General features: G+C 54.5%; 49 protein-coding genes and 2 rRNA genes (1 of these 51 running past the window's edge). 34 read left to right on the top strand and 17 right to left on the bottom strand.

Annotation, left to right across the window (positions count from 1 at the left end; all coding sequences use genetic code 11):
* Both GEOB_RS09415 and rrf read left to right on the top strand, forming a co-directional pair.
* A 23S ribosomal RNA gene (locus tag GEOB_RS09415) occupies positions 1–1940 on the top strand (it extends 1018 nt beyond the left edge of the window).
* 188 nt (positions 1941–2128) lie between these two features.
* Positions 2129–2245: ribosomal RNA gene (rrf, locus tag GEOB_RS09420) — 5S ribosomal RNA — on the top strand.
* A gap of 209 nt (positions 2246–2454) precedes the next feature.
* On the opposite strand, the gene GEOB_RS09425 is transcribed toward rrf, so the two are convergent.
* The 5 genes from GEOB_RS09425 to GEOB_RS09445 form a co-directional block, all read right to left on the bottom strand.
* Complete coding sequence (locus tag GEOB_RS09425) at positions 2455–3732, bottom strand: Ni/Fe hydrogenase subunit alpha (protein ID WP_012646977.1); 1278 nt, start codon at positions 3730–3732, stop codon at positions 2455–2457.
* Positions 3725–4468 carry an NADH-quinone oxidoreductase subunit B family protein gene (locus tag GEOB_RS09430; RefSeq protein WP_012646978.1) on the bottom strand — a complete coding sequence of 248 codons (744 nt, stop codon included), beginning with the start codon at positions 4466–4468 and terminating at the stop codon, positions 3725–3727. Before GEOB_RS09430 ends, GEOB_RS09425 begins: the two co-directional genes overlap by 8 nt.
* Complete coding sequence (locus GEOB_RS09435) at positions 4465–5313, bottom strand: FAD/NAD(P)-binding protein (RefSeq protein WP_012646979.1); 849 nt, start codon at positions 5311–5313, stop codon at positions 4465–4467. The genes GEOB_RS09430 and GEOB_RS09435 overlap by 4 nt, the downstream gene beginning before the upstream one ends.
* A gap of 10 nt (positions 5314–5323) precedes the next feature.
* Complete coding sequence (locus GEOB_RS09440; protein WP_012646980.1) at positions 5324–6310, bottom strand: 4Fe-4S dicluster domain-containing protein; 987 nt, start codon at positions 6308–6310, stop codon at positions 5324–5326.
* Positions 6311–6382: 72 nt separating this feature from the next.
* Positions 6383–7906, bottom strand: a complete 1524-nt coding sequence (locus GEOB_RS09445) for a TolC family protein (protein ID WP_012646981.1) — start codon at positions 7904–7906, stop codon at positions 6383–6385.
* A gap of 323 nt (positions 7907–8229) precedes the next feature.
* Between GEOB_RS09445 and GEOB_RS19320 the strand changes: the two genes are divergently transcribed.
* Both GEOB_RS19320 and GEOB_RS09455 read left to right on the top strand, forming a co-directional pair.
* Positions 8230–9189 carry a sensor domain-containing diguanylate cyclase gene (locus tag GEOB_RS19320; protein ID WP_195892569.1) on the top strand — a complete coding sequence of 320 codons (960 nt, stop codon included), beginning with the start codon at positions 8230–8232 and terminating at the stop codon, positions 9187–9189.
* Positions 9190–9385: 196 nt separating this feature from the next.
* Complete coding sequence (locus GEOB_RS09455) at positions 9386–9649, top strand: hypothetical protein (protein WP_012646983.1); 264 nt, start codon at positions 9386–9388, stop codon at positions 9647–9649.
* A gap of 40 nt (positions 9650–9689) precedes the next feature.
* On the opposite strand, the gene GEOB_RS09460 is transcribed toward GEOB_RS09455, so the two are convergent.
* Positions 9690–11636 carry a response regulator gene (locus GEOB_RS09460; RefSeq protein WP_012646984.1) on the bottom strand — a complete coding sequence of 649 codons (1947 nt, stop codon included), beginning with the start codon at positions 11634–11636 and terminating at the stop codon, positions 9690–9692.
* A complete protein-coding gene (gene mltG / locus GEOB_RS09465; RefSeq protein ID WP_041267113.1) occupies positions 11605–12693 on the bottom strand; it encodes an endolytic transglycosylase MltG in 1089 nt (362 codons plus the stop codon). The genes GEOB_RS09460 and mltG overlap by 32 nt, the downstream gene beginning before the upstream one ends.
* A gap of 351 nt (positions 12694–13044) precedes the next feature.
* Here mltG and GEOB_RS09470 point away from each other — a divergent pair, with 351 nt between their 5' ends.
* The 16 genes from GEOB_RS09470 to GEOB_RS09545 all read left to right on the top strand — a co-directional run bounded on the left by GEOB_RS09470 (position 13045) and on the right by GEOB_RS09545 (position 29177).
* Positions 13045–13890 (top strand): polysaccharide deacetylase family protein, encoded by an 846-nt coding sequence (locus GEOB_RS09470; protein WP_012646986.1) that lies wholly within the window; start codon positions 13045–13047, stop codon positions 13888–13890.
* Positions 13875–14543 carry a glycosyltransferase family 2 protein gene (locus tag GEOB_RS09475; RefSeq protein ID WP_012646987.1) on the top strand — a complete coding sequence of 223 codons (669 nt, stop codon included), beginning with the start codon at positions 13875–13877 and terminating at the stop codon, positions 14541–14543. Before GEOB_RS09470 ends, GEOB_RS09475 begins: the two co-directional genes overlap by 16 nt.
* A 62-nt stretch (positions 14544–14605) precedes the next feature.
* Positions 14606–15988 (top strand): radical SAM protein, encoded by a 1383-nt coding sequence (locus tag GEOB_RS09480; RefSeq protein ID WP_041267456.1) that lies wholly within the window; start codon positions 14606–14608, stop codon positions 15986–15988.
* The gene (locus tag GEOB_RS09485) at positions 15985–17340 is read left to right on the top strand and encodes a B12-binding domain-containing radical SAM protein (RefSeq protein ID WP_012646989.1); all 1356 of its coding nucleotides are present in this window, start codon (positions 15985–15987) and stop codon (positions 17338–17340) included. Before GEOB_RS09480 ends, GEOB_RS09485 begins: the two co-directional genes overlap by 4 nt.
* A 37-nt stretch (positions 17341–17377) precedes the next feature.
* Positions 17378–18280: a lysophospholipid acyltransferase family protein gene (locus tag GEOB_RS09490; RefSeq protein WP_012646990.1), complete on the top strand. Its 903-nt coding sequence runs from the start codon at positions 17378–17380 to the stop codon at positions 18278–18280.
* Positions 18281–18538 (top strand): phosphopantetheine-binding protein, encoded by a 258-nt coding sequence (locus GEOB_RS09495; RefSeq protein ID WP_012646991.1) that lies wholly within the window; start codon positions 18281–18283, stop codon positions 18536–18538.
* The gene (locus GEOB_RS09500; RefSeq protein ID WP_012646992.1) at positions 18535–19824 is read left to right on the top strand and encodes a B12-binding domain-containing radical SAM protein; all 1290 of its coding nucleotides are present in this window, start codon (positions 18535–18537) and stop codon (positions 19822–19824) included. Before GEOB_RS09495 ends, GEOB_RS09500 begins: the two co-directional genes overlap by 4 nt.
* Positions 19825–19828: 4 nt before the next feature.
* Positions 19829–20674: an ACP S-malonyltransferase gene (locus GEOB_RS09505; RefSeq protein ID WP_041267114.1), complete on the top strand. Its 846-nt coding sequence runs from the start codon at positions 19829–19831 to the stop codon at positions 20672–20674.
* Complete coding sequence (locus GEOB_RS09510) at positions 20655–21101, top strand: acyl-CoA thioesterase (protein ID WP_012646994.1); 447 nt, start codon at positions 20655–20657, stop codon at positions 21099–21101. The genes GEOB_RS09505 and GEOB_RS09510 overlap by 20 nt, the downstream gene beginning before the upstream one ends.
* Positions 21101–22507: a lipid biosynthesis B12-binding/radical SAM protein gene (locus tag GEOB_RS09515; protein WP_012646995.1), complete on the top strand. Its 1407-nt coding sequence runs from the start codon at positions 21101–21103 to the stop codon at positions 22505–22507. The genes GEOB_RS09510 and GEOB_RS09515 overlap by 1 nt, the downstream gene beginning before the upstream one ends.
* Before the next feature lie 11 nt (positions 22508–22518).
* Complete coding sequence (locus GEOB_RS09520; protein ID WP_012646996.1) at positions 22519–23259, top strand: 3-oxoacyl-ACP reductase family protein; 741 nt, start codon at positions 22519–22521, stop codon at positions 23257–23259.
* Positions 23260–23363: 104 nt separating this feature from the next.
* Positions 23364–24569, top strand: coding sequence for a beta-ketoacyl-[acyl-carrier-protein] synthase family protein (locus GEOB_RS09525; RefSeq protein WP_012646997.1), 1206 nt, complete (start codon positions 23364–23366; stop codon positions 24567–24569).
* Positions 24566–25609: a beta-ketoacyl synthase N-terminal-like domain-containing protein gene (locus GEOB_RS09530; RefSeq protein WP_012646998.1), complete on the top strand. Its 1044-nt coding sequence runs from the start codon at positions 24566–24568 to the stop codon at positions 25607–25609. Before GEOB_RS09525 ends, GEOB_RS09530 begins: the two co-directional genes overlap by 4 nt.
* 46 nt (positions 25610–25655) lie before the next feature.
* Entirely contained in the window at positions 25656–25988 is a 333-nt protein-coding gene (locus GEOB_RS09535; RefSeq protein ID WP_230199039.1) for a hydroxymyristoyl-ACP dehydratase, read from the top strand.
* Between the two features lie 34 nt (positions 25989–26022).
* Positions 26023–26631: a LolA family protein gene (locus GEOB_RS09540; RefSeq protein ID WP_012647000.1), complete on the top strand. Its 609-nt coding sequence runs from the start codon at positions 26023–26025 to the stop codon at positions 26629–26631.
* Between the two features lie 17 nt (positions 26632–26648).
* Positions 26649–29177, top strand: a complete 2529-nt coding sequence (locus GEOB_RS09545; protein ID WP_012647001.1) for an MMPL family transporter — start codon at positions 26649–26651, stop codon at positions 29175–29177.
* A 10-nt stretch (positions 29178–29187) separates the two neighbouring features.
* Here GEOB_RS09545 and GEOB_RS09550 read toward each other — a convergent pair whose 3' ends face one another.
* Positions 29188–29805 carry an acyloxyacyl hydrolase gene (locus GEOB_RS09550; protein ID WP_230199040.1) on the bottom strand — a complete coding sequence of 206 codons (618 nt, stop codon included), beginning with the start codon at positions 29803–29805 and terminating at the stop codon, positions 29188–29190.
* Entirely contained in the window at positions 29799–31217 is a 1419-nt protein-coding gene (locus GEOB_RS09555; protein WP_012647003.1) for a B12-binding domain-containing radical SAM protein, read from the bottom strand. Before GEOB_RS09555 ends, GEOB_RS09550 begins: the two co-directional genes overlap by 7 nt.
* Positions 31218–31438: 221 nt before the next feature.
* On the opposite strand from GEOB_RS09555, the gene GEOB_RS09560 reads away from it, so the two are divergent.
* Genes GEOB_RS09560 through GEOB_RS09570 form a run of 3 tightly spaced genes read left to right on the top strand, consistent with a single transcriptional unit; the run spans position 31439 to position 35940 of the window.
* A complete protein-coding gene (locus GEOB_RS09560) occupies positions 31439–31696 on the top strand; it encodes a hypothetical protein (RefSeq protein ID WP_230199041.1) in 258 nt (85 codons plus the stop codon).
* Positions 31697–31750: 54 nt separating this feature from the next.
* Positions 31751–35233: an alpha-amylase family glycosyl hydrolase gene (locus GEOB_RS09565; protein ID WP_012647005.1), complete on the top strand. Its 3483-nt coding sequence runs from the start codon at positions 31751–31753 to the stop codon at positions 35231–35233.
* A 23-nt stretch (positions 35234–35256) separates the two neighbouring features.
* The gene (locus tag GEOB_RS09570; RefSeq protein WP_041267115.1) at positions 35257–35940 is read left to right on the top strand and encodes an outer membrane lipoprotein LolB; all 684 of its coding nucleotides are present in this window, start codon (positions 35257–35259) and stop codon (positions 35938–35940) included.
* Positions 35941–36221: 281 nt separating this feature from the next.
* Here the strand turns inward: GEOB_RS09570 and GEOB_RS09575 are convergent, their stop codons facing one another.
* Positions 36222–36782, bottom strand: coding sequence for a nitroreductase family protein (locus tag GEOB_RS09575; protein WP_012647008.1), 561 nt, complete (start codon positions 36780–36782; stop codon positions 36222–36224).
* A gap of 227 nt (positions 36783–37009) precedes the next feature.
* On the opposite strand from GEOB_RS09575, the gene GEOB_RS09580 reads away from it, so the two are divergent.
* Complete coding sequence (locus GEOB_RS09580; RefSeq protein ID WP_012647009.1) at positions 37010–38113, top strand: glycosyltransferase family 4 protein; 1104 nt, start codon at positions 37010–37012, stop codon at positions 38111–38113.
* A 16-nt stretch (positions 38114–38129) separates the two neighbouring features.
* A complete protein-coding gene (locus GEOB_RS09585; RefSeq protein WP_012647010.1) occupies positions 38130–40292 on the top strand; it encodes an amylo-alpha-1,6-glucosidase in 2163 nt (720 codons plus the stop codon).
* Positions 40293–40586: 294 nt separating this feature from the next.
* Here GEOB_RS09585 and GEOB_RS09590 read toward each other — a convergent pair whose 3' ends face one another.
* On the bottom strand, positions 40587–41156 hold the full coding sequence (locus GEOB_RS09590; protein ID WP_012647011.1) for a porin family protein: 570 nt from the start codon (positions 41154–41156) through the stop codon (positions 40587–40589).
* 257 nt (positions 41157–41413) lie between these two features.
* Between GEOB_RS09590 and GEOB_RS09595 the strand changes: the two genes are divergently transcribed.
* The 8 genes from GEOB_RS09595 to GEOB_RS09630 all read left to right on the top strand — a co-directional run bounded on the left by GEOB_RS09595 (position 41414) and on the right by GEOB_RS09630 (position 48861).
* Complete coding sequence (locus GEOB_RS09595) at positions 41414–41956, top strand: beta-class carbonic anhydrase (protein ID WP_012647012.1); 543 nt, start codon at positions 41414–41416, stop codon at positions 41954–41956.
* A 28-nt stretch (positions 41957–41984) separates the two neighbouring features.
* A complete protein-coding gene (locus GEOB_RS09600) occupies positions 41985–42380 on the top strand; it encodes an FxsA family protein (protein ID WP_012647013.1) in 396 nt (131 codons plus the stop codon).
* 198 nt (positions 42381–42578) lie between these two features.
* A complete protein-coding gene (locus GEOB_RS09605; protein WP_012647014.1) occupies positions 42579–44219 on the top strand; it encodes a methyl-accepting chemotaxis protein in 1641 nt (546 codons plus the stop codon).
* Positions 44220–44256: 37 nt separating this feature from the next.
* On the top strand, positions 44257–45900 hold the full coding sequence (locus tag GEOB_RS09610) for a methyl-accepting chemotaxis protein (protein WP_012647015.1): 1644 nt from the start codon (positions 44257–44259) through the stop codon (positions 45898–45900).
* 134 nt (positions 45901–46034) lie between these two features.
* On the top strand, positions 46035–46892 hold the full coding sequence (gene nudC / locus GEOB_RS09615; RefSeq protein ID WP_012647016.1) for an NAD(+) diphosphatase: 858 nt from the start codon (positions 46035–46037) through the stop codon (positions 46890–46892).
* A 13-nt stretch (positions 46893–46905) separates the two neighbouring features.
* Positions 46906–47346, top strand: a complete 441-nt coding sequence (locus GEOB_RS09620) for a DUF4149 domain-containing protein (RefSeq protein WP_012647017.1) — start codon at positions 46906–46908, stop codon at positions 47344–47346.
* A gap of 34 nt (positions 47347–47380) precedes the next feature.
* Positions 47381–48271, top strand: coding sequence for a DUF2156 domain-containing protein (locus GEOB_RS09625; protein ID WP_012647018.1), 891 nt, complete (start codon positions 47381–47383; stop codon positions 48269–48271).
* Entirely contained in the window at positions 48268–48861 is a 594-nt protein-coding gene (locus GEOB_RS09630; RefSeq protein ID WP_012647019.1) for an acyl carrier protein phosphodiesterase, read from the top strand. Before GEOB_RS09625 ends, GEOB_RS09630 begins: the two co-directional genes overlap by 4 nt.
* Before the next feature lie 70 nt (positions 48862–48931).
* Here GEOB_RS09630 and GEOB_RS19325 read toward each other — a convergent pair whose 3' ends face one another.
* Positions 48932–49459 carry an RNA recognition motif domain-containing protein gene (locus GEOB_RS19325; RefSeq protein WP_012647020.1) on the bottom strand — a complete coding sequence of 176 codons (528 nt, stop codon included), beginning with the start codon at positions 49457–49459 and terminating at the stop codon, positions 48932–48934.
* A 230-nt stretch (positions 49460–49689) separates the two neighbouring features.
* Positions 49690–49998, bottom strand: a complete 309-nt coding sequence (locus GEOB_RS09640) for a hypothetical protein (protein WP_012647021.1) — start codon at positions 49996–49998, stop codon at positions 49690–49692.
* Positions 49999–50507: 509 nt separating this feature from the next.
* Between GEOB_RS09640 and GEOB_RS09645 the strand changes: the two genes are divergently transcribed.
* On the top strand, positions 50508–52406 hold the full coding sequence (locus GEOB_RS09645) for a methyl-accepting chemotaxis protein (protein WP_012647022.1): 1899 nt from the start codon (positions 50508–50510) through the stop codon (positions 52404–52406).
* Between the two features lie 84 nt (positions 52407–52490).
* Here the strand turns inward: GEOB_RS09645 and GEOB_RS09650 are convergent, their stop codons facing one another.
* The 4 genes from GEOB_RS09650 to lon form a co-directional block, all read right to left on the bottom strand.
* Positions 52491–53573 carry an MlaD family protein gene (locus tag GEOB_RS09650; RefSeq protein WP_012647023.1) on the bottom strand — a complete coding sequence of 361 codons (1083 nt, stop codon included), beginning with the start codon at positions 53571–53573 and terminating at the stop codon, positions 52491–52493.
* A complete protein-coding gene (locus GEOB_RS09655) occupies positions 53557–54357 on the bottom strand; it encodes an ABC transporter ATP-binding protein (protein WP_230198925.1) in 801 nt (266 codons plus the stop codon). Before GEOB_RS09655 ends, GEOB_RS09650 begins: the two co-directional genes overlap by 17 nt.
* 173 nt (positions 54358–54530) lie before the next feature.
* On the bottom strand, positions 54531–55304 hold the full coding sequence (locus GEOB_RS09660; protein ID WP_012647025.1) for an MlaE family ABC transporter permease: 774 nt from the start codon (positions 55302–55304) through the stop codon (positions 54531–54533).
* 7 nt (positions 55305–55311) lie between these two features.
* A complete protein-coding gene (gene lon / locus GEOB_RS09665) occupies positions 55312–57630 on the bottom strand; it encodes an endopeptidase La (RefSeq protein ID WP_012647026.1) in 2319 nt (772 codons plus the stop codon).
* Positions 57631–57671 lie beyond the last annotated feature (41 nt).

A 57671-nucleotide genomic window follows, 5' to 3' on the forward strand; every position in this document is an offset into this window, starting at 1 on the left:
GTCGAAAGGGAAAGAGCCCAGACCGTCAGCTAAGGTCCCAAAATCTATGCTAAGTGGAAAACGATGTGGAAATGCCCAGACAACCAGGAGGTTGGCTTAGAAGCAGCCACCCTTTAAAGAAAGCGTAATAGCTCACTGGTCGAGTGGGTCTGCGCGGAAAATGTAACGGGGCTAAGCATAGTACCGAAGCTACGGATTCGTACCTTAAGGTATGAGTGGTAGGGGAGCATTGTGTAAGCCTGCGAAGGTCGATCGTGAGAACGGCTGGAGGTATCACAAGAGATTATGCTGACATGAGTAGCGAAAAACAAGGTGAGAAACCTTGTCACCGAAAACCCAAGGTTTCCTAAGTAAAGGTAATCTGCTTAGGGTTAGTCGGTCCCTAAGGCGAGGCCGAAAGGCGTAGTTGATGGGAAACAGGTTAATATTCCTGTACCACCTGTGAATGCGATGGGGGGACGGAGAAGGGTAGGCGATCCGGGTGCTGGATGTCCCGGTTTAAGCGTGTAGGCGGGAGAGAGAGGCAAATCCCTTTCTCCATTAACGCCGAGGCGTGATGACGAGAGCGTATGCTCATAAAGTCGTTGATCCCATGCTTCCAAGAAAAGCCTCTAAGCTTCAGTTCACAGGTGACCGTACCGTAAACCGACTCAGGTGGGTGAGGAGAAAATCCTAAGGTGCTTGAGAGAACACTGGTTAAGGAACTCGGCAAAATGATACCGTAACTTCGGGAGAAGGTATGCCCTCATCAGGTGTAGCGATACGCACGTGAAGCCGAAGAGGGTCGCAGAGAAATGGCGGTAGCGACTGTTTACTAAAAACACAGGACTCTGCTAAGACGTAAGTCGATGTATAGGGTCTGACGCCTGCCCGGTGCTGGAAGGTTAAGGGGATTTGTCAGCCGCAAGGCGAAGCTTTGAACCGAAGCCCCAGTAAACGGCGGCCGTAACTATAACGGTCCTAAGGTAGCGAAATTCCTTGTCGGGTAAGTTCCGACCTGCACGAATGGCGTAACGATTTCCGCGCTGTCTCAACCAGTGGCTCAGCGAAATTGAATTCTCGGTGAAGATGCCGAGTACCCGCAGAAAGACGGAAAGACCCCGTGCACCTTTACTACAGTTTGACAGTGACATTCGGAATAGCTTGTGTAGGATAGGTGGGAGACTTTGAAGCTGGCACGCCAGTGTCGGTGGAGTCAACCTTGAAATACCACCCTGGTTGTTTTGGGTGTCTAACCCAGGCCCGTCATCCGGGTCGGGGACACTGTCTGATGGGTAGTTTGACTGGGGCGGTCGCCTCCCAAAGAGTAACGGAGGCGCGCGATGGTTCCCTCAGGCTGATTGGAAACCAGCCGTAGAGTGTAAAGGCATAAGGGAGCTTGACTGCGAGACCAACAAGTCGAGCAGGTACGAAAGTAGGTCTTAGTGATCCGGCGGTTCTGTATGGAAGGGCCGTCGCTCAACGGATAAAAGGTACGCCGGGGATAACAGGCTGATCTCCCCCAAGAGTTCACATCGACGGGGAGGTTTGGCACCTCGATGTCGGCTCATCGCATCCTGGGGCTGAAGTAGGTCCCAAGGGTTTGGCTGTTCGCCAATTAAAGCGGTACGCGAGCTGGGTTTAAAACGTCGTGAGACAGTTTGGTCCCTATCTTCTGTGGGCGCAGGATACTTGAGAAGAGCTGTCCTTAGTACGAGAGGACCGGGATGGACGTACCTCTAGTGTTCCAGTTGTCACGCCAGTGGCATTCGCTGGGTAGCTATGTACGGAAAGGATAACCGCTGAAAGCATCTAAGCGGGAAGCCTCCTTCAAGATTAGGTATCCCTGGGTGTAACAACCCCTAAAGGCCCGTTGTAGACCACAACGTTGATAGGCTGGGTGTGTAAGCAGAGCAATCTGTTTAGCTGACCAGTACTAATCGGCCGTGAGGCTTGACCATAAAAATTAACTTCAAAAGGGGGGTGGCAACCCCACCCCCTAATATTAATCAATCTCTACTACTACAAATCAAATATATGCGATTGCCGAGATAAATAAACGGCAGTGAATAGTGATTAGTGAGCAGTGATGGGCAAACGTTTTTGCCAATCACCAATCACCAACCACCAATCACCGCCACAAGAGTTTCTCGGTGGCTATGCCGAGAGGGTCACACCCGTTCCCATCCCGAACACGGAAGTTAAGCCTCTCAGGGCCGATGGTACTGCACGGGTAGCTGTGTGGGAGAGTAGGTCGCCGCCGGGATTTAATTTGAAAAGCCTCAACTGTTCATTCAGTTGGGGCTTTTTTAGTTCTGGATTTTTTCTACCCATACCTTGCTTTCTTTCCTCGCCCTCACCTGTCTCCACTCCCTCTTATCCCGTTATCGCAATAACTTCCTCATATGTCCACAAGACCCATATTCGTTTGTCTTCTGTGCTGCTGCTAGCACCTGAATTCATATATCGGCTAAATCAAAGGGATATCAGGTGCACAGCACATGAGATACAGGGATCGTAAGCTCGTACCAACATCTCTAGCTTAAATTTCATTTCCTGCTCTCCTGCCCCTTCCGTGGCTCTTGCTAAAAAGAGAAGGTCCTGCTCGATGGCAGCTTGGTTTATGGCTGTGGGGGTTATGATGTCTGCGCCAACGCAATATCCCCTACTATTGAAACTGTAACTGTGGATGAGTACCCCTCTGGGTGCTTCAGTAATGGCTGTTCCTTCGCCCTTGGGTGATAGTATGCCGTCAGTCGCTGAATGCCCGTGCCCAGTTTGCAGAAGAGAATCAATTATTTCCATGGCAGACTCTACGGCAAAAACTAACTCGATTGCTTGGGCAAGGTTATTTTGCCACATGTCTCCATTAACAAGCTTTTTCTTTGCCTGGTCAAAGGCTTTTCCTGCCGCTTCTGTTAACCGTATGTTCATGTTCAGTCGGGAAAGGGCACCTACGGCAATATTTGTATCATCAAAATGGCTGAACTTGCCATTGGAATGATCATTTACGCTCTCTTTCAATGCAGATCTATAATCGGAACCTTTAACCGCTATTCCGGTGCTTGTGGTCAGCATGTCTCCGAAAAGTGGTGGCGCATTTTCATCTTTCACTGCCAGATAGACGGGAGGTGGCAGAGGTGGTCCCGGCGTTGCGAATGATGAAAAGAGTTCGACGGTGCGGATAGTATCGGAAAGTATTGATTTAAGGCTTTGCTGTAGACGGAGGAGGTCATTGCTGGCAATATGCTGCCCCATACCGCCGATCTTCACATTGATCGGATGAATCAGGCGGCCGCCAATAGTCTCCTGAATATCATTACCCACCGCTTTTATCCGCAGACCGAGCTTTAACAGGTCAGGTGCCAGTTTTGCCAGGTCTGCAAAACCCGCAGCATTGAAATGATCCGGCAGAGCAAGGCAGAATAAATGAAGAGCATGACTCTGGATGTGCCCTCCCAGGACAATAAGCTGGCGGTAAAGATAGGTTTCACTCGATACAATGATGCCGAAAGCTTTTTCCACGGCCATCAGAGCTGTGACACGGTGGATCGTTGAACAAAGAGAACAGATGCGACAGATGATATCAGGAATTTCCCGGAAATGCTTTCCCCGCAGGAGCACCTCGAATAGCCGCGGTGGTTCTACCAGGGCCAGTTCAACACGGTCCACATGGCTGCCATCCATAAAGACACGGACTACGCCGTGTCCTTCCACTCTGGTCAGCGGTTTTATTTCAATAATATTACTCATTGTTCCACTCCGGATAAAAGCGGCGCATCCTGCTCATGATCTCCTCTTTGCTGAAATCTTTTTCCAGAAGCAGAGCTAGTTCTGCGGCGACGTTCGCCTCGACGACCGGCCCTCTGCATCCTTCACAGGCAATGGAAACAGCGGGACAGCGGGCATTGCATCCAGACTGAATCAGCGGGCCCAGGCACAGTTCGTCTTTTTCCATGAGGAGACAGAGATTTTCACTGTTGCGGCACTCGGTGCAGACCGGGTAGTCTGGGAAAACCGGCAGGGTGCCGTGAAGGAGCGATGCAAGAGTAGCCAGTACCTCGGTTTTTTCCGGAGGGCAGCCGACAATTGTAAAATCCACTGTGACGAAGCGATGCAGTGGGCCAGGAGCAAAGGTCAAGAGGGAGTGCGCTGAATCTCCATAGACGGCCGCAGCAAGCTCCTTGCGGGACTGATCATTCTTCATGGCCGCGATCCCTCCCCACCTGGCGCAGGTACCAACGCCAATAAGCAAGCGGCTCCGATTTCTCAGGCTCAACAGGATCTCCAGGTCTTCTGGTGTAGAGACTGCCCCTTCGACAAATGCAGCATCAAGGGGTGAGCACTCATCTCCCCCGGACATGCCCAGGGAAAAATGGACGATACTAAATTTCTCGGCAACCTGGGGCAGCTCATCCTCGCAATTAAGCAAGGTAAGCTGGCAGCCTGAACAAGCCGTAAGACCGGCAAAGGCAATAGTCGGCCTCATATGGCCCCCTCGATGTCCTTGATCTCACTGTAGCGAAAGACGGGGCCGTCGATGCAGCAGAGCGATTGTCCGACTGCACAGTGCGCACAACGCCCGAGACCGCACTTCATTCTTCTCTCCAGGCTGAGCAGGATGCACTCGTCTCTAAAGCCCAACGACTCAAGCTCGCCGATAAGGCATCTATAAAGGGCTGGGGGACCACAGACGGCGGCATAACTCTTCTCTGCCATAATAGAGGTACCCCTCAGCAGATCCGGTAGTAGCCCGATGTTGCAGAGCAGCTTGCCGGCCTCATCTTCAGTGGCAAAATCAACTGTTAGCATGAGCTTCACATTTTTCTGGCAGGAAACTTCCTGCAGGTCTTCACGCAAAAGGAGGGCGGAGGGCTCCTTGGCGCCGTACATGAAGGTGATTGCGCCGAAGCTTTCCCGTCGTTCGACCAGATAGCGGAGCAGCGAGTGCAACGGCACTATGCCGAGACCGCCAGCCAGCAGGTACAGGTTATGTCCCTTCATTTCATGCACAGGAAAACCGTTGCCGAAGGGCCCGCGTACATAGACGAGGTCCCCCTCTTGCAGTGAATGGAGCTTAGATGTCACGTGGCCTGCTTGCCTGATGCAGAGCTCAAGGAGCCCATCTGATCCGGGACCATTAACAGGTGAGAACGGGGCTTCTCCAACCCCGGCTGCCGATACCTGCAAGAATTGGCCGGGGATGAAACTGAATCCACGGCAGGTTTCATTGTTGACAAATTGAAGCCGAAACAATTTGATGTCCGATGTCAAGGACTTCAAGCCGATGATCTTTGCTGGCGCAGGTATGTGAATCATAGGGTTTTCGGTCATTGATGCTCCACTAGTTCCTTTGCTCACAGAACAGCTCCAGAAGATCGATTCTGACCGGACACACCTCCCGGCACCGGCCGCAACCGACACAGGAGATGACGCCTCGGAGCGGGCCGAATCCATAATACTTGTGCAAAAAACGATAGCGGAACCGCTCCTGTCTTGTTTTTCTGAAATTTATTCCTCCGGTGACCTCACCATGGGCTTTGAAAAGACAGTTGTCCCACTCCTGGATACGTGTTGCCGTCTGTCCATCAAGGGCTCCATACTCTCGCACGTCCAGGCAGTAACAGGTCGGGCAGCAAAGGGAACAGGCGCCGCAGGAAAGACAACGTCTGGCGAAGTCATCCCAGAGGGGACTGTCATCAAAAGTCTCGTGCCTTTGCACTGCGCGGTCTATGTGTGCGGCCGTTTCTGCCGCTACTGCCGTTTTTCTCACTAGCCCGGTGATTTCTGTCAGATTGGTAAGTTCCGCAATAATCTCTGCCCCCAATTGGCTCCCTTGGAGGACAATAAAGCCACCTTCCCCTTTGGCCAGGAATAGGTCGTATGGCACCGATGATGACTCAATTCCCAGTTCGCCGCAGAAGCAAAATTCATCGGGCTTGCAGGAAATACCGACTAGCACAAGACGATTACGTCTGCTTTGATAGATCGGGTCAGGACGGTCTTCCAGAAAAACGCGGTCAAGGTAGGCGATGGAGGCCAAATCGCAGGCATGGAGACCGAAAAGTACAGTTCTTTCATTAGGTGGGGTTGCCTGAGTATAGCCGCTACCAGATTCAAACTGCAGTATTGTTGTTTTTGGAGGGAGAAGGTATTTTTTAGGGGGGAGGAGAGTGCGATGGTAATCCAGGTTCAGGTCGAAAATAGAAGAAACAGGATTGAAAGATAATACCCCTTGGCGGTTGATGGTTGGACCATGAAGGGTACCAATCTGCATCAGGTCGGATAAAAAATCTTCCAGTGACTCACTTGCCAGAAATTTATCTGCCACACGACCTCCGCGTTACCTTTGCAATTCTAACGCTAATTCGGTGGCAGACAACTTTTTTATGGGATGGGAAAACTATCGGCGAGCTTCGTCGTACAGTGAGTCGGCCTGTTTTTCATCTACCTTTATGCCTTGCTTGTCCAGAAGCTGCCCGGTTGTCAGCCAAAGTCTGGTGATGGAGTTGTTGTAATCCACCAGTGCACGAATCTGGTTATTTTGAGCTGTTACCAAATCATTTTCAACGTCGAGCACATCCTTGGTCGTGGCGAGTCCTGCCTGGTTCTTCTTGATGAAGGCGTTTAGTCGTTCTTCAGCGAAAGCTCGGCCCCGGTCGGTAACTTCCAGCTGTTTGAAGCTAGCCCTGAGCCCCCTTATGGCCGTCCGTACCTCGTTGGCAATATTGGTTTCGATTGCTTTCAGCTGGGTTCGCGTCTGCTCCAGTGCCAGCTTGTTTTGAATATATTCATTCTCCGCCGCGCGGTTGCCGAGGGGATAGGACAACTGCAGACCAAGCCCCCATACCGGATAATCGGCGGAGCCGATATTACTGATGCCGTTGGAATAGCTTCTATCGAGGCTCGTCAGGGAGACACTGGTTCTAAAGGTCAGATCTGGGAGGGTGCGATTCCTCAGGGCTCGTGTCTGCAGTTCCCTGCTTTTCAGGTTGGCCCGCTGGGTCTGTAATTCCGGGCGTGTGGCAAAGGCCAAGGTCAGTGCCTCGTCTTCCTCTACGGTAAGCTCCTGTTTTGTGGGAGTGTCGGTGGGTATGATTTCCTGGTTCCCTTGCAACTGCAACAGCACGCGAATAAGGTCCATCTCATCATTCAGGGCCCGTTGTGCATCGATGATATCTTTTTCCCTGGTGGCAACTCCAAACTCCGCGTTGAGTATCTCCATGGCCGGCAGTACCCCTGCTTTAACCCTTCCCTGGGTATCTGACAGGATCCTCTGGGCCAGAGTAAGGGATACCTTTTTTACTTCCAGGTCTTGCCTCAGGCTGTAAAGCTTGAAGTACTCGTTCAGTACCTGGGAAACGGTGTTATTGAGCCTCGTCCTGAACGTTTCCAGTGAGCCTTCCTTGGCAAATCTGGCGACATTGATGGCCAGCTCTGTGTTCTCTCTGCCGAAGTTCTTCAAAAGCGGCTGGTTCAGTGAAAGGACAAGGTCCGATTGGTAGTAGTTGGTGAGAGTCCTGGTGGCATCAAAATTGTTGTTGTACCAGATGTTATTGAAGCCAATTGCCACTGTGCCCCCTGTGGGGATAAGCTGACTGACTCCGGCATTGAATTCAAAGGACTGCTGCTTGGTGATATCGGTCCCTGTAATGACTATGTTTGATGGTGTGGTGGTGGAGTTGTTGTAATTGACCAGGGCATTTAACAGGGTATCGTAAATGCCTGCGTTTCTCCGTATGTCGGCCTCGGCAATGGCAGGATTATAGAGCTCGATCTTAACGTCCAGGTTGTTTTCAGCCGCCCGTTTTATGGCGTCTTTCATGGAAAGACTCAATGCTCCTTCTTCGGCTGAAGCCATACCGGCAGCAGCACCCAGATAAAAGGAGAAAAGAATGGTGAGTGATATTTTAATCTGGGGTCTCATGATGATTCCTTTTTGTTCTGTACCGAGATGCAGCAATGCAATTAGTTGCCACGTCAAGCCCGATGACAAAAGGTCATTTTTATCGATTATTCAGGCAACTGTAAAGGGGATTTTTATGAAATGAAGCTAAAGTTTTAATCTATAAAAACCGAGTCTTCTAGTAGGGCTGGAATCGGTTGGAATTTCGCCAAAGGATAAAAATGGATCGACAGGGTAATGCCAGAGTAATAACTGCCAAGATATCTGGAAGCTACCTTATTGTTGGGTGCCTGTGGATATTATTTTCGGATATGATTGTGACAGCTATCGTCAGAGATGCCTCCATGATCGCGCGTCTATCCATTTTCAAGGGTCTTGCCTTTGTTGTCGTCACTTCCATAATCCTTCACTGGATGGTCAGCCACTATATTGACGAAATCAGCCGCTCACGGGACTTTTATCTGAAAATATTTGAAGACTTTCCCGCTCTCATCTGGCGGGCCGGTACTGATGCAAAATGCAATTACTTCAATAAGACTTGGCTCAAGTTCTCCGGTCGGACCATGGAGCAGGAGTTGGGGGATGGCTGGACAGAGGGTGTGCACCCCGAGGATTTTGATCGCTGCCTTAACATCTATCAGGATTCTTTCAAGAACCGCATGCCATTCGTAATGGAGTACCGGTTACGACGTGCAGACGGAGAATATCGCTGGATAATCGATCATGGCATGCCGTTTTATGATCTTCGTGGCCAATTTTCCGGCTACATCGGTTCCTGCTATGACATCAGTGAAAGGAAGGCGGTTGAAAGGAGGCTGGAACATTTATCTGCCCATGATTCCTTAACGGGCGTAAATAACCGCAGTTTTTTCGAGGCAGAAGTGGCAAGAATTTCGGCAGCCGATGTCTTCCCTGTGAGCATCATTTCCTTTGATCTGGATAGCCTGAAAGTCGTCAATGATACCTGTGGTCACGCGGCGGGAGATGAACTAATCAGGGCCACCGCCCAGGTACTGAGAAAGGTGATACGTTCCGGGGACACCTTGGCCCGCGTTGGTGGCGATGAATTTGTTCTGATTATTCCTGGGGCAGGGCGGGCCGTAGCTGAAGAAACGGTCGATCGCATCAAGGCAGCCTTTGCTTGCCACAACCTTGAGAGACACAGTCATAAAATCAATATCTCACTTGGTGCGGCAACGGCAGAGAGTGCGGAATCATTACAGGAAGCGCTCATTGAAGCTGACCGGAACATGTATCGTGAGAAGTTCGCCCATAAAAATGAGCAGTTAGAAGGGTTTTTATAAAAAGCTGTAGGACGCCAGATGCTTATCTTCTCCCAGATTGAACCTTGGGGAGACTGCGAATCGGTGAAATAGAGATGCTGGTCAAGCGAAATGCTGATGCGTCGGGTTATTGAATGTAGGCATCTTTGAAATGGCCAATTGTGACGTATTGTGTCGTATTTCTGTGGTTAACTGTAGAAAACCATGGAGGTGCCGCATGATATATATCACCAATGATAGTTTAGGCCAGGCGGTGTATCTTGACCTGCACGAAAGGGCGCCGCGCAAAAGGACGGGTGGAGTGGAGCACATCTTCGACGGTCTTGTCGGTAATGGCGTGACGGAAGTTCCGGTAAGGGTAAGAAGCTGGCAGGATTGCCTGGAAATAGCCTTTGGCGGCAGCCGTCTCTTTCAGCTGGTTGAGGAAAAGACAGTCCGCAGGATTATGGGGGACGTGGTGCGGGAACTGGTAGTTCCCTAACGATTCTTGGGGAATAGATGGATAAGGTGGAGGAGCAAGCTCAGCTGAATATTTTCCTGAAGAGCCCCTTTTTATCGGTTTCACGTTTTTCGGCGATCATATTCAAGCCCTTGCGGGCATTGCTTTCCTTAGGATTAATTTTCAGTGCCTTCTGAAATTCTCCCTCGGCGAGCCCTTCACGTCCCTCATCCATGAGCATCCAGCCCCTTAAGGCATAAGCCTCTGCGTTTTTCTCGATTTGCAGCGACTTGGCGAGGAGCATCTTTGCTTTTTCCAGTGACGCCTTTGAGCTGCGGTTGGCCGGATTCCTGTAAATGGCAAGGGCAAGCAAGGCGCAGTGGCTTGCATTGTCCGGTTCAAGGGTGTAGGCATCCTGAAGCGCCTTTTCCGCATTCTCGAACTCCCCCATTTCCATAAAGACGCTTCCCGACTGAAACTGGATCCTTGCCTGGAGCCTGTCATCCTGCTTTCCGTCAAGGCCCAGGGTGGTATCGGCATTGAGCATCTCGTCGTAGCGTTCCTTGGCCACTACACTGGAGAGTGTGTTGTAGGCATTGGCATAATGGGAGAGAATATCCTGGGCGATATTCATGGTCGTGCCGGAAAGTTCCATGAACTTTTCCGGTGAATACTGGCGGGTCTTGGCAAAATAGGCTTCTTTCAAGGCATTGAAGCTGAATGTGTTCTGGCTGAGCCCGAAGATTTCGTAGTAGTTCTTATTCTGGATGCCGGCATACTCTCGCTGGACAGTCTGTTCGAAATTTATATCTTCCGAGGAAAGCGGCGCCGCCATGCCATCGGTGCCCACTACTAGTTCCAGTGTTTCCGATACCTCTTCCACCAGATCGTCGAAACCGACAGCTGGTTCATCGGCGGTTTTGACCTCCTCCATTGGGCGATTGAACAGGTTCCTCTGCACAAAATCGGGTTCTTCATCTGCCGACGGAACATCTCGGAAACCCAACATGCCCATGGCAAAGAGAAAATAAAAAAATGCGGCCGCTTCGCCGGGCGTTTCGGCCGCGGCAACCAATTCCTTCAGGGGGCGCCGTGCGGCCAGCTGCTGCAGGAAGTCGATTTCTTCCCGGCGAAGCGTGAGCAGGTTGGTGAGGCGAAAAAAGAGCGAAGTTCTGAATGGGTACTTTCCGCCATTGACCCTGATAAACTGTTCCCCTTCGAAGGGGATGCTGTTTTCCCTGGCTGCCTGGCATAGGAGACGGGGCATCGACAGGGGGGCCAGGGGAAACTCCGTATTCGGTGACGGTTCCTCTCGGAAGCTGAAACCTGTCGTCTCCCGCAGGGCGGAAATAATTGCCGCGGTAAGAAAAAGCCGTGATTCCTCGACCAGATCATCATAGGTGAGAAGGCCCGTGTGGGTAAAGAAAAGCCGTCCCTCGCCGGAACTGAGGAACAGGTTCAGGTCGTCGACGGTTATTTTCCCGGTGGAGGTCAGAAAGGAAGCAAAACCGCGTTCCCCCTTGGATATGAATGAAATTGGCTCCCCATGGAGAAATATTACGCGGACCCCTTGGGGTAGAGAGAGCGTGCCGCTTTTTCCGGTTTCATGGATGCCAAGAATCTTGCTGAAAAGATTCCGCGCCTCTCCAATCTCTTGAACATCTGTCAATGATGAATGCACCGCGTTCAAGAATGCCTGCCTGGAGAAGGGCTTTTCCAGGTAGTGACGAACTCCCAGTTTTTGCGCCCCCAAAGCATATTTCTCTCCCCTGTATACACCGGTCATGATAATGACGGGTAATGATGCCAGTTCAGGTGATTTGCGCAGCCTCTGCAGCACTTCAACGCCGCTCAGTTCCGGCAGTTTCAGGTCGAGGAGCAGGAGATCCACCGGGCTTGAAGCGAGTACACGCATGGCTTCAGTCCCGGTCCCGGCAATGATCGTTTCCATACCTTGTGCCGCAAGAAAGGTCTGCAGCATCTGCGCCAGTGCGGCGTTATCTTCTGCCAGTAATACTCGGGTAGTCATTTGCGTATCCCGCCGTTTTCCCGGATGTTGGGGGAGCGGATTTGGATGAGGATTTAAGGTATCGGTTCACCGCCTGGTTGTGCTCTTCAAGAGTGGTCGAAAAATGATGATTGCCGTTTTTTTTCGCTACGAAATAGAGATAATCTGCAGGTGCCGGATTGAGGACCGCCTCTATAGCGGCGCTGCTGGGATTGCCGATGGGCCCCGGCGGCAATCCCTTGATCATGTAAGTGTTGTACGATGATTTGCGCATGATATCCTGCTTTGAGACGTTGCCGGCAAATGCCCTTACTCCGTAAACTGCAGTGGGATCGCTTTGAAGGCGCATCCCCATTTTAAGACGATTATGAAAAACAGCGGCAATCAGGGGGCGTTCTGACGGATCTATAGCCTCTTTTTCTATCATGGAGGCCATGGTGAGGACCTTGACCTGATCGAAGGGATGCCCATTTGCCCTGTCGGCGAACCTGGTGGAGTATACTTCATGGAACTTCTCCACCATTTGCTCTATCAGGTCCTTTTCCGACATGCCCGGCACAATATTGTAGGAACCTGGATAGAGGTAGCCTTCAACGCTCAAGCCCGGAATGTTCAGGTCGTGAAGCATTTTTTTGTCACGGCACTGTTTGAGAAAGGATTTTTTGCTGAAGAAGCCTTTTGCCTCCAGCATTTCAGCGATTTGGAAAGTGGAGTAGCCTTCGGGTACGGCAAACAGGCACCGGTAGACATCCCCTGTAGCCAGCTTGCCCAGTATCTCTCCGGGGGACATGCCGTCGTTGAATTGATACGTGCCAGCCTTTAACCTGGCATCAAGGCCGCGAAGCCTGGCATAAAGTGTGAAAAGGCGTGTGCTGGAGACCAGTTTTCTTCTATGGAGTTCTGCAGCTATTTTGCCGGGAGTCATTCCCGGGGAGATAGTAATCATTTCAATAGTTTTGCCGCTGCCTGCGGGATTGCCGGCAAAAAATCCCAGCCGCAGCATCGGTAGCAGCAGCAATAGCAGGAGAACCGCTGGAATGCGGTACTTTTTCTTCTTTTTTAAAAAGTTAAATTTCATGTCCCAGTGTCTTGCATTTTTGTGGCTACTGCCCATAAAAGGCCAATATTCAGCCATTTGTAGGTTATATTAGCCTTTATGTCAAGGCCAAAAGCCTATATTTTACTATGGCATCCCTGGCGATACGAGCCTGCTCGTCACCCCGGATATGCCGACGGCTGCTTTATTGACTTAGCTGTTTACATGGTGTAACCTGCTCTGCTAATTAGTTTTACCGGGAGAGGACCGTTTTTCTTGTTTATCTCAGGTTGCAAGCCCTGTTTTGATGGCGAAATTGGCGAAATTTTCATAAATAGCAGGTTTTGCAGCGGGAAAAGAAGAGTTTAACCGTACTCGGACACTGGCGGATCTTTGAAAAGGCTTGATCCTGAAAATGTGCATAATGCGCTGACCATTGATGTGGAAGACTGGTATCACGTCAGCAATTACGAGGCGAAGCCGGTTTTACCTCCAGGGTCCAGGCGGGTGCGGCAGAATGTCGAGCGTATCCTGGCAATTCTGGCCGAGTACCATATCAAGGCCACCTTCTTCATGCTCGGCTCCGTCGCCGAAGAGGAGCCGACTCTGGCTGGCGATATAGTCAGAGACGGACACGAAATTGCGTCCCATGGATATTCACATACACTGGTGCCTCGGTTGGGGCCGAACAGTTTCAGGGATGAAATTAGACGAACGGCGGAAGTAATAGGCAGGCAAACCGGCTGCAAGCCTGTCGGTTTCAGGGCGCCCCAATGGTCCATTGGTCCAGGGACCCCTTGGGCAGTGGATATCCTCCAAGAGGAGGGTTACCTGTATGATTCCAGTTACAATCCGCTTCCATTTGTGGGTGACCGAAAGGGGCCTCGCACTCCTTTTGCTATTGCGACCACGGGAGGCAGTATTGTCGAGGTGCCGCCCATGGTGACACCTTCTCCCATCGGCAACCTCCCGACCGGTGGTGGATGGGGATTCCGATTTTTCCCCTTGGGTTTGATCGCCCATACTGCCAGGAAACTTAACAATGGGGGAGTGCCTGCGGTTTTTTATCTCCATCCTCGGGAAATGGACCCATCCGGTCCGCGCTTGAGCCTTCCGCCCCTGAAATCCTTTGCCGCATATGGAACCAGGAGCGACGCCGAGGGCCGGCTCAGGCATCTTCTGCAATCACTCAAGTTCTGTACCATGAGGCAGTTGGTGGAAAAGTGGGAAGCTGTATAATTATTCCGGCCTATAATGCCGAAAAGACAATTGTTGCCGTGGTTACGGAAGCACTGTCTTCAGGTTTACCGCTGCTGGTAGTCGATGATGGCTCCATGGACGCGACTGCCACCTGCATCAAGGGTTTGCCGCTCAATCTCATCAGCCATCGCCGTAATATGGGTAAAGGCGCCGCCCTGAGAACCGGGTTCAACTGGGCGCTGATGCATGGATTCGAGGGAATTGTGACAATCGATGCGGACGGTCAGCATGACATTTCCGCCATCGGTTGCCTGATTGAACATGCCAAGGGGAACAATCTTGATATCCTTATAGCATCGCGATTTTCCCAGTTTAACCAAATGGCGGGGTTGCGCAGTTTTTGGAACCGGTTTGGCGTGTGGTGCATGAAGAAGCGGACCGGTTTTGAAATAAGCGACAGCCAGTCCGGCTTTCGCTACTATTCCGGTCATCTGCTGCGCAGCATCAATCTTGTCTCAGAAGGCTATGACCTGGAGATGGAAATACTGATGAAGGCCTGGCGTGGCGGGTTTACTATTGGTTCCATCCCGATAGCGGCGCGCGTGGCAGATGGGCGCGCTACAAGCCATTACAGACCGGTACGCGATACCTGGAATATCTGTATGACCTTTTTGCGATACATGCGTGCTTGAAAACGGACTTAAGGTTGGGAAAACCCTTATAATCTTTAAATAGCTTCATGAAGTGGGTGAACATGCTCCAGAGTTTGAAAAACTACTCGACAGAAAAAATAGTTTCTTTGCTCCTTTCGCTGGCGACCAATTCGTCCAATGAAAACCTGGCCAGGATGACTTACCTGATGGAACTGATCCCGAAAAAGGATTATTACAGGGATCGCATCAGATGGATGCGCCAGCTGCTTCGTGACAACCATCCAAGTATGGAGTTTCCCCGCCGCATCCTTCGTGATTTGCATCCCAATCAGCGGGATAAATGGATCACCAATCTTGCTGTCAACCATCTGCTCTCCGGAACCAATAAGCGGAAAGCCTGGGCCGACCGGGAAGGCTACTATCCCCCTTCGACAGTTGTGATCAGCCCGACCATGAAATGCAATCTTTCCTGCTACGGCTGCTATGCCGGTGACTATCAAAAGTCCCTGGAGCTTTCCCTGGAAGAGATCGACTCGGTGCTCACCCAGATGAAGGAAATGGGGGTGTATTTCGCCGTTATTTCCGGGGGAGAACCTTTCTTCAAGGATGATATATTCGAGATATTCAGGAAGCATTCGGATATGGCGTTCCTCGTCTTCACCCACGGCGGGTTGATAGACGAGGCTATGGTGGAGCGACTCATAGAGGTCGGCAATGTCATGCCCGCCTTTTCCCTTGAAGGCTATGAGACCGAGACCGATGAACGACGCGGCCCTGGCCACTTCAGGAAGGTGATGCACGCCATGGATCTGCTGAAAAATGCAGGGCTTTCATTCTGCGGCTCCTTTACCCACACCAGCAGGAATACGGATATTATTACCGATGGCAGTTATATTGACATGCTGGTTGAGAAGGGCTGTTTTGCCCTCTGGCTTTTTTCTTATGTTCCGGTGGGGCGTAACCCGGATATGGCCTTGATGCCTGCCCCGGAACAGCGAGACCTGATGCGGCGAAGGACAGCCGATTTCCGCGGTTCAAAGCCCATGCTGATCATCGATTTCTGGAATGACGGGCCCATCATCAGCGGTTGCATTGCCGGTGGCCGTAAATATTTCCATGTCAATGCCAATGGCGACATCGAACCCTGCGTCTTCTGCCATTTTGCCGTGGACAACATCCGCCGCACTTCAATAAACGAGGCACTGAAATCGCCACTCTTCCGTAAGATCAGAGAAAAGCAGGGCAGCCACGAAAACCTGCTGAGACCTTGCATGCTGATCGATCATCCTTATGTGGGGCGTGAAATGTTTGCCATGGAAGGCACCTACTCCACTCACGAGGGGGCAGGTGAAATTTTCACCGACCTGGCGGGGGACATGGACAAGTATGCTACTGATTATGCCAGGATTGCCGACCCGACCTGGAAAATGGAATTTACTGCTGAAGCAGGAGAGACAAAGCGGGCCGGTTCTGTAAAAGCATGAATGTCCTTTTGGTAAACCCGCCATCAACAGGAGTCTTTACCACCTTCGGGGTCAGTCTGCCGCCCATGGGGCTGCTCTACATTGCAGCGAGCCTTGAACAGGCCGGTCACAAGGTACAGGTTATCGATCTGCAGTGTGAACCGTCGGATCTCGATCCCTTTCATATCAAAGCAGCAGATGTTGTCGGGATCACTTCCGACACGACTCGCATCGAAAAAGCCATGGAGATTGCACGGCAGGCGGCAGCCATAGGCCGTCCGGTAGTTATGGGTGGCCCCCATCCGCAGTTCATGGCAGAAGAGATCCTTCGTACCGGTCATGTGCATTGCATAGTGAAGGGAGAAGGTGATCTGACCTTTCCCCGGTTGCTTCAAAACTTGGAACGCCGTGAAGACCTGGCCGAGGTTGAGGGCATAATCTTCCGTGACGGGAAGAAGCTGGTGGAGACGGCCAACGGTCCAGTTCCCGACCCGGAACTGCTTTCTTTGCCCGCCCGTCATCTCCTGGATCTGGGCAAGTACAGTGCGTCCCTGAACGGTATTCCCCTTACGCCAGTAGTGACCAGCCGAGGCTGCCCCGGGGCATGTTCTTTCTGTTCCTCTTCCTCTTTCTTCGGGCGCCGCTGGCGTAGCCGCAGTCCGGAATCGGTGCTGGCAGAGCTCGACGAGGTGTATAACCGCTACGGCTTCCGTGCCGTTGCCTTTGTCGACGACAACTTCAGTCTTTCCCCGGAGCGTGTCATTGCCATTGCCGATGGAATCCGCGCTCGCTCCTATGATCTGCAATGGTGGAACTTCTCCCGCGTCGATAACATCGTCGGCAACCCGCAGATGGTGCAAGCCATGGCACAGGCCGGGTCCAAAACGGTCTTTCTCGGCATCGAGAGTGCCGATGACGAATCATTGAAAACACTGGGGAAAGAGAATCAGGGGGAGGCAACCGCAAAGGCGGTAAAGCTTTTGCAGGAAAATGGCATCGAGGTTTTTGGCAGCTATATTCTCGGCCATCTCAATGAGACTGCCAAGGATGTGGAGCGGACCATCCAGATGGCGGTTGACCTGAACACCAATATTGCCCAGTTTTCCATCCTGACCCCATATCCCGGCACCCCCCTTTACAGGGAATTAAAGGAGCGGATATTTCTCAAGCGTTGGAAATTCTATGATGCTCTCCACCTTGTCTTCCGCCATCCGCGCATCAATCGACATCTGCTTCAGTTCTTGCTGATCAAGGCTTATCTACGGTTCTACCGGCGATCGAAGAAGGCAAAGGACGATTTCAGGGACTATGGCAAAACCCAGGATTTCAGCCTGAAGAGGATGTTGACCTGTGCATATGATCTTTTTTTCTAACAGGCGGATGAACAGCTTTGCTTGAAGAAGGCTTCCCTTGGCGCTATACAGTAGTTTGAACCTGTTTTTCATAAGACTCTTTACCGTGCTCGTCCCCAGATTCATGCACCCTCCCTTTGCCATCTTCTGGGGCGGGCTTTTTTACCTGCTTCTGGCGGAAAAAAGACGGGGGATCAGGTCCAACATCAGGATCATCACCGGCAGTCGGAACGTGGAGCTGCTTGTGCTGGCCACCTATTACAAGTTCGCCCGCAACTGGTGCGATGTGATGCTGATGATGAGGTGGCGTGGCTCTAAACTGCAGTCGCTGATCGGCAGGAGGTCGGACGGCGGTCCTCTCGACGCAGCGCTTGCTGCAGGGAATGGCGCCATTCTCATTTCCCCGCACCTGGGTAACTGGGAGCTGGGGGGGCTGGGGCTTGCGGACATGGGGTACACCCTGAATGTCCTCACCTTCAGGGAGCCGGATGAGAAGGTAAACGAGTTGAGGGAGCAGGTCCGGCTTGAACGGGGTATTCGCTTTATCTATGTGGACCGGAACGATACGTCGCCGCTGGCGGTGATCGAGGCGGTCAACGCCCTTCGCCGTAACGAGATACTTGCTTTGCTTGGAGAGCGCGATGGCTCCTCCCATACCATGACCCTCGATTTTTTCGGCAGGCAGGCTTCCATTCCCGTTGGCGCCGCTTATCTGGCCATGGCCAGCGGAGCGCCGGTCATCCCCGTTTTCGTGCCTCTGGAGGGGAATCACTACGCCACTATCATGGAAGCACCCATTTACTTCAGGGGAGGGCATGCCGACCATGCCGGGTCCATCGGGGAAGGGACAGAGCGCATCCTGAGGGTTTTTGAGAAATACATCAGAATGTACCCGGACCAGTGGTACAATTTCTTCGACTACTGGGGCAGGGAAAATATCAACAAGGAAAAGGGTTTATAGATGTCAGAAGAATTGATCGACCAAGTGAAACAACTGATTATAGACAGCCTCCGCATCGAGGGGATGGGGATCAGCGACATCGAGACGGACGCTCCCCTGTTTGGCGAAGGGTTGGGGCTCGACTCCATCGACGCTCTGCAACTGGTGGTAGGGATGGAAAAGGCATTCGGCGTTGTCGTCCCTGATGCAGAGACCGGCAACAAGGTTTTCCGCTCCGTCAGGACCATGGCAGAATTCATCGCGGAACACCGTAAATGAAACTGCTTCTCATCTCTCCAGGCTGGCCCAAGGGGAGATTGTGGGGCGAGCTGGGGTTCAAATTCCCATCCCTTTCCCTCGCAGCCATTGCCGCAGCTACCCCGCCACACTGGGAGGTGGCCCTGTGCGACGAGAACGTGGAGCCCCTTGATGTTGCCGGCCATGCGGATCTGGTGGCCATCACCGCCATGACTCCCCAGGCGCCCCGCGCCTATGAGATTGCCGACCAGTTCCGTGCCAGGGGCATAAGGGTTGTGATGGGGGGCTTCCACGCCAGCAATCTTCCCGATGAGGCGCTTCTCCATGTTGATGCGGTAGTCGTGGGCGAGGGTGATCTGGTCTGGCCCCGGCTGGTATCTGATTTTGAAAGGGGAACCCTGCAGCCCGTTTATCGCCCCGACGCCATGCTGGACATGGCGGATCTGCCGGTTGCCAGGCGGGAGATCTTTGCCGGCAAAGGCTATCTACTCACAAACACACTCCAGACCACCCGCGGTTGCCCCTTTGACTGCGAGTTTTGTTCAGTTACCGCCTTTTACGGCAGAAAATACCGGGAGCGGCCGGTGGAGCAGGTACTTACCGAACTTGAAGTGCTGCGCAAGCAGAATTCCTTCGCCTTTTTCGTCGATGACAATCTGGTGGCCAACCGCCGCTATGCCCTGTCCCTGTTCTCAGCCATGAAAGGAATGGGATTCAAATGGCTTTCCCATGCCCCCATCGACTTTGCCGGTGATCCCGAACTAATGCGAGCGGCCGGCGAATCCGGCTGCATCGGCATGTTCGTCGGCTTCGAATCGCTAAACCAGGAATCGCTGGTGGCGATGGGCAAGGTGACCAACCAGGCCACATCATATCTTGAGCAGGCCAAGGTCTTTCGCGACCACGGCATCGGTATTCTCGGCTCATTCGTCCTGGGTTCCGACGGTGATACTCCCGCCATCTTCGAACCCATACTTCGTTTCTGCGAAGAAGCCCGTATCGAGGCTGCCATCTTCCCCATCCTAACTCCCTATCCAGGAACCAAGGTTCGTGAAAGGCTGGAAAAAGAGGGGCGCATAACTTCCAATGACTGGCGCGATTACGATATGGGGCATGTGAATTTCATTCCGCGGGGCATGAGCGCAGCCGAGCTGCAGGCTGGCCATGACTGGCTCAACCGGTCGTTTTATTCCTTTTCTTCCATGTACCGGCGGATTTTCAAGCTGCACCGATCGGTGCAGGTCTTTGCACCGATGAATTTCGGTTTCCGGAGCGCCATCCGGCGCACGGCCAAGGTTATGGGGTAGGCTGATGGATTGTTTCATGTTCCCTGGACAACCACTGGCCCGAGGCGCCGCTCTGCCCCCGGATGAGGGCTTTACCACAATTGCGGAACTGGTGAGGCAAAAGGCCGGCTTCGACTTGCTCACTTCCAGCTGGCTTCGAGAGGCGAGCACCGAAAATGTCGGCCTCCAGCTCTATGGCGTAGGGATGAGTCTGTATATGAACCGTAAAATGCGGTCTGCAGGGATTCAACCTGCTGTGGTCGCTGAACACAGCATGGGAATTTATCCGGCACTGGCTGCGTGCTCTTCACTTCCCGAGGCAGAGGTAATTGAACTTACCTGGCGTGTTGGCGCATGCCTGGCAGAAATGGGCAAAAACCGGGGCTTTGCCCTTGGCTGCATCATCGGCTTGACCTGCGAGCCGGTGTTGGCCATTGCCGGTAACAGTGGCACTCATCTGGCAAATCATAACACTTCCCGTCACTTTCTTCTCTGTGGCACGAAAGAAAATATTGAAACAGCCGTTGCCGAGGCCCTTGCCCAAGGAGCCTTTTCGGCAAAAGTCTTTGATTGCGACGCGCCCCTTCACACTCCTCTCATTTCTGAGTTGGAAACACCGTTGCGGCAGATATTGGCCGATTACAGCTATGCTGAGCCCTGCGGAGTTCTCATTGATCACCTGGAGCAGAACCGATTAAAGGCAAAAGACCTGCCCGATTTCATGTTCAGACAGCTCTGTATGCCGGTTTACTGGGAAAGAACCTACCGTGCCTTGGTTAGTATGGGGGCAAAGAGATTTCATGAGGTAGGGGCAGGCGAGGCGCTGAAAAAGTACAACCGCTGGATAGCCAGTGAAACTGACCAGAAATGAGAGTGCGGTGAATTTCCACGAGACCTTGATCAAAGTGCGCTTCAATGAGGTGGATGCTTACCGGGTTGCCTGGCATGGCCATTATGTGGCATGGATGGAAATAGGACGCAATGACCTTGCTGAACGCTTCGATGTGGGTGTGGAGCAAATCTCCGATGCAGGGTTCATGGCGCCGGTGGTGGATCTCAGCATCAAATACAAAAGACCCGCCCGCTTCGGCGAGGAGCTGCGCGTGCGCACGAGAGTGAAGCGCACCGAGACGAGCACTCTCGAATTTACCTGTGATATTGTCGGCGAAGATGGACAGCTGACCGCCTCGGGAAGGACCGTGCACGTCCTGACTGACATGAATGGGGTCTTGCAGTATACCTTGCCGCCGGTTATTGCCGAGAGGCTTGAAAAGATGATGGCGTTTCTGGGGGTGTGATGGATATCCTGCTGATCTCAGCCAACAGGGAAAGGACCCCGTATCCGGTTTTCCCTCTCGGTCTTTCCTATCTTGCCGGCCCGCTGGCCGAACGGGGACACCGCTTGAAGGTCCTTGACCTCTGCTTTGCCGATGATCCTGAATCTGCTGTAAGTACAGCTCTCGACGAGTTCACTCCCGATGCAGTGGTTCTTTCCATCAGAAACATCGACAACGTCACCTTTCCCGGGAGCCGTTCCTATCTGCCCGGGGTGAAAAAGATCGTCGACATCTGCCGCGGCAGGGTGCCGGTTATCGCCGGCGGTTCGGGCTTTTCCATCATGCCGGCGGAGATTCTCGCCTACCTGGATGCGGATTACGGCGTGGTCGGCGAGGGAGAGGAAATCTTGCCGGAACTGCTGACATGCATCTCCGATGGCTTGATTCCCGAGTCCCTGCCGGGGGTGCTGGTCAGGGAAAAAACCGGTTTCTTGCCCGCCAGACTCATCCAGAGCATAAGACCTGCCGAGCGCGGCCTTTTCCCGCTGGAACGGTACTACCGCGAAGGGGGGATGGCCAACCTCCAGACCAAGCGGGGCTGCCCCTTTTCCTGCATCTACTGCACCTATCCCCTGTTGGAGGGGAGGGCGATCAGGGTGCGGCCGATCGGCGACATCATCACCGAGATCAGATCTCTGGTGGAGGGCTTCGGCATCGGTTACATCTACTTTGTCGACGATATCTTCAACTACCCCCCCGAATTTGCCGAGGAACTGTGCCAGGCCATGATCTCCGAGAAACTTCAGATCAACTGGACCGCCTTCATCAACCCGGCCTTCATAACACCATCCCTGCTGCAGACAATGATTGCCGCCGGTTGCGACGCCGTGGAATTCGGCAGTGAATCGGGTTCAGCCTCGATGCTGCGCAATCTCGGTAAATCGTTTACCGTCGATGATCTGCGCAACTCCTCGCGCCTGTGCCGGGAAGCAGGGGCGGATTTTGCCCACTATATTCTCTTCGGCGGACCCGGTGAGAGCGAAGCAACCATCGACGAGACTTTTGCCCTGATGGACGAGCTTGAACCGACTGCCGTCATTGCCATGACCGGCATCCGTATCTTCCCCGGCACGCCATTGCACGCTTCCGCCCTGGCCGACGGCACCCTTGCTGCGGAAACATCCCTGCTGGAACCCGTTTTCTATATTTCGCCTCCCATCCGGGAGACCCTCTGCCAGATGGTCACGGAGCGGGCACTGGCCAGAAAGAACTGGGTGGCGCCGGGGCTGGAAATCAACATGAGCGATGCCATGCTGGAGGCCCTGCGCCATTTTCCGGTGCGGGGACCGCTGTGGAAGCTGATGAAAAGACTCGGCCGGAGCAGGATCAGGCCCATGTCGGCAACCGTCGTTGAATCTGCCGTCTGAATGGAGCTTTTATGGAATTCAAAGACAATATAGTCGTCATCACCGGCGGCACCAGGGGTATCGGCAAGGCGATCTCCCTCCATTTCGCCCGGTTGGGAGCACAGGTCACGGCAGCTTACCTGACGAATGAAACAGCAGCGGCTGCCCTCAAGGAAGAGTCCGCCGGTCTTGCCGGTGCCATCACTACGGTGAAAACCGATGTTGCCACTGCCGACGGCGCCATGTCACTTGTGGAGTCAGCGGCGGCAGCCACCGGTTCCATTGATATCCTCGTCAACAACGCCGGCATCATCCGCGACTGCTATCTTCCCATGATGTCGGAAAATGACTGGGACGCCGTTGTCCGCGGCAATCTTTATCCCCTTTTCCATTGCTGCAAGTGGGGGGTGAGAAAGATGATCGCCAACCGGCGCGGCGCCATCATCAATCTTTCCTCCGTTTCCGCCTTAAGCGGCACGGCCGGTCAGACCAACTATGCGGCCAGCAAGGGAGCCGCCATAAGTTTTACCCGTTCCCTGGCCAGGGAGGTGGGGCCGATGGGCATCAGGGCCAATGTTGTGGCTCCGGGGCTGATCGAAACGGAAATGACCGCTGCCATGAAGCCCGATATGGTTGACAGAATCGTCAAGTCCTCTTCCCTCGGGCGTATCGGCAGGGCGGAAGAGGTCGCCGGGGCGGTTGCCTTTCTTGCTTCGGAACAGGCTTCCTATATAACCGGCCAGTGCCTGGTGGTGGACGGGGGAATAGTCTGAAAAGGGCTTTCCTGCGCCAAAGAAAAGCTTTATTTATTGTTCCTTTTCCGGTTAAAATGGCATTTCATTAGCGAACAAGTTAGCCAGATGCCACGAAGAGAACAATGGAAAGAAAAAGAATAGCAATAACCGGATTGGGCGTTTTCGCTGCCGCCGGCAAAGATATAACTTCCTTCACCGATGCCCTTCTTAACGGCCGATGTGCCATGGGTCCCATCGACCTTTTCGATGTAAGCCGCTTTTCCTCAAGGATCGGTGCCCAGGTTCCAGGCTTCAATCCCCTCGACTATTTCAGCGCGCGAAATGCGGCAAAGCTTTCCCGTGCCGACCAGTTCGGCGTCATTGCCGCCGGTGAAGCTTTGGCTGACAGCGGCGCTTTGCAACATTACTCACCATACGATGTGGGCATATCCATGGGCGCAGGCTCTGCCGGCATGCTTCATGCCGAGCAATGGCTGAACGAGACCATCGCCGGCAGCAATCCGGACCCATCTCTTCTGCGAGGCATACTCCCCGACCGCACCTCCACGGCCATTGCCGAAACATATGGAATCGGCGGCTATCAGGGAAGCATCACCACTGCATGTTCTTCATCTGCGAACGCCATTGGCTGGGGTGCCGACCTCATCGCCTCCGGCAGATTGAAGGCAGCCGTGTGTGGCGGTTCGGATTGTCTCTGCATATTGACCTTTGCCGGCTTCAATTCCTTGAGAGTTATCGATCCGGAACCCTGCGCCCCTTTCAGCCTGGGGCGGCGCGGCATATCCCTGGGAGAGGGGGCTGCTTTCCTTGTTTTAGAAGAGGAAAACGCTGCAAAAGAGCGCGGCGCAAAGATCCATGGTTATGTGCTTGGTTATGCAGTGGCGGGAGAGGCCCATCACATGACCGCTCCCGCACCGGACGGTGTCGATGCCTCCGAACTCATGGCTGCCGCTTTGAAACAAGCCGGTGTTTCAACCGCGGATATCGGCTGGGTAAATGCCCATGGCACCGCTACGCCTCTCAATGACGTGGTGGAGACCAAGGCCATGAAACTGGTATTCGGCGAGCGGGCCAAGGATGTGCCGCTGGTTTCCACCAAGGCCCTCACCGGCCACTGTCTCGGCGCTGCCGGGGCCATTGAAGCTCTGGCCACCGTGATCGGCCTGAGAGACGGCTTTATCCCCCAGACGCTCAATTTCAGGGGGGCAGACCCTGAGTGTGACCTTGACTATTGCCACCAGGGGTTAAAGGCGAGCAATGCCACGCTGGCGCTCTCCAACTCCTTTGCCTTCGGTGGAAACATAACAAGTCTGGTGCTCGGTAAATGAAGAATATTGCCAAAGACATAGTAATTACCGGCATGGCGGCCATTTCTGCCGCTGGTGTCGGACTTGATCCCCTGGTTACTGCATTGGGAGAAGGCAAAAGTCTGCTCAAGCCGATCCCGGCAGATATCGCCGGTTCGGAGGGCTACCTGTGGGGTAAAGCTGACGCCTTCAAGGGGGGCGATTTCATGCCGCCCCTCAAGGCGCGGAAATTTGACCGTTGCAGTCTTTTTGCCGTTGTTGGCGCCGGAATGGCGCTCAAGGATGCCGGCATCGACCGTGGCACCATAGATGCCGGCAGAATAGGCATTGTCCTCGGCTGCGGATTCGGCGGCATTGCCAATTCGGAGGAATTCCTGCGCGGCTACTTCTGCTCCGGTGCAGAAGGTCTTTCACCGATGCTTTTTCCCAACACCGTTCCCAATGCCCCGGCCAGCAATGCCTCCATCGAAAACGGCCTCAAAGGCCCCAATGTAACCTTCGTTCAGCGTTTCTGCTCGGCCGAATCGGCTTTCATGATGGCCTGCCGCTTTTTGCAGGAAGGGCGTGCCGAGATCATTCTCACCGGCGGCGTCGATGAGCTGACCACTGCCATGGTCAGGGGATTCAAGGCAGCTGGACAGTTGAGACGCCATGGGGCCGGTTTCGGCGAAGGGGCCGGTATTCTGGTGCTGGAAAGGGGCGACCACGCCCGGGGGCGTAATGCCGTGATCAAGGGGCATGTGGGAGAAGTGCGGACCATTGGCCGTTTGATCCCGGGCCTTGAGGCCGAAGGGGCGGACCGGCTGCTTTCCGGAGTAAAAGATATCAAGCTGGCAGGGCTTTCCGGAACAGCAGTTGCCGAGAAGACTCTGATGGAGCGGTTGCCCGCTGTGGAACGCCTTGAAACCGGTAACATCATCGGGCGGGCACTTGGTATGGGGGGGCTTGCCATGGCCGCCCTTGTCCTCTCCCTTCCACAGGAGGCTGCCGGCCTGCATGTGGCGGCCTCGCCGGAAGGACCTTACTACGCCATTGAATTAAGTGGAGGATCGCCTGTTTAATTCAGACCCCTCCCAGTATCTTCCCCACTGCCCCCCGTTTCTCTTCGTGGATAAAGTTATCAGCCGTGAGCCCGGTGTCAGTGCAACCGCAGAGATTGTCGTTACAGCTGGCAGTGGTCCTTTCCCTCCGATTCTGCTGATCGAGTCCATGGCTCAGGTGGGTGGTATTGCCGCCGGGCAGGTGGCCGGAGCCGGGGGAGTCCTTGCCGCCGTCAGCCAAGGGCTAATCCCTGCCGCAGTGGGCCCAGGGAAATATCTGGTTTCTGCGCGTATCGTCAAATCTTTTGGCACACTGCACATGGTGGAAGGGGAAGTGCTGGGGGAGGGAATATCCATTGCCAGCGCAATCCTGACCCTTGCAGTGGGCAGTCCGGGATGACACCATTCTCCATAACCTGTTCCGAGAGAAAACAATGAAAAAGATCCTGCTTGTATTGCTGTTTATTTCTTTCTGTCTGGGGCAATCTGCCCATGCTGCCCCCAATAAGGCCTTGGAAGCACTGGAGACGCTGCGGCGTGGTTTTTCCGGCATGAACGATTTTACTGCCGATATTGTCCAGGAAAAGCAGATGGCCATGATGAAGCGGAAGATGGTCTCAAAAGGGATTGTTCGCTTCAGGAAGCCGGGCACCTTCTTCATGGAGCTTTTGCCTCCCTATGCCAGCCGCCTTCTCCTGCGGGACAATGTTTTGACCATGCGCCTGCCCGAGCAGGGGGTAACCGACCGGATCGTGCTGCCGCCGGATGAGAGCCTTGATAAATGGTTCGCCTACCTGGCAAAACCTATGACCAAGCTTCCGGAAGGGATGGAGGTGCGGGCCGACCGCCAAGGGAGCACCTGGAATGTCCAGTTGTCTCCCAAGGGCAAGGGTGGAGTCAAGGACCTGGCCATCAGCTTCGATGCCGACGGCAAGATCAAGCGCCTGGCAATCGATGAGCGAAACGGAGACCGAACAGTCATCAAGTTTGCCAACATGCGGCGCAATGCCGGCCTGACAGAAAAGGACTTTCTCCTGGATTAGATCCAGTCATTATCCCCATGCCCAATGCCATCCGCACCATAACCCGTTCGTTTCAGCAGCTCGTCCATCGTCATCTTGCATGGATCCATCGCATGACCACCACCTATCCGCGGCGAGTGGTGATCATGGCTTTACTGCTCCTGCTATCCTCCATTGCTTCCATTGCCACCACCAGATTTGAAGCCGATATCTTCAAGCTCTTCCCGTCCCAGGCAGGTCCGCTCAAGCTGTTCCTCGATTCACTGGAGTGGACCGGCGGCGCCAAGGATGTCTATTTTCTGTTGGAGGGGGAACCATCCCTTCTGCCGGTCGAAGCTGAGAGACTGGCGGCCAGGCTGAAGACGCTGCAGGTGGATGGGACAACTGCCTTTCGCAATGTCAAATATCGTGTCTACGATACCTCCGAGGCAGCATCCTTCGCCCGGTTCATCGCCTATGCCGTAACCCATCCCCAACTGTATCTGGATCCTGCCGAAGCAGGCAATTATGGGGTGAAATTTGACCAGCCCGCAATAAACAAGGCTCTGGACAGGGCCGGAACAGAGCTTGCCAGCCAGGTGGGGATGGGAATGCGGGACATAATTGCCGCAGATCCGCTCTACCTGCGCGAGTTGATTCTGCCGCGCCTGAAAAAGGCCAGCCAGGCCTTGGCCCTTGATACCACTTCGCCGTATTTTCTTTCCCGCGACGGGCAGGTGCTGATCATGATCGCCGAGCCGGCCCAGCCGGTGCAGAATATCGCCTTTGCCAGAAAACTGGTGGCAGGCATTGAAGAGGTCCGCAGCGGTATGAAGGTGAATGTTTCCTGTGCCGGTGCCCACCTCTCAGCGGTAATGGACGAGCGGGTAATGAAAGAAAATATCATCGCCTGCATTGTTTCGTCCCTGATTGTGGTGCTGGGGCTGTTCTACCTGACCTACCGCCGGGTGCTTCCCACTCTGCTCATTCCGCTGATTCTTTTTTACGGCGTCGCCCTTGCCCTGGGGACTGCCGGCCTTTTTCTCTCCTCCATCAGCATCATCTCCTTTGCCTTTACCGCCTTGATCATCGGCCTCGGTACCGATTACTCAATCCACCTTTATGACCGCTATTACAGCGAGCGGAGCCTTGGCCGCGATACCGGTGAAGCAATGGGACTTGCCATCGTCGAAACCGGCCATGGCATATTCACCGCTGCTGCTACCACCGCGCTGCCTTTTCTGGCGCTCACCATTTCCGATGTGCGCGCCCTTTCCGAGCTTGGCCTGCTTGTGGGCCTGGGAGTGATCTTCTCTCTCTATGCGACCTTTTTCTTTCTGCCGCCGTTTATCATTGCTGCTGAACGGCGCTTTCCTGCCGTGTCATACCGTCCGCTGCCCAGATTTGGGCTGGGGTGGATCTGGAAAAAGTGCCTGACCCGTTCCGGTTGGATTGTCGGCCTCTCTGCCCTGTTTTTTTGCGTTCTTCTGGTTGCTGCATGTTTCATCAGCTTTGAAGGTGATTTGAAAAATCTCCAGCCACGCCATTCGGAGGCCTTCCTTGCCCAGGAAAAAATGGAAAAACATCTGAGCTTGAGCCCCAAGCAGATGCTGGTGGCGCTGGACGGGCATCTGCCGGCGGAATTGATGGAGCGGGGGGGACGGGTTGAGACGCTGTTGTCAGAGTATCAGCGGCGCGGCAATATTGTTTCCTGGTCTTCCCTCGGGCAGGTATTGAATAATCGGGGGGTACAGGCTGAGGTGCTGAATTCCCTGCAACAATCTTTAGCAGGCAAGCGGCCTTCAGAGGCGGTACGGGGGGCATTGCAGGAAAAGGGCTTTGCTCCTGAGGCATTCGGGCCGTTTCTGGACAGTCTTGCCGGTCTCGGCCACGCAGCGCCTGTGGATGAGAGTGAAGCCCTCGACCATCTCGGACGTTCACCCCTGCGGGGTGTGGTGGAACGCCATCTGATCAAAGACAAAGGCAATTACCATCTGCTTCTCTACATTAATTACCGGGGAGCGGAGTTCCACCAACAAACGTTCCTTAAACAGCTGGCGGCCATTGACCCCTCTGCCCGCGCTACCAGCGTCGATCTGGTCAGCGAGCAGCTTGGCGGCGCCGTGAAGAAGAGCTTTTTCTGGGGATTCCTGCTGGGTGGCGCGCTGGTGTTGTTTCTGCTTCTATCCCATTTCTCATCACTGGGGGAGATCTGGCACTCACTCTTTCCGGTGGTGGGAGGGGTAATAGCAATGCTGGGGCTGATGGTTCTGACCGGTATGCGCCTCAATTTCATGAACGCCATGGTCCTGGTTACCATTGTCGGTATGGGGAGCGACTATGGCATGCATGTCCTGCACCGGGTGACGGCGCTGGATATGCATGAAGCCGGCGAGCAGTTCGTCCAGTCCGGGCGAGCGGTGCTTCTGTCGGCGCTTACCACCATTGCCGGTTTCGGCTCTCTGGCCTTTACCGATTACGGGGCCATGTCCTCCATCGGCTGGGCAACCAACTACGGCATTGCCGCCACCGCCATCTTCGCCCTGGTGACGCTGCCGGCGATGATCTGCCGCCACAGACGCTCCTGAATCAGACTGATCAGCGGAATAATGTAATCCCCAGAAGAATTTTGCTGGAATTGAGCGGCTCGTTGGGGGAGGCGGTGCCGGCATTGGAAATGTGGTGGTAGCGGTATTCCAGGCTGACCGCCTTGTCCTTGGCAATGAAGTACTGGACGCCGGTTCCCCCCTGGTAGGAGAAATCCAGGCGGCTTCCCATGGTCGGCAGTCCCAGATCCACAAAAAGCACTCCGCCACCGGCAAAGACATAGGGTGCAAAATCCTCCAGGGAAGTAAATTTCCAACTCCCCAGCAGGTAGCCGCCAGTCATGGACCGCACCCTTGGGTCCACGGTCAGGTGCAGCGGCAGTTCCATCAACAGCTCATGACGTCCCCGATACCAGCCGCGACCTGTCTCATCGGAGAGGAACCAGCCGAAACGGGCGATGGTGTCGTAGGTCTGCACCTGGGTCCTGGTGTCGCCGAAACCGCGGTGGGTGATGCCGTAGCCCGAAAGCAGCGTATATTCGCCGGTGGCATTTCTGACGGTGACCTCTTCAGCGTAAGCAGCTGCGTTGCTGCAAAGGATTATTGTCAGGGCGACAGCTAAAATCTTCCCATAAACTGTTTCACTTCTCCCCATCTGCACCCTTACCATTTCTGCTTCATCTCGAACCTGAGGATCTCCGGCAGATTGCGCAGGAACATCTTGATACTGTGGGGCGACTTCCAGAGCATTTTCGTGTAACCCCAGTGGATCCGGCTGCGGCGGTAAAAACGCCTGATGAATTCGTTATAGAGGTTTTCCAGCTGCTCCAGGGTCATGCCATGGGGGATGAAGACGAAGTTCATGCAGTTCATGTCCGGCCAGTCCTCCCTGAATTCCCCCTGCTGGCAGATGTTTTCGTAGATGGGAGCCCCCGGAAACGGGGTGAACTTGGTAACGTTGATTTCGTCCAATGGCAGCGTCAGGGCATAGTCGATGGTGCGCCTGATGGCGGCTTCGTCTTCCCCCGGCAGACCGACCATGAACAGCCCCTTGACCCTCATACCGCCGGTTTTCACCATCTTCAGCTTTTGATGCACGGCGTCCAGTGCCATGTATTTGCGGTGCTTCTTCAGGACCTCCGGGTCTCCGGACTCGATGCCGAAATTTACCTGCCAGCAGCCCGATTTCTTCAACAATCCCACCAGTTCTTCATCCACATGCTCAAGACGGGCGATGCAGTTGTAGGTGACCGGTAGCCGGTTGTCCACCAGCAGGCGGCACAGTTCCTCCACCCTGCTGCGGTCGAAGGTGAAGAGATCGTCGTAAAAGAAGACGTGGCGGATGCCGAAGTCCCGGTGCAGGTATTTCAGGTGCTCGAAGATGTAGCCGGGGGAATTGAAGCGGAAGCCCCGGCTGAAGACCGAACGGTCGCAGTAGCTGCAGTGGTAGGGGCAGCCGCGGCTGGAGATGATGCTGGTATTGGGAGCAGCAGGATAACTGAAGAGGGGCAGGTTGTATCTGCCGGGAAATTGGTCCAGCCGGTGATAAGCCGGGAAGGGGAGTGAATCCAGATCAGCGATATGCTGGCGAATGCCGCTTAAGACCCCCTTGCCGTCGCGGCGATGGCCGATGCCGGGAATATGTTCCACGCCGCTGAAGTTGGCAGCCAATAGCTCGTAAAAGGTTACCTCTCCTTCGCCGATGATCAGATAGTCGATGGCGGGGAAGGTGTCGAGTAGTGAAACGCCGACCGAGCAGGCGTGGGCACCGCCAAAAATGACCTTGATCTCCGGTGCCTGTTCCTTGATACTATGGGCTATCCCATAACCTTCGAGGAAGGATGAGGTGGTACAGGAAAAGCCGACCACATCGGGCTTGCTGCCGATTATGTGGGCAACAAGCTCCGGCGTGGGCATGGGCCTGGCATAGCAATCCATCAGCTCCACTTCCATTCCCTTCGCCTCCAGATAGGCAGCGATGCTCATCATTCCCAAAGGGGGCATCAAGTTGAAGATGGAGCTGATATCTTTCAGATTCCCCAGCCAGTTTCTGCCGTGGGGGTGGACAAATAGTGCTTTCAACGGTGCTCCTTGTGATATTGCAGTCTGTCGAACCAGAAAGCTATGCTAAATTGTTTGCGACAATAAATCAAACTGAAACCTCATCGCTGCTCTTGCCCATTTTGTGGCGACATTAGCTGACTTGACTCCACCCATCCGGGGTGATATAGCTTTAATGGTAGCTATATCATTTGACTGCGAATGCCCGGATGAGCAACCCCCCTGAATAAAAATATCTGGAGATGTTTGTGATAAGAATAATAGCAATATCAGCCGCTTTAATGCTTTTGTCTGCCAATTTCGTCAACGCCGGTGAAGGTTTCAAGGAGGGTGGCAAACAGGTCGGACAAGGCTTCAAACAAATGGGGAAATCAACCGGTAAGGTTGCCAAAAAGTCGGGAAAGTCGGTTGGAAAGGCTTTCAAGGAATCGGGCAAGGCCACGGGCAAAGCTTTCAAACGTATGGGCAAGGATATAGGCAAGGCTTTCAAGGGGGAATAATTCCCAATGCTTGTCACGTTTCCTTAACGAAATTAGACTCTGTCCGAGGTGTAAATGAGCGTCAATAACAAAAACGGTGTGTATTTTCCGTTCGGTATTCAGATACAGAAAAAAATGTGGGAACTGCTGGACCTGGAGAAGGTTGCGGAGGAAGTCCGGTCCAGGAAGCAGCCCGATATCATATTTATCCGCCAGTTGGCGAACCGCCTGAACAAGCAGCCAGAACGACGGGAACAGCCGGTACCTGCAGGGCTGCTTAATCTCTATGCCATGTTGGAAAAGATATATCGGTATGTGTTCGAGCTCTATGCACGGGAACAGTTTCCGGCCGTGCTTGATGAGGTGCTCCGCGATTCAGGCTATCCAGCTGATTCTCCGCAAATGCGATCAGTGCTGACCCGGTTTGCCGAGCATTTTCCCGGGGCCTCCATTTTGGAGAAAAAGGAAGATGCAGCCCGCTTTGTTGCTGCCGACGAAAATGGGGAGCGCAGGGGGCTTCTGCTGAAAGAGCTCCTGCTTTTACGACTCAGCGGCGAGAACAGGGCGCTGGACCAATTTAGTGCTTTATTTCACGCACCGGACCTGAAAGCCTCCGATGAGCATCAGGGACTGGAAACTGCTGCGGATGAAGGGCTTGCCGACGCCCCGCCCATGGAACCTTTCGGTGTTCCCTTGCCTCACCTGCTACGGGCTCCCATGCTCGCATCCCCTTTTTCCCTTCCCGGCCAGATCGATTATATCCGCGCCAACTGGCGCTCGATCTTGCCTCCCGACCTGCTGGCCGAGCTTCTCACCGCCATGGACATCGTTAAGGAGGAAGAGCGGGAATTCTGGGGCGGCCCCGGCAGGCCCCAGGTGTTGGAATTCCTCAAGGGCAAACGGCTTGGCAAGGAGGGGTATGATTATCCCGAATATGACCGGTTTTCTCCCGATGCCGAATGGATGGCCAATGTGGTCATGCTGGCGAAGATGGTCTATGTCTGGCTCGATCAGTTGTCGAAGCAGTACAAAAGACCCGTCCATCGCCTTGATCAGGTGCCGGACGAGGAGCTGGACATGCTTTCCCGGTGGGGGTTTACCGGCCTTTGGCTGATCGGTCTCTGGGAGCGCTCACCGGCTTCCCAGCGCATCAAGCAGATTTCGGGGAATCCGGATGCCTTTTCTTCGGCCTACTCACTCTACGATTATGTCATCGCCAATGATCTGGGTGGGGACGAGGCCCTGGCAAACCTGAAGGAGCGTTGCCGGCAGCGGGGCATACGCCTGGCCAGCGACATGGTGCCCAACCACACCGGCATCTATTCCCGCTGGACGGTGGAACATCCCGACTGGTTCGTCCAATTGGATTATCCGCCGTATCCTGCCTATTCCTTCAATGGCCCGGACCTCTCCTTTTCATCGGAGGTCAGTCTGAACATTGAGGACGGCTACTGGACCAAAACCGATGCAGCGGTCGTCTTCAAGCATTATGACCATCGCGATGGCAGGACCCGCTACATCTACCATGGCAACGACGGCACCTCCACCCCCTGGAACGACACGGCCCAGCTCAATTATTTGTTGCCCCAGGTGCGCGAGGCTGTCATCCAGACCATTCTCCATGTGGCCCGCCAGTTTCCCATCATTCGCTTCGATGCGGCCATGACCCTGGCCAAAAAGCATTACCAGCGCCTCTGGTATCCCCAGCCGGGTCACGGAAGCGGTGTCCCTTCCCGTTCCGAACACGGCATGAGCCGTGAGGAATTCGATGCCGCCTTCCCCGTGGAGTTCTGGCGCGAAGTGGTGGACAGGGTGGCGGCGGAAGCTCCGGGAACGCTGCTGCTGGCCGAGGCATTCTGGCTCATGGAAGGCTATTTCGTCCGTACTCTGGGCATGCACCGGGTCTACAACAGCGCCTTCATGAACATGCTGAAGATGGAGGAAAACGCCAAGTACCGCCAGACCATCAAGAATGTCCTCGAATACGACCACCGCATTCTGCCCCGCTTCGTCAATTTCATGAACAACCCCGATGAAAAGACGGCGGTGGAGCAATTCGGCAAGGAAGGTAAATACTACGGCGCCTGCGTTCTCCTTGTCACCATGCCTGGTCTGCCCATGATCGGCCATGGTCAGATCGAGGGCTTTCGCGAGAAATACGGCATGGAATATCGGCACGCCCACTGGGATGAACAGGTTGACGAGCACATGGTCAGGATGCACGAGGAGAAGATTTTTCCGCTCATGGGCAAGCGCTGGCTCTTCAGCGGCTCCGAAAACTTTGTCCTCTATGACTTCTTTGCCGGCGGCCAGGTGAACGAGGATGTTTTTGCCTACTCAAACCTCAAGGGATGCGAGCGGGGAATCATCCTCTATCATAACAAGTTTGCCGAAACCGCCGGATGGATCAGGACATCGACGGCGATCGGCGTCAAGGGGGCCAACGGCGAGACGGTGCTCGTGCAGAAGAGTCTTGGCGATGCATTATGTTTCAATGGCGATGGCCGTTGCTATTATATCTTCAGTGATTACGCTTCGGGATTGGAATATATCCGTTCCGGGCGGGAGCTCAGCGACAGCGGGCTCTTTGTGGAACTGAAAGCCTTTGAATACCACGCTTTTCTCGATTTTCGCGAGATCTGGGATGATGAATACGGCACCTGGGGCCAGCTTTGCCATTCATTGAACGGCAGCCCGGCCCCGAGTATGGACGAGGAAGTAAAGCAGGTCCGATATAAGGGATTGAACAACCGGTTGCGCGAACTTCTTGCCTTGCAGGCCGTTGACCAGGAAGAAACAGAGAAACCAGTGGCCGAGCAATTCAGAAACCGCCTGACTGCATTTCTGGTCGCCTTGGCAGAACATACAGGTGACGTTGGTAAATGGGAACGCCTTGTTGCCGCCCTTGCCCGGCAACATGCACTTTTCAGCAGGCTGACTACCCATAAAACCGGGGATGTACCCATCGACGAGCCGCTGCTCCAATTCGGAGAGGTAATGGGAACAAGGATCGGCAGGCTTATCTGTTATTCCTATATCTGCCTCCATGCCGCCGGCAGACTGGTGGATGAAAAGGCATATCCCCATGCTTCCGCCGAATTTTTCTCCAGGTTTGGTCTTTACCGGCCTCTTGAAGAGTCTTTCCACGCCATTTCCGAAGAAGTATGGCAGCGTTTCCCTGGAATGGACCCTGCTACGGCTGGCAGCCTGATACGGGTCATGACCGAACATCAGCTGTTGCTTTCTACAGCAGTGGAGAAAGACCGTGAAAGAGACTTTACCGTCCTCCTGGAAGAGACGCAGGCCCGGGCGTTCCTCCTTGTCAACCGGAGCAACGATCACGAATGGTTCAACAGGGAACGTTTCGAGATGCTGTTGACCTGGCTGGGTGTCGCTGCCCTTTTTGATACGGAAAAGGAATTTGACGCCGACGAATTAATGGCCATGGCAAAGGCACTACAGAAGGAAATCACGGAAATAACAGGCAAAGCTCAGGAAGCAGGCTTTGAGGTAAAAGAGTTTTTAGCCCTGGTTAAACCTGCGGAAGTGGAGGAATGACAAACTTGCAGCCAAGATTCCCAATGCTTAAGTACCTTACGATCCTGTTGATGTTGTTTTCTACGGCATGTGCCACCATTTCCAGACCAACAGCCGTTCCGGCGCCCGGAAAAGAGATCGAAACCGTTCAATCTCCCGTCTCCGTCACCGTCAAGACCGCCCAGCGCAGTGTCGGCGGCAGGGGCTATCTGGTCTTCAGGCATCCCGACCAGTTCCATATGGCAATACTGTCTCCCTTCGGTTTTACCATCATGGAGATGTACAGTGACGGAGAGCGGTTGACCTGCATCATACCCTCCAGGGATGTGGCATATCAGGGGCTTTTATCCGAATTGCCGGAACAGGGAGGACTAAAGAACTGGGGCCTGATCAAATGGGTGGTGGAGCGGCCGCCTGTTGCCGGGCCGTCCCTGGGAGCCACGGAAATTGTCATGGCCGATGGCCGCCGGGAGCAGATCTTTTTTGACAGCAAGGGGCTCGTCCAGCGCAAGGTGACCGAGGATGGTGACGAAGCCGTGTATCAGAGTTACCGTGATGTGAACGGCGTCGCTTTTCCCGAATCGATAGAAATGATTAACCGGAACGGAGACCGGGTGAAAATCGCCTTCGACGATCCGGAGGTAAACGAGCCAGTTGAAGAAGCTGCATTGAAGCCGAGGCTCGAAAACTTTACCCTCCTTCCACTGAGTGAATTCAGGGGGCTTTAGCCGTTGAAGGAGAAACATTACTCAAAAAAGCCTCCATCGGTACCGGTGGAGGCTTTTTTATCAGTAACTATTTCATCTTTCGTGTTTTCAGCCCGCACAAAGGGCAGCGCTTCTCAGGGACTTCCTTTTTGCAGTTGTCGCACCAGTATGTCGGTCTCTGGCTGCACACCTCGCACTGCAGGTCCTGCATTCCACCAGGACAGGTGCATTGCCTGTCATTCATGTCGTCTCTCCATGGACAAGATAAAGAAGTCTCTGAGAGCGGACCCTTGCAAAATCAGCTATACCTTCCATCTTTCCAGAAAGAAAATCTCCTCCAGCGGCTTTCGCGGCGGCCCCGGTTTCCATTCGTCCTGGGGATAGCCCATGGGAAACAGTCCGACGATGCGGACCTCCGGCGGGATGTCCAGGAGTTCCCCCAGCCCTTCCTCATCGAAAACCCCGACAAAGACACTGCCAAGTCCGAGACTGTGGGCCGCGAGCATCATGTTTTCTGCAGCTATGCCCACATCAGCCATGTAATAGTGCTGCCCGTGAAGGTCCCCCGACTGGACCGGGTCGGCACAGGCGACAATCACCACCGGCGCATCGGCGAGAGCTTGTTTGGCCGGGTTTGTCTTGTAGCCTTTGGGGGCGAAGAAGGCCTCCACATAGGAAAGGTCGCTGATCTTCTCCCGTGTGGCAGCATCCTTTACGATGATAAATCTCCAGCACTGCATGTTTGCCCATGAAGGAGCAGCCTGGGCGGCTTCCATCATTGCCTGGAGCTTTTCCGGCTCCACCGGTCGGTCAGAAAACTTGCGCACGCTTCTTCTTGTCCTGATTGCTTCCATTGTATCCATTCATGCCTCCTTCGTCGCTGACTGCAAAACTACAGAATTCTACCATAGAAACCATCAATGGGAAGGGTTCTTCATCGGGACTCTAAAATCTAAAGCGTGGCTCCACAGTGCCTGTTGTGAAAATCAGCAACCGGACCTCTTGGATGGGGGCCACAAGATGTTATACTGAAATGAGTGATATTTAATACTTCCCTTTTCCATTATCCTGCACCTTCGGGAGACATGCCATGAGAATAGCACAGGTATCGCCTTTATACGAACGGGTGCCCCCCCTTTACTATGGTGGAACGGAGCGGATAGTCGCCTATCTTACGGATGCGCTGCTGGCTATGGGGCATGATGTTACCCTCTTTGCCAGCGGCGATTCCATCACTGCCGCCCGGCTGGTCCCCTGCTCGAAGAATTCCCTGCGCCTGGATAAGAACTGCGTCGATCCCATTCCCCACCACCTGCTGATGCTGGAACAGGTGATGCGCCGGGCAGAGGAATTCGATATCATTCATTTCCACACCGATTATTTCCACTTTCCCTTTTCCCGGCGCTACGGCTATCCCGGCGTGACTACGCTGCACGGGCGGCTGGACATTCCCGACCTGGTGCCTCTTTATCGCGAGTATTCGGAGATCCCGGTCGTTTCAATCTCCGACGCCCAACGTCGCCCTCTACCCTGGATAAACTGGACCGGCACCGTTCATCACGGTCTGCCACCGGATTTGCTCCCTTATACGGAACAGACGAAAAACTATCTGGCTTTCCTTGGCCGTATTTCTCCGGAAAAAGGGCTTGATGTGGCCATTGCCATTGCCGAGCAGAGCGGCATCAAGCTCAAGGTTGCCGCCAAGGTCGACAAGGAAAATCTGGATTATTACGAAAGCGTCATCAGGCCTCTGATGAATAGCCCATGGGTGGAATACGTGGGGGAGATCGGCGAGGAGGAAAAGAAGGCCTTTCTCGGCGAAGCGCTGGCACTTGTCTTTCCCATCGACTGGGAGGAGCCGTTCGGCCTGGTGATGATAGAGTCCATGGCCTGCGGTACGCCGGTCATAGCTTTTGGCCGCGGTTCGGTTCCGGAGGTGGTGAAAGACGGTGTTTCCGGTTATGTGGTCAAGGGTATCGGGGAAGCAGTGGCGGCTGTGGCAGATATCGGCTCCATAAGCCGCCGGGGTTGCAGGAGATACTTCGAGGAGCATTTTGTTGCGAGGCGCATGGCTGCCGATTACCTGAACATCTATGAGGATATAATTGAAGGCATAGCGGCAAGCAAGACAAAGCCGCTGAAGAATGTCGTCCTGCCACGGCATGGGATGATGGGGGTCGGTCAGAACGGCTGATATCGCGGGAGGAGCCATGCAGGAAGTAATCCAGATCGAGGATCAGTATTATATTCTTGCCACATCGGACCGGGGGGCAGACCGTACCAGGGTCTTGAAGGAGGGGGAAACCTTCGCCATTTTCGATTGCCATGGCGATATCCAGCCGCTCGGCCTGGGAGAGCAGGGCATCTTTCACGAAGGAACCCGCTTCCTTTCCAAGCTGGAGCTGCGTTTTGCCGGTATCCGCCCGCTTCTGCTCGGTTCCACCATCAACAAGCAGAACGAATTCCTCTCGGTGGACCTGATGAACCCTGATTTCATGGCTGATGACTTGCAGATCCGCCGTGATTCCATCCACATCTACCGGACCAAATTCATCTGGAAGGGCAAATGCTTCGAGCAGTTGCGCATGACCAATTTTTCTTTGGAGCCGCTGAGCATACCTTTCACCATCCAGTTTGCCGCCGACTTTGCCGATATATTCGAGGTGCGCGGCAACAAGCGGAAGAAACGGGGCAGGTTGATGCCGGTAGTCCCGGAAGCCTCGGCCGTCAATCTCTCCTACCAGGGGCTGGATGGCCAGGCCCGGACCACGCGGCTGGATTTCTCCCCCACGCCGCTCAAGGTGGGAAAGGATGAGGTCCATTACCGGGTTTCCCTTGAGCCGAAGGAATCGGTGTGCATCCAGATTACCGTCAGTTGCGAATGCAGGGAGTGTGAGCGCTTTTCCGGAACATTCGAGGAGGCTTTCCAGGAGGCTGCTGTCAATATCGCTGACCTCAAGGCAGGGTATTGCGAGATCACCACCGACAATGAGCATTTCAATCTGCTGCTGTCCAGATCCCAGTCTGACCTGCTCATGATGACTTCCAAAACACCACATGGTATCTACCCCTATGCCGGTGTCCCGTGGTTCAGCACCACCTTCGGCAGGGACGGCATAATCACCGCCCTTGAGGTGCTCTGGGTCAATCCCGGCATTGCCCGCGGCGTCCTCTCCTTTCTTGCCAAAACACAGGCAACTGCAATAGATGCGGAAAAAGACGCCGAGCCAGGTAAAATAATCCACGAGACCAGGCTGGGGGAGATGGCGGCACTGGGAGAAATACCCTTCGGCTTCTATTACGGCAGTGTCGACTCGACCCCGCTGTTTATCGTTCTGGCAGGCGCCTATTACCGGCGCACCGGGGATCGGGAGTTCATCGCCGGTATCTGGGAGAATATCCTGGCGGCATTGAAATGGATCGACACCTATGGTGACGCCGACGGCGACGGCTTTGTGGAGTATGCCCGACATTCCCATCACGGTCTGCTCCAGCAGGGATGGAAAGATTCAAATGATTCGGTGTTCCATGCCGACGGCACCCTGGCAGAGGCGCCGATCGCTCTGTGCGAAGTCCAGGGCTACGTCTACGACGCCAAAAACAGCGCCGCCATCCTGGCGCTGGTGATGGGGGAAGAGAGTATGGCGGCGCGCCTGAGGAAGGAGGCGGAGGCGTTGCAGCAGAAATTCAATGAGGTATTCTGGTGCGACGACATATCCTTTTACGCCCTGGCCCTGGATGGACAGAAACGGCCGTGCCGGGTTCGTTCCTCCAATGTGGGACATTGCCTCTTTTCCGGTATAGCAGACTTCAGCCGGGCAGGAATAATTGCCGATCAGCTGCTTTCGGAGCCCTTCTATTCAGGATGGGGAGTGCGAACCATCGCCAATACGGAAAAGCGATACAATCCCATGTCCTATCATAACGGCTCCATCTGGCCCCACGACAATGCCCTTGTTGCCTGCGGCATTGCCCGCTACGGCTTCACCAGCCATGCCATCCTCATTCTGGAAGGGATCTTCAATGCCTCTCTGGCCATGGACCTGCATCGTCTGCCGGAGCTCTACTGCGGCTTCAAGAGGAGGGAGGATTTGAGCCCCATCCTCTATCCGATGGCATGTGCTCCCCAGGCCTGGGCCGCTGCCTCCGTATATCTTCTGCTGCAGAGCTGCATGGGGCTGGAGATCGATGCGGGGAACCGCAGGCTCCGCTTTACCTATCCAGTCCTGCCGCCATTCCTTAACGAAGTGGAGATCAAAAAACTATCGGTGGGCGATTCCAGGGTGGATATCATGCTCAGACGCTATCAGAATGATGTTTCGGTCAACGTGCTGCGCAAGGAGGGGCCGGTGGAAGTGATCATTACCAAATAAAAGAAATTGAAAATCCATACAGCATTTGGGGAAAAGCCGTCTGCCGCGACTTCGTCCGTTCGTTCTGTCGCCGCAGCTGCGGACCTTGCACCGTCTCTCGCTCTGACGGCTGTATATCAAGGGTTTTCGGCAAAGGTGCTTCTTTCAGCTTCGGGCGGGTGTCCGCTCGCCGCTGCGGCTCGGTCACTCACTCCCGAAGCCACGGCAGCCGTCCACAGATATGGCGGAAGAAACCATAAAAAAGCCCTGCGCAGGTGCACAGGGCTTTGGTGATTCGCCGGGTCGAGCAGGCCTTTAGAAGCGGAAGCCGATGCCACCCTGCATGGTGAAGTAAGGGTCGGAGATGAGATGCTCCTTCATTTGTGCCTGAACAAAGAAGTTCTTGTTCAGCATGTATTCGACGCCGGCTCCCGGAGTTACACCGACATTGGTTTCATCGTCACTGACTTTACCAAAGGGTGTGCCGACTTCAATAGAATCGAAGCTGAGCTCCAGACTGGCCTGGCCGAAGACGCGCAGGTTTTTAACCTGCTTGATCGGATAGTAATAGCGGCAACCGACGGAAACGGGGACGCGGCTGAAATCAACATCTTCGTCAAAGCCAAATCCATGGAAATCGCCTGACCAGGATTCGTAGCCGATATCGCCGCGGATCTGCAGGGTGTCGTTGCGGGTTGCGGAAAGCTGGAGGAATTCGTAGCCGCCGCCGAAATTGAGTCCCCAGCCCAGATCACTTTCATCGTAAGGGGCGGTGGCAAAGCCGATGCCGAAGTCCAGTTCCGTGTCTCCCTTTGCTGCAAGGGCAGCAGAAGACATGCCCAATAACAGGGTGAAGCATGCTGCAATCAATACCACTTTCTTCATTTTTTCTTCCTCCTAAAATTTTAATGGCCCAATTCTCTAACAGAGTCTCGTCAGCTGTTAAGGAAGGGCCTGCATCAAGCGTATAGCACAAGCATTAATGAATGTAAACCAGAGAAAAGTTTGCAGGGGCTCATGAGCAGGCAGGGGCAGAGGTGAAATCGGCAGCAACTGTTGTACTAAATAAGTGTGGAAACAGGGTGCTGTTTCATAGTATAAAATGCTTCCTTGTCGCATGACTTTACCTGATTGGTGGACCCATGAAACTTCTCGACTCCGTACTGGCAGCGAACAAAAAGTTCGTGCAGCCCAATGCATTTCCCCCATTGCCCAAGTCGCCGAAAAAGCAGCTGGCAATCTTCACCTGCATGGATACCAGGCTGGTCCATTTTCTGGAACCGGCCATGGGCATCAAGCGCGGCGAGGCCAAAGTCATCAAGAATGCCGGCAACACTATCATAGATCCCTTTGGTGGCGTCATCCGCAGTCTGGTGGTTGCCGTTTTCCTCCTGGGGGTTGAGGAGATCTTCGTTATCGGCCACAAGGACTGCGGCATGTCCACCATCGATGCTCCCCACCTGAAGCAGAAGATGATCGAGCGCGGCATTGACGAGAGTGTCATCGATTCACTGGTCCCCGACCTTGGGCAGTGGATGGGTGCCTTTGCCTGCCCGGAGGAAAACGTGGAACGGGTAGTATCCATAATTCGCGACAGTCCCCTTATCCCCAGGGATATACCGGTCCACGGCCTTATTTTCTGCCCCAACGACGGCCATCTGGATGTGGTTGTCAACGGCTACTGAACTGCCCTGCTGACCACACGGAAACCCAATGTTCACAAAACTTTTTCTTCTTTTTCTCCTTGTCCCGGTAATTGAAATTTACCTGCTTCTCAAGGTCGGCTCCCTCATGGGCGCCATGCCGACGGTAGCGGTTCTTTTGGCCATAAGCCTTGCGGGTGCCTGGCTGGTGCGTCATCAGGGATTCATCGTCCTGCAACGGATTCAAACGGAACTCGCCCAGGGACGCCTGCCAGCATCGGAACTCATGGATGGCGCCCTGATCCTGATTGGTGGGGTGCTGCTCCTGACTCCCGGTTTCTTTACCGACTTCCTCGGCATATTTTTTATCTTCCCTCCCACCAGGATTCTTATCAAACGCCTGCTTGGCCAATGGCTGCAGCGCCGGCTAAGCAGGGGCAATTTCATTATCCGCACCCGTTTCTGACCTGTCCGATGCATACTTCCTTTGACTGCATTTCTTCGTAACGCCCCTTTCACCAATCAGAGACGAACCTCTTTTCTATTCAAACAGTACCTTCAAGTCCTCAAGTTTTCCACTAATTCTTCCGATATGGTTTAAGAATCCGTGAAAGCGAATCGCGATTCAAATAAACTAATCGGCCCTGTAAATGGAGGAAAAGTCATGTCATTGAGAAACCTGAGTATCGGCACCCGTATAAGTCTGGGATTCGGGCTTGTGTTGCTGCTTCTGCTTGCAGTGGGCGTCGTCGGCTACTGGGGAACGGGCAAGATCGCCAAAACCAGTGAAGCGATGATCGGCACCGAATCCAAAATAGGGGAGTACTTTGCCCGGGCCAGGGCCAACATCCTTTTCCTTCGCTTGTATGAGAAGGAGGTATTCGTACATGCGGGTGATGCAAAGGAGCAGGATGAATACGTAAAGAAGTGGAATGAGAAAAAGGAACGGCTGGATTTATGGTTTTCAGAGCTGGAAAAGATGCCCCTGTCCCCCCAGGAACGTGGAACTCTACAGGCGATTCAAGCCGAGATGGTCAAATATGGTGATGGTTTCAAGACGGTTCTGGCGGCTATTGGCAGCGGCACGGTAAAAACGACCGAAGAGGCCGACCGGGCCATCGCCCAATTCGAGAATGCGGCCGACAAGATGGAAAAGCAGACTTCGGAGGCGAGCAAGGCGGCCTTTGACAAGATCCACGCCAAGGAGAAAGAAATCCATCAGCTGGACCTGTACATAGGCCGGGTCATCCTGGTTCTGCCAATCCTGGCCATTGTATTGGCCATCGTGGTCACCGTACTGATCAGGCAGAGCATCGTCAAACCTATCCGCGAGATGAATGTCATGCTGGACGATATCGCTTGTGGTGAAGGTGATCTTACCAAACGCCTGATAGTCTCCTCCAACGATGAGATCGGGGCAGTGGGGAAATCCTTCAATATCTTCATGGAAAAACTCCACGACATCATTAACCAGGTGGCGCAAAGTTCCATGCAGGTGGCTTCTGCAGCCAATCAGCTTTATTCCACTTCCGAACAGATGGCGACTGGTGCGGAAGAGGTTGCTGCCCAGAGCGGCACGGTGGCCACAGCCAGCGAGGAAATGGCTGCAACTTCCGGTGAGATTGCCCAAAACTGTACCTATGCAGCTGCCGGGGCAAAGCAGACCAGTGATTCGGCCTCTACCGGGGCGGCTGTGGTCGAAACCACGGTTAAGGTCATGGCAAGGATCGCCGAGCGGGTGAAATCGTCATCCCGGACAGTGGAAAGCCTGGGAGACAGAGGTGAGCAGATCGGCGCCATCATCGGCACCATAGAGGACATTGCCGACCAGACCAACCTGCTTGCCTTGAATGCCGCCATCGAGGCTGCCAGGGCCGGTGAACAGGGACGCGGCTTTGCAGTGGTGGCCGATGAGGTTCGGGCACTTGCCGAACGTACCACCAAGGCGACCAGGGAAATCGGCACCATGATAAAGGCGATCCAGACTGAGACAAAAGACGCCGTCAGTGCCATGGAGGAAGGGGTCCGGGAAGTGGAAAGCGGCACGGCAGAGGCTGCCAAATCGGGAGAAGCCATCCAGGATATCCTGAACCAGATCGGCGCAGTCACCATGCAGGTGAACCAGATCGCCACCGCTGCCGAGGAACAGACCGCCACCACCTGTGAGATAAACAACAACATGCAGCAGATAACCGAGGTGGTTCAAGGGACGGCCAAGGGCGCCCAGGAATCGGCAGCCGCAGCCAGCAAAGTTGCCAGCCTCGCCGAGGGGCTGCATCAGCTGGTCGGGCAATTCAAGCTATAGGTTTCGGTGTTAAATAAATTAGCTTATGGAGGAATAAGTGAGCCTTTGGTCTGATCTCAAGGTAAAAACCAAGATACTGTCACTGGTCCTGATGGCACTCCTGATCCTGCTGCTTGTTGGTGGCATGGGGCTGGGCAACATGAAGTCCCTTGCCGGGAACGAAGGTGACATGGCTCTGGCTGTCAAGCATGTGGATATGCTGGGGGATATGAAAAACGATTTTCTGGCTGTGCGCCTCAATCTGGTGTATATGCTGGCTTTGAACGACAAGGCCAAAATAGCCGAGAAGGCCGATGATATTGCCAAGCGTAGCCAGAAGATAAAGGCTGACATATCCCAGTTTGCCAAGAGCGGCATAGAGCCCGAAGAGCAAAAGCTGATTGATTCCTTCAAAGAAGGATTCGAGGCCTACCTGGTTCAGGGGAATAAGCTGGCGGAAATGGCGAGAAACGGAGCCGATGATCCCACACTGAAATCAGCCGCAACCGCCTATGCCACTGCCGCCGTGGCGCCCCTTTATGAAAAACCGGCCACGGCGCTGGATGCACTGGTGGACATGAATGTGAAAGGCGCTGCGGCCACCTATGACAAAGATATAGCTGCTTATGACAGATCCTTTATCTTTCTGGTGGCGATAATCGCTATTGCCATCCTGGGACTGCTCGGCATCGGTCTTTTTATCGCTTCCTCCATAAGTAAGCCCCTGCAGGAGGTATTCGACACTTTGGCAGGCGTCGCGGCAGGCGATCTGACGGTCCGCACCCATATCAATTCCAGGGATGAGATGGGCATGCTGGCCGGAGAAGTGAATGAGATGGCCGTCAAACTCATGGACGCCATGAATCAGGTGGCCCAGACCAGCGTACAGGTTGCTTCCGCAGCCGAACAGCTCCATTGTACTTCCGAGCAGATGGCGACCGGTGCGGAGGAAGTAGCCGCCCAGGCCGCTACGGTGGCTACAGCCAGCGAGGAGATGGCGGCAACGTCAATGGAGATTGCCCAAAGTTGTCACCATGCTGCAGACGGAGGGCAGCAGGCTGACGAGAGGGCCTTGACCGGTGTGGAAGTGGTCAAGGAGACCGTGGCCGTAATGGGGCGCATAGCCGAGCGGGTAAAAACTTCGGCAGGAACTGTGTCCTGTCTCGGTTCAAGGAGCGACCAGATTGGCGAGATAGTCGGCACCATCGAGGATATTGCCGATCAGACCAACCTGCTGGCGCTCAATGCCGCCATCGAGGCGGCCAGGGCTGGGGAGCAGGGGCGTGGTTTTGCCGTGGTGGCCGACGAGGTCAGGGCGCTTGCCGAGCGCACCACCCGTGCCACCAGGGAAATAGGCGAGATGATCAAGGCTATTCAGCAGGAAACCAGGGATGCCGTCGGCGCCATGGAAGAGGGGGTAAAAGAGGTGGAAGCCGGGACCCGCGACGCGGCCAGATCCGGTGAAGCGCTACAGGAAATTCTGCAGCAGATCAACAACGTGACCATGCAGGTAAACCAGATTGCCACCGCTGCAGAGGAGCAGACGGCAACCACCAGTGAGATCAGCAACAATATTTATCAGATAACCGAGGTTGTCCATGGAACAGCCAAGGGGGCACTGGAATCGGTGGCTGCGGCACGGCAGTTGTCGGTGGTGGCGGAAAACCTGCAAAGTCTGGTGGGGCAGTTCCGCCTGGTTTGACAGCAATTTTACATGGAACTTTTGCACAAACGGGGGTATCATCGCCCCCGTTTTTTTGTATGACGCTCCTTGCAGGTTGTTGCACCGGGCTCTATTGGAGGGTATGCTGTCAGAAACCGCAGTCGGAGGAAAAATTGAAATATCCATCCGCAGTCAACCTGCCTTTTAACGGCGAAATCATAAAGGATCGCTTTACGCTTGCCCGTCCCGGAGAGGGGCGGGGAGACGGACCCGGGTACTGGATCATCATTCAGGGCAATGCAATGGTCGTAAAAGAGGAACAGGGAGCGATTTCCCTGCACGAAGGGACCCTACCCTCGTGGCTTGAGGCGAAGAGCGAACCACTCTGCTTCGGCTACTGGCAGAACAGCCCCATCTATGGAGTTGTCGTCGGGAAAAATCAAATTCTCCCTGCACCATATGTTGCCGAACCGTTCAATGCGGCGGAAGATGATCGCCTGGACGACTCTTTTCTGACCCTGGGGGGCCTTGCCCTGCAGACTCTCCATTGGGAACGGAACAGTGCCGTCTGTTCCCGCTGCGGCGGTAGTCTGCAAAGAATTGAGAACACCTGGGGCAAGCGCTGTCAGTCCTGTGCCTATGAACATTTTCCCCACATCAGTCCCTGTGTCATAGTGCTGGTGAAGCGTGGCGATCAATTTCTCCTGGGGCGGAAAAGCGTCTGGCCCGAGGGACGCTACAGCCTCATTGCCGGTTTCCTCGATTTCGGCGAATCCCTGGAGGAGTGCGTCCATCGTGAAGTGATGGAGGAGGCAGGTGTCGAGGTGGAGAACCTGCACTATGTGGGGAGCCAGAACTGGCCCTTTCCCAGCCAGCTCATGGCCGGCTTCGTCGCCGATTATGCCGGTGGCGAGATAAATATCGACGGCGAAGAGCTGGAAGATGTGCGCTGGTTCAGCAGGGATGCCATGCCCCCCTCATTGCCGGCAAAGAGAAGTATTGCCCGGTGGATCATCGACAGTTACACATGAAAAGGAGGACAGAATGCAGATACTGGCCGTCATTTACCGTCTTGCCGTTGCCCTGTGGTTGGGTGGAGTCGGCATCTTCACATTTATCGTCACCCCTATCGTCTTCAAGTCCTTCGGCAGGGATATGGCCGGCCGCATCGTCGGGGAAATTTTTCCGGCTTACTTCCGCTGGGGGCTTGTTTGCGGTGCAGTGGCGCTGGCCTCTCTGCTGGTGCTGCGGGGACGGAATTTCGTCCCGTCGCTGGCGATCATTGTAGTGATGCTGATCATGACTTCCTTCTCTGCATTTCATATAGAGCCGCGTCTGGCATCGCTCAAGAAGGAGATCCCCTCCTTCGAGACAACAGCGAAAGATCACCCGTTACGCCGGGAATTCACAAGACTTCATGCCGTTTCTGCCGTAAGCAATCTCTCGGTTTTCGGAGGGGGAGTGCTTCTTGTCATACTTCTGTAACAGGGGTGGTTATTCCTGCTGAAGGAGTCAATGAATGGAAATTCCCCATTATCCGGCTACGGCGGCCTTGGCCCTGGCCCACAAACCTCTCCTGGACGAGGTTTTCATCAGGCTGCAGCCGAAGGTATCGGAACTTACCTTTGCCAACCTTTACCTGTTTCGTGCTGCCCATGGTTATCGGTTGACAATGGTGGGGGATGCGCTGGTGGTGCTCGGGAAGGGGTATGATGGTGGCAATTACTTCCTGCCGCCTGTGGCTGGGGCTGCGGGAGAGGCATTAAACCGGCTCTTTGCCGAGGGCCTGCACCTCTATGGGGCCGATGAAGCCTTTGCCAGGCAACATCTGCAGCGGGACGACCTGGAGGTGACGGAAGACCGGGACAACTTCGACTACCTTTATCTGCGCTCGGACCTGGCCGAGCTGCCGGGCAACCGCTACCACAAGAAAAAGAACCGCATCAATTACTTCGCCGGCAGGCATCCATTTACCGTGGAGCCCTATGGGAATCAGCACCGGCAAGGGGCTTCGGCGCTCCTCGACGAATGGCAACGTGTCCATTCACAGACCGGGAGTGGATCATTCCTGCTTGAAGTGGATGCCGCCCGAGAGGCATTATTCATGACTGAGAAGCTTGGATTAAAAGGACTGGTGGTATTGGTCGAAGGAGAGGTCAAGGCTTTTGTCCTGGGGGAAAAACTCAACGATCAGACCTCTGTCTGTCATTTCCAGAAGGCCGATCCTTTTTTGGATGGGCTCTATCAGCTGACGGATCGCGAATTCAACCGTCTCCTCTTCACCGAATGCACCTATGTCAACCGTGAACAGGACCTGGGGGAGGCGAACTTGCGCGAATCGAAGCTTTCCTATCATCCGCTGGAACTGGTGAAGAAATATCGGGCCGGCAGGAGGGATGGTCGCCCGTGAACTTTCTTGCCCACCTGGCACTTTCCGGCAACAGGGCAGAGATCATGGTCGGCAACCTGATGGGGGATTTCGTCAAGGGACGTCTGGATGGGCGCTTTCCTGCCGGGATACAATTCGGGCTGGAACTGCACCGCAGGATCGATCGCTTTGCCGAGGACAGCGAGCACTTTATCAGGAGCCGGCACAGGATAGACGGCCGTTTCGGCCTGTTCAGGGGCGCGTTGGTCGACCTCTTCTACGATCATTTCCTGGCGAGGAACTGGCGCCTCTACCACAAGGAACCTCTGCTGCAGTTTATCGATACAAGCCACAGGACTGTTTGCCGGTTCAGCCAAGTTCTTCCCGAAAGACTGGAACAGCGGCTACCTGAGCTGTTCGGCAGCTGGCTTCCCTCTTACCGGGAGGTGGATGGCATAGATGTGGTGCTGAAGAGGATGTCGGCGCGGTTTAAGCGGCAAAATCCAATGGCGGAGGGGGCCGGTGAGCTGCAAAGGAATTATCTGACGCTGGCAGAGGATTTTCTCCTCTTTTACCCTGAGCTGCAAACCCATGTGGAGAATCTGCTCGGCAGTTTTCAGGATAATGAATAAAGTCTGTAGATTACCTGCTAGTGTCCCGTGCGGTTAGTTCACCGCAAGAATGAATTATCCGATCGGGACACTAGGGTTTCCTTCTCCCTGCCGGGCGAGCAGCCGTTTTGCTGCCGTGCCCGCTCCTTTGATCTTTCCTCCCGGAGTCGGCACTGCGGGGAGTGGCTGTGAATTTTGCACTCCCTATCTGTTTTGAACCTTCAGCCGATTTCTTTCCCGGCCCGGCCTTTGCTTCGCCACGTGTCTTCGAGCCGGTGCCGGCCCTGGGTGCCGTGCTTCCTTTCGAACCCAGCCCCGGCTTTTTCGGCCCGCCGAACTTTCCCGACCTGCCTGATTTCGACATGCCCGGTTTTTGCGGCCGGGCAATACTCACCGTGATCACCCGGTCAACCAGCAAAGCCCCGTCCAGTGTCTCCGCCACTTCCTTAAGATCTATGCCCGATGCCATGCGTACATAGCCGCAGTGTTTGAATTCGTTGGTCTCGGGATCGACGATCAGGTGCACCGAGGTGACCGTGCCCATTACCGAAAACAGCTTGCGCAGGTCCTCTTCCGAAGCATTGTCCGAGATATGTCCTACGTAAAGTTCCTTTGACATGTTCATTCCTTTTTAAATAATGTTGCAGCCTATGCTGCACTTTCTTTGCTGGTGCCGACGGCTCTTTCCGCACATTAGCACAGCCTCTTGCGCGTAATATACCTTGTTCCGACCAAACCACAAGCAATCTTTTTTGTTACACCGCCTACCCAAACTCACGAAAGGCGCAACACAAAAATAAAAAGTCCTTGCAGGCCGCAGGGACTTTTTATTATTCACAACTCTCTATCTCAAAGGATATCGATGTGGCTTGCCCTGACAACCAGGGATTCCTGCCTGAAAAGGAGTTCCAACCGTTCTCTGAATTCTTTCCACCAGCTGCGGTCCAATTCCTTTGCCATGACCTCGTAAATGACAATTTCATCCCTTACCGTGCTGGTTTTCCCCTCTTTCCATAAGCCTTCGGCGGGTGATCTGACATAGGTGGTTATTCCGCCGAAATGTTCGGCGAGCTCGTCCCTCACCTGGAGATAAATGGTTTGGGGGAAGGGGTGCCCGTCGTTGTCGAAAAGTGGGAGCAGCAGTTGGATCAGATGCATGTGATCACCTTTCTCTCTTTCTCCCGTTCCCTGGTAGGCCGTGAAGATTTGAACTTCTTGTAAATTCCGCCCCGGTTGTTCCACCTTTTTGCCTGAATGGGAATATTTTTCCAGTGGTACATAGTTCCAGCTACGTTAAATAGAGGTTTGCGTGACATGGTGAAACATTATCACCAGTCTTCAAATCTTCAAGGCCTGATAGTGAAGTTTGGTTGAGACGTTGTTTTATCATTTTTTATCTCTGGTGTATAAAAAAGAACGACCTCGGTTGGCGACCTTTCTTGGCGACAAAATCTTAAGTACGCCTAGTAATATTAGCAGCTTAAGAGGGTGGGGTGGATTGTATGTTGGACCCGATGATGCCCCCCTTTCTGCATCCGGTTCTTGTTTGGTGAGATGTGCTCTAAAAATATCTAAAGTTCTAAAACAATGTTTTCGATAAGAGAGGGTAGATCGGTAGTCGCACCTGCCGGAATTCAGGAATGCACACAGCAGCAAAGGGGGCTTAGATGGGGGTATTATCTAGTATCGCTACGAAACTGAAGGTGCCGGTTGTTTTGCAGGTTTTGCTCCTGGTGGTGGTGGGATTTTTCTACCTTTCCAGCCAGAATGAGGTCCGCTCCAGGCGCGAGCAAGCCAAGGAGATGGGGATGATTGTCGGGCGGCTGCAGTCTCTTGGAGTGGATATCCAGTTGCTGCTGCATGGGCAGGGTGACCTGCAGAAGGTGGAGGCCGAACTGGGCGCACAGTCGGCACAGATAAAGAAGCTCCCCATTGGTGGGCGGCTGGCATCTCCCCTTACGGGAATCAAAGCGGTTTTGCAGGATACGTCAAAGCTGTTCCGGCGCAACCTTGACATCGAGAAGGAGATCTTCCAGCTGACCGCCTTATCCATTGAGCAATCGGATCGGTTCATCGCCGATACCAGCGCAAAGCTGGCGGATCCGAGCCGTGAACGGTCCATTTCACGCCTTGAGCGCCAGGTTCTTGCCGGTGCCTCGGTGAACAGCGGCACCAACCACAATATCCGCGCTCTTTTCCTGCGCATAAAGGTGGACAGCAGCAAGCGGAAGGAGTTGATCGCCTACCTGGACACGGCCATCAGCAACGTGACGGACTCCCGGCAACGGCTTACCGGTACCCCGTTCATGGGGGCTGCACAAAAGGCGCTGGAGGCCAATCAGCGGATGCGGCAACTGGCATTGGAATACCAGGCGAACTGCGACAAGATCAGCGTGGCCAGCAAGGAAATCGAAAAACAGAGTAGCGTGATGCGGGAGGAACTTGACAGCTTCGCGGCAAAGAGCATGCTGGCCGGATATGATTTCTCCCAGGTCAGGATGGTGACCCTGCTCCTGGTGATATCTATCGCGGCCATAATTCTGGCGGTGTTGACCTGGTCGCTGTCGCGCAGCATTCTGCGACCGATAAGGGAGATGACGGCGGTATTGAGCAACATCGCCCAGGGAGAGGGGGATCTTACCCAGCGCCTTCCGGTGAACAGCAAAGATGAGATTGGCGAGGTCTGCGGGCTGTTCAACACCTTCATCGACAAGTTGCATGGCATTATCGGCCAGGTTGCCAAGACCGCGACACAGGTTGCCTCCTCGTCCGGCGTGCTTTTCGCCACCTCAGGACAACAGGCCACCGCCACCGAGGAGATGGCAGCCAAAGCAAGTACGTTGGCGACGGCGAGCGAAGAGATGGCGGCCACCATCAGCGGCATTGCTCAAAACTGCAATCTGGCGGCCGAACACTCCCAACTGGCCAACTCTGCCGCCGCTGCCGGCGCCCAGGTGGTGGAGTCGACCATCTCCGGGATGGCACGGATTGCGGTCAACACCCGTCTTTCCGCGAGTACTGTCTCAGCGCTAGGGGCGCGTTCCGAGCAGATCGGTGAAATAGTGGCCACCATCGAGGACATTGCGGACCAGACCAACCTTTTGGCGCTCAATGCCGCCATCGAGGCCGCGCGCGCCGGAGAGCAGGGGCGCGGTTTTGCCGTCGTAGCCGACGAGGTGCGGGCGCTGGCGGAACGGACGACCAATGCCACCAGGGAGATCGGTGAAATGATCAAGAGCATCCAGTGTGAAACCAGAAAGGCTGTCGCTGTGATGGAAGAGGGGGTCTCTGAAGTCGACAAGGGGACCGCTGCCGCCGCCCAGTCAGATTCTGCGCTGAAGGAGATCATTGAAAGGATGAATGAACTTTCGATGCAGGTAAGCCAGGTGGCCACGGCGGCGGAACAGCAGAGCTACACCACCACCGAAATAAGCAACAATATCGTGCAGATGACCCAGGTAATCAACCAAAGTTCGCGCGGGGCACAGGAATCAGCAGCAGCGACCTCCCAGCTCTCCGGTTTTGCCGACAATCTCCAAAGCCTGATGGGGCAGTTCAGGTTGTAGCGCCAGAGAAAACATAAAGGGGAAACTACAAGGCCCACTCAATAGCAGTGGGCCTTGTGGGGCGCGTTGTGGATGGTCTGCCTCCTAAAACACCGAAAATTTGAGATACCTCTTCGGGTTCTCCTTCAGGTCCTTCACCAGCAGGTTCATGTCGTCGATCATCTTGTTCATCTTATCGTAAAGGGCTTGATCGCTCACCAGCTTGCCGGCGGTCCCTTCGCCGCTGTTGATCCTGATGGCCACATCCTCGAAGGCTTTCACCGAGTTGTCGGCCCGCTCCAGCAGAGCCATTCCCTTGTCGTAGAATTCCCGGTCCTGGAGGAGCTTGCCAAAGGTGCCGTCTGGTGAGGTGAGCCGTTGCTTCAACTCGCGCACGTCTTCGGCGGCCTCCTTGCTCTGGTCGGCCAGGGCCACCATCTTGTCGTATAGCTCCCGGTCGTGGAGGAGCTTGCTCAAGGTGCCTTCGGACGACTGGATGTCCTTCATGGTGGCATCGGTCCGGTTGAGGATGGCCATGAGCCGGTCATAGGGTTCCCGGCTCTTGTTGAGTTTGCCCAGGGTTCCTTGGCCGCTGTTGGCGGTTTTGGCGAAGCTGTCCAACTCGGCGGTGAGGCTGACCAGGTTGTCGTAAAGCTTGGTATCCGTGGCAAGACGTCCCAGGCTACCTTCTCCCCGATTCATCTTGTCCAGGGAATGGTTAAACTTGTCGAAGGCCTTGCCCGCCTTCTGCATGACATCGTCCAGCTTGGTTATGGATGTGCCGTAGAGGCGGGTTTCCGGCACCTGGGTGATGTACAGGCTGGGGGTGACGTCCACATATTTCTCTCCCATGAGTCCCCGGGTCTTGACGGTGATGGCCGAATCCTTGCCGATCTTCTTCAGAGCGCTCTTTTCCACCTGCAGGACAATCTCTACTTCGTTGGTCTTGTTGGGTTTCTCGAACTGGATATCGGTGACAATGCCCACGTCTACCCCGGCCAGCCAGACGGGTGCCCCGACTTTGAGCCCGGCCACGTCGCTCATGATTACTGAAAGTTTTCCCTTGGGGACGAAAAACTTGGTTTTTTCACCCATCAGCAGGATCCCGCCGGCGAAAAAGAGCAGGGCGAAAATGATGAAGATTCCGGCTTTCAGTTGCGACCAGCCTATGTTATCGCTTCGTTTCATGTTCCATCACTTTCTCCGTTGAATTATTGGCAAAGAGGGACTTGTCGCTGGGGGAGAAGAATTCCCTCGTTTCAGTGGCCGGAAAGTCCAACAGCTCTTGCTTTGTGCCGTCAAAGACCAGCCGGGCGTTGTGGAGAAAAGAGAACCGCTGGGAAACCTTGAAGGCAGTATCCATATCGTGGGTTACCATCAGCGTCGTCTTTCCCTCCTCCTGCAGGCGCAGCATCAGGTTGCAGATGTTGTAGACGCCGATGGGATCGAGGCCGGTGGTCGGCTCATCGAAGAAGATGTAATCGGGATCGGCGGCCAAGGCCCTGGCGATGGCAACCCGCTTTTTCATTCCCCCGGACAGTTCGGCGGGATACAGGTCTATGGTCTGCTCCAGACCGACGAAACCCAGCTTTTCCAGAACGATCTTCTCTATTTCGCCCTGTGAGAGGTTCCCTTCCTCAAAAAGCCGGTAGCCGACATTTTCCCCGACAGTCATGGAATCGAAGAGGGCTCCACCCTGAAAGACGATGGCGATATTTTTCCGCACCCGGATCAGCTCCCGCTGCTTGAGCCCGGCGATATCATGGCCATCGATGGTGACCCTGCCGGAATGTACCGGCAGCAGTCCCAGGAGCAGCTTGAGAATGGTGGTCTTGCCGACGCCGCTGACGCCGAGAATGGTCCGGTTTAACCCCGGTTTGAGGAAAAGATCGAAATCATGGAGGATCTGCCGCCCGTTGACCGAGTAACAGACCTTGTCCATGCGTATGCCTTTTTCCCGAATATCAATCACAACCCGTCACCCGTCAACCGTCACCAATCACCGAATCACCAATCACCGAATCACCAATCACCGAAGCCACCAATCACCGAAGCCACCAATCACCGAAGCCACCAATCACCGAAGCCACCAATCACCGAAGCCACCAATCACCGAAGCCACCAATCACCGAAGTCACCGCTTATTCATCCCCTGAAGGCAATAAATATCTTGGCTATAAAAAAGTCGGTGACCAGTATGCTGACCGATGAAATCACCACCGCCCTTTTTGCCGATTCACCGACCCCTGCCGCGCCGCCATTGGTGCTGAGTCCCACATGGCAGCCGACCATGGCGATGATGAAGCCAAAGACGGCGGGCTTGACTACCCCTTCGATGAGATCCTGAAAAACCATGAACTGGGGGATCGATTTCCAGTACATGATGATGTTTATATCATAATTAGCCGCCATGATGTAACCGCCCACCAGGGAAACGGCATCGGTGATTATTGCCAGAAGCGGCATGGCAATTACTATTGCCTTTAATCTGGACGTGACCAGGCGCTTGATGATGTCGGTGCCTTCCACCTGCATGGCGTCCACTTGCTCGGTGACGACCATGGTGCCCAGTTCGGCGGTGATGGCCGAGCCGACTCTACCGGCGACCATCAGAGAAGAGAGCACCGGTCCCAGCTCCTTGACCATGGTAACTGCCACCATTCCTCCCACATAGCTGGTGGCGGCAAAGGGTTTGAGCTGGATGAGCGCCTGGAGGGCCATGACCATGCCAGTGAAGAGGCCGGTGAGGATGACGATGAACAGGGAGCCGACCCCGATCTTGTCCAGCTGGGTGGTGAAGTCGCGGTAATAGAATGGGGGGGTGACGATGCAGCCAATGGCGCGGGTCGATAGAAAAAAGAGTTCCTGGACCTCGAGGACGAAAGACTTCAGTGTGTTTTCGATAAGCTTTATGGGCATGTTATTGCTATTTCAGGGCCTGGACAAACGCTTCGCGGACGTCTTCGATGAAGATGAAATTCAGCTGCTCGCGTACGTCCTGGGGGATATCTTCCAGATCCTTTCGATTTCTTTCCGGTACGATCACCTTTTTTACTCCGGCGCGGCGGGCGGCCAGCACCTTTTCCTTGAGCCCGCCGATGGCCAGCACCCGGCCGGTAAGGCTGACTTCGCCGGTCATGGCCACGTCCCGCTGGGCTTCACGTCCTGAGAGCAGTGAAACCAGGGCGGTGGTCATGGTGATGCCGGCGGACGGACCGTCCTTGGGAATACTGCCGGCCGGCACGTGGATATGGATATTCATGCCGGTGAATTCCTTCGGGTCGATCTTCAGTTCGACGCAATTTGCCTCGACAAAGGAGAGGGCGGCCCGTGCCGATTCCTTCATGATTTCTCCCAGGGAACCGGTCAGGATCAGGTCTCCCTTGCCCTTCATGCGGTTCGCCTCGACGAAGATGATGTCGCCGCCGGTTTCGGTCCAGGCCAGGCCGGTGACGACGCCGACCCGGTCTTTTTCTGCCGTAACCTCGTCGAAGAATTTGCGCGGTCCGAGAAATTCCTCCACAAGTTCCTGTGTGATCTGCTCCCGTGGCGGCTTGTTCTGGGTGATTTCCTTGGCGACCTTGCGGCAGATGCTGCCGATATGGCGCTGCAGGTTGCGGACACCTGCCTCGCGGGTATGGTCGCGGATAATCTTGTAGATGGCGTCTTCACTGAACTTGGGCTGATATTTTGACAGGCCGTTTTCTTCGATCTCCCTGGGAATCAGATAGGTTACGGCGATTCTTTCCTTTTCCTCGTCCGTGTATCCGGAAAGGTTGATCACTTCCATTCTGTCCTTTAGGGCAGGGGGCACCGGATCGAGGATGTTGGCGGTGGTGATGAACATGACGTTGGTCAGATCGAAGGGGACGTCCAGATAATGGTCGGTGAAGGAAAAATTCTGTTCCGGATCCAGCACTTCAAGAAGTGCGCTGGCCGGATCGCCGCGAAAATCGATGCCGATCTTGTCCACCTCGTCCAGCATGAACACCGGGTTGTTGTGACCGGCACGATAGATTTCCTGGATGATACGGCCGGGAAGGGCACCGATATAAGTGCGCCGGTGGCCGCGGATTTCCGCCTCGTCCCGCATCCCCCCCAGGGAGACGCGGATGAATTTGCGTCCCAGAGCACGGGCTATTGAGCGGCCGAGGCTGGTCTTGCCCACACCCGGAGGGCCGACGAAGCAGAGAATCGGACCCTTCATCTTTTCCTTGAGCGTTCGCACCGCCAGGTATTCCAGAATCCGCTCCTTCACCTTTTTCAAATCGAAATGGTCCTGGTTGAGAACCTCTTCAGCCTGATTGATGTCCCGGTTGTCGATTGTGGCGTTCTGCCACGGCATATTGAGCAGGTAATCCAGATAGGTACGCGAGACGCTGTATTCCGGTGATGCCGGGTTGATCTTGTCCAGCCTTTTCAGTTCCTTTTCGGCAATCTTGCGCACCTCTTCGGGCATGCCGGCCGAAAGCAGCTTCTTGCGCAAATCCTTGATTTCCGTCTGGCGGTCGTCCTCTTCGCCCAGCTCTTCCTGGATCTGCTTCATCTGCTCCCGCAGCAAGTATTCCTTCTGGGTCTTGCCCACCTTCTTCGTCACTTCGGCCTGGACTTCCCCCTTTATCTGCAGGCGCTGCACCTCTGCGGTCAGGCTCATGTAGACCTTTTTCAGCCGCTCGATGGGATCGACAGTCTCCAGCAGCTTCTGCAGTTCGTCAGGGGGGAGGTTGACGTAGAGCGCCACCAGGTCCGAGAGCCGGCCGGGATTGTCAATGTAATCAATCATCTTCATCACATCATCGGGCAGAGGGCGGCCATAGGAAAGGGCTATTTTCAAGAGGGCGTTGAGGCTTGAGACCAGCGCTTCAGAAACCACCGACTTTTCGGCGAATTCCCGCACCTGTTCCACCCGCACCAGGGGAATGGGGTTTTCCTGGGGCATATCCACGAGCCGAACCCGGGCAAGTCCCTCCAGGACAACCTTTGCGCCACCTTCTGCCATCCTGGTAAGCTGGTTGATCTTACAGATGGTGCCGATTTCGTTGAGGGAGGAGAGCAGCCGCTCCGAGGACTCGTTCCTCAGCTTGAAGAGGGTGATCATGTTGTCGAAGGGAATCGCCTCTTCGAAAACTGCGATTTCCTCATTGGTGATGAAGAGGGGGAAAACCATGTAAGGAAAGGCGACCATGTCCCGCAACGGGAAGAGGGGAACCATTTCCGGCATTCTCAGCGACTGGTTCTCGGTCATGGGGTGTCCTTGCTCGCCCTTTAAATAAGGCAATTGTAGAG

The sequence above is a fragment of the Geotalea daltonii FRC-32 genome, from assembly GCF_000022265.1.
Lineage (GTDB): Bacteria > Desulfobacterota > Desulfuromonadia > Geobacterales > Geobacteraceae > Geotalea > Geotalea daltonii.

Bases quoted from the DNA above. Each gene is read 5' to 3' on its own strand.
- GEOB_RS09570 (WP_041267115.1), top strand. From the start codon at position 35,257: ATGCTTAAGTACCTTACGATCCTGTTGATGTTGTTTTCTACGGCATGT.
- GEOB_RS09660 (WP_012647025.1), bottom strand. From the start codon at position 55,304: ATGCCCATAAAGCTTATCGAAAACACACTGAAGTCTTTCGTCCTCGAG.
- GEOB_RS09600 (WP_012647013.1), top strand. From the start codon at position 41,985: ATGTTCACAAAACTTTTTCTTCTTTTTCTCCTTGTCCCGGTAATTGAA.
- GEOB_RS09640 (WP_012647021.1), bottom strand. From the start codon at position 49,998: ATGCATCTGATCCAACTGCTGCTCCCACTTTTCGACAACGACGGGCAC.
- GEOB_RS09575 (WP_012647008.1), bottom strand. From the start codon at position 36,782: ATGGATACAATGGAAGCAATCAGGACAAGAAGAAGCGTGCGCAAGTTT.
- GEOB_RS09525 (WP_012646997.1), top strand. From the start codon at position 23,364: ATGGAAAGAAAAAGAATAGCAATAACCGGATTGGGCGTTTTCGCTGCC.
- GEOB_RS09435 (WP_012646979.1), bottom strand. From the start codon at position 5,313: ATGACCGAAAACCCTATGATTCACATACCTGCGCCAGCAAAGATCATC.
- GEOB_RS09500 (WP_012646992.1), top strand. From the start codon at position 18,535: ATGAAACTGCTTCTCATCTCTCCAGGCTGGCCCAAGGGGAGATTGTGG.
- GEOB_RS09425 (WP_012646977.1), bottom strand. From the start codon at position 3,732: ATGAGTAATATTATTGAAATAAAACCGCTGACCAGAGTGGAAGGACAC.
- GEOB_RS09545 (WP_012647001.1), top strand. From the start codon at position 26,649: ATGCCCAATGCCATCCGCACCATAACCCGTTCGTTTCAGCAGCTCGTC.
- GEOB_RS09625 (WP_012647018.1), top strand. From the start codon at position 47,381: ATGGAAATTCCCCATTATCCGGCTACGGCGGCCTTGGCCCTGGCCCAC.
- GEOB_RS09580 (WP_012647009.1), top strand. From the start codon at position 37,010: ATGAGAATAGCACAGGTATCGCCTTTATACGAACGGGTGCCCCCCCTT.
- GEOB_RS09445 (WP_012646981.1), bottom strand. From the start codon at position 7,906: ATGAGACCCCAGATTAAAATATCACTCACCATTCTTTTCTCCTTTTAT.
- GEOB_RS09505 (WP_041267114.1), top strand. From the start codon at position 19,829: ATGGATTGTTTCATGTTCCCTGGACAACCACTGGCCCGAGGCGCCGCT.
- lon (WP_012647026.1), bottom strand. From the start codon at position 57,630: ATGACCGAGAACCAGTCGCTGAGAATGCCGGAAATGGTTCCCCTCTTC.
- GEOB_RS09455 (WP_012646983.1), top strand. From the start codon at position 9,386: ATGATATATATCACCAATGATAGTTTAGGCCAGGCGGTGTATCTTGAC.
- GEOB_RS09645 (WP_012647022.1), top strand. From the start codon at position 50,508: ATGGGGGTATTATCTAGTATCGCTACGAAACTGAAGGTGCCGGTTGTT.
- GEOB_RS09550 (WP_230199040.1), bottom strand. From the start codon at position 29,805: ATGGTAAGGGTGCAGATGGGGAGAAGTGAAACAGTTTATGGGAAGATT.
- GEOB_RS09485 (WP_012646989.1), top strand. From the start codon at position 15,985: ATGAATGTCCTTTTGGTAAACCCGCCATCAACAGGAGTCTTTACCACC.
- GEOB_RS19325 (WP_012647020.1), bottom strand. From the start codon at position 49,459: ATGTCAAAGGAACTTTACGTAGGACATATCTCGGACAATGCTTCGGAA.
- GEOB_RS09540 (WP_012647000.1), top strand. From the start codon at position 26,023: ATGAAAAAGATCCTGCTTGTATTGCTGTTTATTTCTTTCTGTCTGGGG.
- GEOB_RS09595 (WP_012647012.1), top strand. From the start codon at position 41,414: ATGAAACTTCTCGACTCCGTACTGGCAGCGAACAAAAAGTTCGTGCAG.
- GEOB_RS09585 (WP_012647010.1), top strand. From the start codon at position 38,130: ATGCAGGAAGTAATCCAGATCGAGGATCAGTATTATATTCTTGCCACA.
- GEOB_RS09620 (WP_012647017.1), top strand. From the start codon at position 46,906: ATGCAGATACTGGCCGTCATTTACCGTCTTGCCGTTGCCCTGTGGTTG.
- GEOB_RS19320 (WP_195892569.1), top strand. From the start codon at position 8,230: ATGATCGCGCGTCTATCCATTTTCAAGGGTCTTGCCTTTGTTGTCGTC.
- GEOB_RS09590 (WP_012647011.1), bottom strand. From the start codon at position 41,156: ATGAAGAAAGTGGTATTGATTGCAGCATGCTTCACCCTGTTATTGGGC.
- GEOB_RS09530 (WP_012646998.1), top strand. From the start codon at position 24,566: ATGAAGAATATTGCCAAAGACATAGTAATTACCGGCATGGCGGCCATT.
- GEOB_RS09480 (WP_041267456.1), top strand. From the start codon at position 14,606: ATGCTCCAGAGTTTGAAAAACTACTCGACAGAAAAAATAGTTTCTTTG.
- GEOB_RS09495 (WP_012646991.1), top strand. From the start codon at position 18,281: ATGTCAGAAGAATTGATCGACCAAGTGAAACAACTGATTATAGACAGC.
- GEOB_RS09560 (WP_230199041.1), top strand. From the start codon at position 31,439: ATGTTTGTGATAAGAATAATAGCAATATCAGCCGCTTTAATGCTTTTG.
- mltG (WP_041267113.1), bottom strand. From the start codon at position 12,693: ATGAAATTTAACTTTTTAAAAAAGAAGAAAAAGTACCGCATTCCAGCG.
- GEOB_RS09605 (WP_012647014.1), top strand. From the start codon at position 42,579: ATGTCATTGAGAAACCTGAGTATCGGCACCCGTATAAGTCTGGGATTC.
- GEOB_RS09520 (WP_012646996.1), top strand. From the start codon at position 22,519: ATGGAATTCAAAGACAATATAGTCGTCATCACCGGCGGCACCAGGGGT.
- GEOB_RS09460 (WP_012646984.1), bottom strand. From the start codon at position 11,636: ATGACTACCCGAGTATTACTGGCAGAAGATAACGCCGCACTGGCGCAG.
- GEOB_RS09515 (WP_012646995.1), top strand. From the start codon at position 21,101: ATGGATATCCTGCTGATCTCAGCCAACAGGGAAAGGACCCCGTATCCG.
- GEOB_RS09430 (WP_012646978.1), bottom strand. From the start codon at position 4,468: ATGAGGCCGACTATTGCCTTTGCCGGTCTTACGGCTTGTTCAGGCTGC.
- GEOB_RS09650 (WP_012647023.1), bottom strand. From the start codon at position 53,573: ATGAAACGAAGCGATAACATAGGCTGGTCGCAACTGAAAGCCGGAATC.
- GEOB_RS09565 (WP_012647005.1), top strand. From the start codon at position 31,751: ATGAGCGTCAATAACAAAAACGGTGTGTATTTTCCGTTCGGTATTCAG.